The following is a 57,671-nucleotide window of genomic DNA, read 5'->3' on the forward strand; positions in this document are numbered from 1 at the left end:
CATTTAGCCTTACAAATGGTAGAAGAACTTTGTGGCGACGATGCCGAAAAATGGGCAGAAGCAGAAGCCTATTCACTTCGATCATTAAAGGTAAGAAACCAACTTTGGAATGGTGTGGAAGTAAAAATTAAAGAATTGGCAGAGAGTGTTTAGGAGTTATGAATTTTGAATGATGAGTTAGTTTTTTTATACGAAGGATTAAATCAGTATTCAAAATATTTTTATCCGACCATTTATGGTTGGTAGCGGTAACCCTTGCGGTTACCGTCTTTTCGGACGAGGCAACTGTAAGAGTTGCCGCTACAATTGGTAAATTTTTACTTAGTTAGGTCAAATATTTTAGAGAAAACTTAAAAATAAAAAAAAACTGCTTTACAGTAATAAATAGCTGTAAAGCAGTTTTTTCATTTTCAAATCTTCAAATTTTCAAATCCCCCAAAAAAGTCACTTCATTTTATAAGCTGGATGATTTTTTACGTACTCATCAAATGAAAATTTGCCAGAGCCAATCAGCCAGAAAAGTCCTAATAACAACAATACTACAATTGATAACCAAAGCTCTGAATTGACGAACGTAAAGCCATTTCTGATATTAGCAAAAAATACTGCTACAAACAAAATCGGTACTTGCGAAGCCGCCGCCAGTCGGGTAAGGCAACCTAAAGTAATCAACAATCCTCCGACCAAATGGGCGAAAGCCACATAATGCACCGCCACGAAAGTCCAGGCATTAAAATGCAGTCCTTCTACAAGCGTCGAGAGATAGGAAGTATCGCCGATAAAGCTCATTCCCTTGAAAAATAGCAACAACCCCAAGCCAATCCGAACAATGTCAAGCCACGCTGGGTGATGTCTATCACCCCAATTTTCTATGCTTTCAATAGTAGTCATTTTGATAATTGTTTAGTTTATTGAATTTATAATAAAAATATAATATTGTCAATATTTTGTTGAATTATTTTATGTGAAATGAAAATTTGTGAAATGGTAATTTGGATGACAATTTGTGGACGAAGAAATGTCAAAATTTGTATCGTAAACAAACCGTAACACAAATGAAAATTCTCATTATTTTATTCAGTATCATTAGTTTAAATGTTTTTTCACAAGACATAAACACACGTAAAAAACACTTCCTGACAGAAAAAGGAGTAGCACTCAGTGGCTACGATGCTGTAGCTTATTTTCAAGGAAAACCACAAAAAGGAAAAAGGGAATACACTCATACACAAGAAGGCATTACGTATCAATTTTCATCTACCAATAACCTTGAAATCTTCAAAAAAAATCCTTCAAAATACGAAGCTCAGTACGGCGGTTGGTGTGCTTATGCGATGGGAAGTAAAGGCGAAAAAGTAGATGTTGACCCCGAAACTTATAAAATCGTCAATGGGAAATTATACTTGTTTTATCATACTTTTTTTAGCAATACACTCACCGATTGGAACACAGACGAAGCCAACCTAAAAGCTAAAGCAGATATTAATTGGGAAAAAATAATCAAAAAATAAAGCCATGACCAGTCAAAAAATCTATATAACTTGGACAGCCCAAATCATCGCAGCGGTGATTTTAGCCCAAACACTTTTCTTCAAATTTTCGGGTGCAGCCGAAAGCGTAGCTTTGTTTAGCAAATTGGGCGTTGAGCCATTCGGTCGCTACGGGGCAGGCGTAACTGAACTTTTAGTAGTGATACTATTACTAACGCCACGCAAAGCTTGGCTGGGAGCATTTTTAGGAATGGGAGTAATGTTTGGAGCAATTTTGGCACATCTCACCGTTTTGGGCATCGAAAGCGACGGAGATGGAGGATATTTGTTTATCTTAGCACTGATTACTTTCTTTTGCTGTTCGTTAGTGGCATACATTCGCAAAGGAGATTTTTTTGCCTTTTTTTATACTTTAACCTAAGATTGTAATGCAAGAAGAAGCCAAATATTGGTACTTACATGATCATCAATTATTCTCGGTTTTAAGCCGTGAAGAAAACCGTGCTTTGTGTTTGATTCCGAATTTTAAGACGGTTAAAAAAAATGAAATTCTTTACTTTTCACATGATGACGAGCAAAGACTTTATACCATCAAAAGTGGAACGCTGAAAATTATTTTGGTAGATGCAGAAGGCAATGAAACAGTAAAAGAGATTTTACGTTCTGGAGATTTGTTCGGACAATATACTTTCGATGAAATGAATGAAAACGAAGACGAGTACGCCGTTGCCGTTTCCGACAAAGTAGTGATTTGTAGTTTCAAGCAAAATGATTTTGAAAATATCGTAAAAAAAAATCCACAATTAGCCATTCGTTATACCAAATTGGTGGGTTTTAAACTCAAGAGAATTTCAAATAATTACACCAATCTGATGTTCAAAGATGTACGAACAAGATTTGCTTTGTTCTTGAAAGATTGGGCGATAAAAGAAGGAAACGGACAAACAAAAAATATCGTGGTGAAAAACTATCTTACCCATAACGACATCGCAGGATTGATTTGTAGTACTCGCCAAACCGTAACTTTACTTTTTAATGAACTAAAAAATGCAGGCTTGATAGATTATACTCGTAGCGAAATTATTGTGAAAGATGTACATCAATTAGCTTGAAATAATGGAGTGATTAGTGAATGGTGATTGGTGATTAGATTTTTAAGTTATTGATTGTTAGTAATTTTGAAAGAATATCCATTTGAAAAATATACTTACTAATAACTATGCAATGATTGATGATTAGTTTTTTAAGTTGTTGATTATCAATGAGTAGAGAGAAATTTACTATAAAAATAATCTAATCACCAATAACTAATCACTAATCTCTTACAAATAAATTCACCAATTGCAATAAAGCCAGTCCAATAAAAATACAAGCAATTAGTTTATTGAGCCGTTCATCGTTGAGGTATTTAAAAATAAGATTTCGTTTCCAATTCGCCAGAAAAGCATAAGTATAAACCAACAAAAACGTACCTGTGCCAGCACCCAATACAAAGCTGATTTTTTCAATGGGAGAAGTGATTTTTAACCAATCGTATTTGCCATAAGAAAGTAAAACGACAACCCAAAAAGGTAAAAGGGCAGGATTGAAGAGCGATAAAGAAATGCCTTTGATAAATGAAAAAAATGGCTTGTTTAGCGATACTTTTTCATATTCAATGTTGGATGGCTTTTGAAAAAAAGTAAAAATGCCCACTCCGAAAAGCAAGACAATAATTGCCCTTTGCATCCAATATTCAATTTCAGGATATTTTTCAAAAATCATTAAACCTTCGATGGCTAAATAAGCGTAGGTACTTTCGCAAAGTATTCCTCCGAAAGCTACCCAGAGTGCAATTTTAATGTTTTTTTGTAAAGTACTATGCACCACATAAACACTTAGCGGCCCAGGTGGAATGGTAGCAACGTAGCTGATTGAAGCAGTAATGAGGTAAATAATAAAGGTTTTCAAAGCGTGATGATTTGGAGATTTCTTTAGCAAGTTATCTTTAAAATACTTGATACAGAGCAATCCCCACGACAAATTTTGGATAAATACTCTTTGGCATTCTCAAAATTGAATACAAAACCTTTAGTATTTCAATTTGCTAAAATTATCTTTGTGCCTTAACCAAAAAATAATCACAAAATGTCAAGACAAAATATCCTTACAGGCTCACCTTGGGAAGACAAAATGGGCTATTGCCGTGCCGTAAGAATCGGAAATATAATTGAAGTATCTGGAACGGTTGCCATTGTTGATGGTGAAAAAGTAAAAGCCGACGATGCTTTTGCACAAACCAATAATATCATTGAAAGAATTGCGAAAGTATTAGAAGAAGCAGGTTCAAGCTTGAACGATGTAGTAAGAACAAGAATTTTTACGACAGATATTACGCAGTTTGATAATATTGCGAAAGCTCACGGAGCGTTTTTTGGAGCGATTAAACCTACCACAGGTATTTACGAAATCAGTAAATTGGTTTCTCCAGATTACTTAGTAGAAATTGAATTTACAGCGATTGCTCAGTAATTTTCTTTGAAATGAAGACATAAAAAAAGCCTCAATGAAAATTGGGGCTTTTTACTTTTTTGGAGCGTATGATAGTAAAACGCCGAACGTTTATGAAAAGTTTTACGTTTGAAAAATAGTTGAATTATTTTTCATTAATATTTATGAAACAACAGACTATTTATGAAGTAGCCGTAATTCCGATTGGTTCGCTGAATACAATTCGTGAAAAAGAAACGGTTTTTAGCTATTTTTCTAACCTCAGTAAGTGTTTAGACCAAGTAATTGCGTCTTTGGTAATCAATGGTTGGGAAAGTAAAATTAATTATACCGCAGTGTATAGAAGTTTGAAAGAGAAAGGAAAGTACGTAGCCGAATTTAAAATTGCGAATAATAAAATTTTCAAAATCGTCATCACAACAAGAACTATCAATCCGTCTTTGACGATGTTAGGAATTGAGGAAAAGCCTTAACAATTGTGATTTAGTGATTGAATTGTTGCTTAACTGTAAATAACTTATTGAATCATAATCACTCATTCACAATTCACTCAATCACAATTAAACGCCATAAGGATTCACCACTTTTATCTGCATAAAATATTCAGGTTTTTCCAAAGGTTCAAAGCCGAACTGAGCATACAAACCGTGGGCATCCCAAGTGGCGAGTACCCATCTGCGTAAACCTTGTAAGTCGGGATGTTTTAGTACGCTTTCTACTAAAAATTTAGAAAGTCCATTTCCTCGGTATTCTTCCAACACAAAAACGTCTGCCAAGTAAGCAAAAGTAGCCAAATCGCTGGTGACTCTGCAAAAACCAATTTGCGTTAATGTATTTTCTTGTTGATGATAAATACCAAAAGCAATCGAATGAGCAATAGAACGCTGAACGATTTCCACATGAATACCTTTTGCCCAATAAGAACGATTAGCGAGGTAATCATGAATCACGTCAATTTGTAATTTTGATTTATCCGTAGAAATCAAAAAATCGTCTTTTTGTACTTCAAACATCGTAGTAAGATTTTAGCCTTATTTTTCTAAATGTAAAATGGCTTCTTTTTCTAATAAAGCCTTGTCAATTGGTACAACGCCCAAAGATTCACAAACCAAACCGCCGCCCAAATTGGACAAACCAGCCACTAATTCTGGCGATAAATTTAAAGCTACACAACAAGCCGCAATTGAAATAACAGTATCTCCTGCTCCTGAAACGTCCGCAATTTTACGAACATGAGCAGGGAAATGTTTCTTTTCGTTGTTGAAATCAATATAAACACCACGCTCGGAAAGTGTGATAAAAGCACCTTTTAATTGAAGTGCATTTTTCAACTGACTCACCGCATTTTCTAATTCTTCGCTTTTCTTTACGTCAAAACTGATGTCCAAGCCTTCACGTAATTCTTTCAAATTGGGTTTGAAGAGCGTGGCTTGCTGATAATGCAGGAAATTACGTTTTTTGGGATCAACTACGGTTGGAATATTGTAGGTATTGGCAAAATCAATGATGTCGGCAATGAGCGATTTTGAAAGAACACCTTTGTCGTAATCTTCAAAAATAATGACATTTGCTTCTTTAGCAAGCTCTTTTATTTTTTGACTCAATAGTTGATTTTCAGATTCATTAATCAATGAGTCGGTTTCGGTATCGATGCGTACAATTTGCTGAGAACCAGCAATGATTCGCTCTTTAACAGTCGTAATTCTGGTTTCAGACTGAATGATGCCTTCGGTAGATAAACCTTGTTCTTGCAAAAGTTTGATTAAATCATTGCCGTAAGCGTCGTTCCCGACCACCGAGCAAATGATAGCTTCCGCCCCCAAACTTTGTACGTTCATTACCACATTTCCTGCACCGCCTAAACGTACTTCACGCTTGAGTACATTGACCACTGGAACAGGAGCTTCTGGCGAAATACGTTCTACCTTTCCCCAAGTATAAGAGTCGAGCATTACGTCGCCAACGATGAGAACTTTTAATTGATTGAATTGATTGAAAATTTCAGAGATTGTCATAAAAGATAAATTCAAAAATGGGCTAACACCTGTTTCAGAAAACAAAATTAACGCATTTTGGGAAGTATTAGTCTAAAAACCTTTTTTCAAGGCGATTATCCACCAATCGTAGTCATGGATTCTGTAATGATACTTTTGCGGTTGCGTTCGGCTTCAAAACCGTCTTTTGGGCGTTGTTTGAAAACATTGATGAAAGTGCTTTTCAATTCTTCATCAGAAATACCATTTCTGAGTAAATCTCTGATATTCAGTACGCCGTCGTCGTAAAGGCAAGTTTTTAAATCGCCCGTTGCTGTCAGGCGGATGCGATTACAAGTACCACAAAAAGTACGTGAAAAGGCCGCAATTACACCGATATTTCCTTGATAATTAGGAATTTGATAATTGTACGAAGTAGAATTCGGAGCATCGACTAATTTCTGTAAATCAGGATATTTACTTCTTATTTCTTCTAAAATACGAGGTGCATTCCAATTGAGTTTTGGATAATGCGAGCCTTCGCCATTGAAAGGCATTTCTTCAATAAAACGAATTGAAACTTTATAGTCTTTCGTAAGTTCTGTTAATGGAATGATGTCTTGGGTATTTTGTCCGTCCATTACCACAGCATTTACTTTTACTTCAAAACCTGCTTCTAATAACTGAAAAAGTGTTTCATAAACTTTGTCGAATTCGTCTCTTCTGGCGATTTCAAAAAAGCGTTTTTTATCTAAAGTATCCAAACTCAGATTAACAGCACGGATGCCCATTTCTTTCATTTGACGAATGTACTGTCCTGTCAGAATACCATTTGTAGTAATATTGAGTTCTGTAATACCTTCAATTTCAGAAAGTTGATACATGAAATCAATCATATTATGGCGAACAAAAGGTTCTCCGCCCGTAATTCTTACTTTAGAAACGCCCAGTTCAGACAATACAGAAACAGTACGAAGCATTTCTTCATAAGTCAATAATTTTGATTTATGTAAGTACTTCACACCCACTTCTGGCATACAGTAAAAGCAACGCAAATTACAACGGTCAGTTACAGCCAAACGCAAATACGTAATTGGACGACCATGATTGTCGTAAATCAAGTTTTGGGTGTTCTGTTTTTTGTTTGGAGTTATCACGTCTAAATTCGTTTCTTTGTTGAACAAATTTAAGTAAATAACTGTAGTGAATGCAAAAACATTTAATTGTTGTAGCTTAAAGTTAATATTTAGGAAGTAATATGAAGTACGGCATCAACCTTTTTGGAATTACCAAAGAAATAATTGGAAATACTTATATTGAGATAGAAATGGAGGATAAAACAAGTGCGGAGCAATTGTTGGAAAGGCTAAAGAATGATTATCCGAAACTGAAGGCTATAAAATCGCTATTATTGGCAGTAAATAGCGAATACGCAGAGAAAGATTTAGTGATACATTTTAGGGATGAAATTGCTTTGATTCCGCCAGTAAGCGGAGGTTGAAAAGAAAAAATCCTTTGATTTTACAATAAAGATTGAAAATCAAAGGATTTGGAATTAAATACCATTAGAAGAAGATCTAACTGAAGCGGCATTCAGGGTTTTAATTTTTCTTTCATAACGATTGATAATTTCACGCTTCTGATTGGCATAAACCTTTCGTTCTTTAACAATTCTGTTAGTTAAAACTTTAATCGTTTTTTCTTGCTTTTTGATATGAGTATTAAGTGAAGTCACTTGAGTTTCATATCCTTCAATTTTTTGCTGTGTTTCAACTTTATACGCTTTGAATTCTTCGACTTTTAAATCTACATCTTTGAAAAGACTTAAAACTTTCAAGGAATCTTTTTTGTAATTGTTTCTGATGTTGCCAATTTCTACAAAATACGAGCGGTATTTGTTTTCTTGTGCAATTAGTTCTTCAGAGAGTGTTAGTGTTTTGGCTCTTAAATCTCTTACTTCAATTTGTGAACGTTTAAAGTTCTCATTGAGTCGATTCTTCGAACCGTCTAGTTCATTGTACTTTTTACTTGTCACACACGAGGATTGAGTTAAAACAAGAGAAATTAATACTACGGAGGCGGGGATGATACTTTTTTTCATGATTTTTTAAAATGGCGATGATTTAGGTTGAAAACATTACTCATAAAAATGATAATGAGAGATTTGAAAATAATTTTATGGATAAATTAAGAAGTTAAAAGAGTAAGTAAGTATCAAAAGATATTTACTAGTTAATGTAAGCGACGGTACCTATACACTGTTTTTTTACTACTATAATAGAGGGCGACAATGTTAATGTTAAAATGGTTTATTTATTTAAGTGGTTGATTTATAGTTGATAAAGTTATTGTTATTTGTCTTTAGTTAATGAATACAGGAAAGAAGTATTATTTGCAAAATAAATGGTTTTAAATTTACAGACCAAGAAAATTTCGAAAAGAGGACATATTTGATATTTTTTAATAATTATTTATGTATTAATGCAATATAAAATTACGACATATTTTTTTTAAAATTATCCTTTGCTACATCGCCTAATTATGGAGTGTTCGGGCAGTTACAGAGGATAACATACGTAGCAAAAAAATAAAAAAATATGCAGTTATGTATTTATTTCTTAGGATTTTACAGAAATTATTTATTGATGGAATTTTACTAAAAAACAATTTTCAATTTAGTACGCTATTGCTTATTTATTTAAACAGACTAAGCAATAGTATTTCGTAATAAACTTTACACTTTCAACACTTCGTGACGATATGGATATTTGTGAAAACGACGGTTACCAAACACCGCCTAAAGTAATTGCCGATTTAGTTACGGCAAGCCCAACACCAAGTGTAAGTGTGGATTCAAGAGGAGAATGGATGGTTTTGCTCCAGCGTGCAGCCCAACCTTCTATTGCACAATTAGCTGAACCAGAACTACGATTAGCAGGTCTGAGAATTAATCCTGCTAATAATGGCCCTAGTCGAACATCTTATTTTGTAAGTATTCGACTAAGGAAAGTAAGTGGAAAAGAGGAAATATCCATCAAAGGTTTGCCCGAAAAACCTTTGTTAAATTATGCAAGTTGGTCGCCCGATGAATCTAAAATTGCTTTTTGCCATTCAAGTCCTGAAAAAATAGAACTTTGGGTACTAGATATTGAAACAGCGACTGCTAACAAAGTATCTGATTTAGCAATGAACGCTGTTTTTGGTCATCCATATTCTTGGCTTTCGGATGGAAAATCTTTGTTAGCGAAAGTAATTGTGCCTAACCGTGGAAATCCTCCTCAGAAAAATGCTGTACCAACTGGGCCAACAATTCTTGAAAGTTTAGGAAAAACAAATCCTAGTAGAACATACCAAGATTTGCTAAAAAATGAAGGTGACGAAAGGCTTTTCGAATTTTATGCCACCGCAGAACTGGTAAGAATCAGTTTGGACGGAACAGAGGAAAAAATTGTTGAAGCAAGTATTATTCAATTGGCTAGTAGTTCGCCAGATGGTCAGTATCTTTTGGTAAAAATCATTCAACGACCATTTTCATACCTTGTTCCTTACAGCCGTTTTCCACTAAAAATAGATGTACTAAACATCGATGGAACATTTATTAAAACGTTGGCGGATAATCCTTTGATTGAAAATATTCCGATTTCGTTTGATGCTGTTCAGAAAGAACCACGTGGCTTTAATTGGCGACATGATACTCCTGCTACTGTTTATTGGATTGAAGCACAAGATGAAGGTGACCCTAGAAATGAAGTAGCTGTTCGAGACAAAGTAATAAGTTTGAGTTCGCCTTTTACTGGAGAAACAAGTACCATTGCTGAAACTGGCTATCGCTATGCAGGAATCATTTGGGCTAATGAAAATTTGGCATTAATTGATGAATATTGGCATAAAACCAGAAGAGTAATTACCAAAATTATTGACCCAAGCGGACAGAAAGAAGCTATCATTTTATTTGATCGTTCTTCTGAAGATAAGTATAACGAACCGGGAAGTCCATCAACGAAAAAGAATCAATATGGACGATTGGTCATGGATTTGCAAAAAGATAATTCCGTATTTATGACGGGCGATGGAGCATCAGTGGAAGGCGACCGACCTTTTGTGGATATTCTGAACCTGACGACCAAGGAAACAAGTCGTCTTTGGCGTTCAGAAGCACCTTTTTATGAACGCCCGATTGCTATTTTAGATAATGAAAAACAGGTTATCTTGACTGTCAGAGAATCGAAGCAAGAGAACCCAAATTACTTTATCAGAGATTTAAAACAACAGGGAAATACACAAATTACTTTTTTTCCACATCCATACCCAGCTTTAAAGGGTGTAGAGAAACAAGTATTAAAATACAAACGTCATGATGGCGTAGAGTTAACGGCGAATCTTTATTTACCTGCTGATTATCAAAAAGAACAAGGTGCTTTGCCGTGTTTGTTGGAGGCTTATCCTTTAGAATTTAAGGATAAAAGTAATGCAGGACAAATTTCAGGCTCGCCTTATGAATTTACTTCAATTTATTGGGGTTCACCGATTTTTTGGGTAACGCAAGGTTTTGCCATTTTAGAAGGAACGTCTATTCCAATCGTCGGCGAAGGAACTACCGAACCTAATGATAATTATTTAGAACAATTAGTAGCTGGTGCAAAAGCTGCTATCGAAGAAGGAACTAAATTAGGAGTAATTGACCCAAATAGAGTAGGCGTAATGGGGCATTCGTATGGTGGATTTATGGTGGCAAATTTATTGTCGCATTCTGATTTGTTTAAAGCTGGAATTGCTAGGAGTGGAGCTTATAATCGTACTTTAACGCCTTTTGGTTTTCAAGGAGAAGAACGTACTTTTTGGCAAACGCCCGAAACATATCATAAAATGTCGCCCTTCAATTATGCTGATAAAATGAAAACGCCTTTATTGTTAATTCATGGCGAAGCCGATAATAATACAGGTACTTTCCCTATTCAGTCGGAGCGATATTATAATGCTTTAAAAGGTTTGGGTGCAACGGTTCGTTATGTGCAATTACCTTACGAAAGCCACGGATACCAAGCGAAAGAATCGATTTTGCATATGCTTTGGGAAATGAATAATTGGCTGAATACTTATGTGAATGAGTAACCTAGTGATGAATTTTGAGTTGTGTACTTAGGTTAAATTAGTCCAGCGAGAATATCGTTGGACTAATTTTTTAATCTATTATTTAATAAAACTATACAAAAATGGTGCTTTGTGAGATTTGCCTAAAAACTGTTTTTCATGTCTTTTCAAAATCTCTAAGCCAAGTATTTGTCTTTGAAAAGTAGTTCTACGAATATTTTCACCTAAAATTGCTTCATATACTTGTTGGTATTGTTTCATTGTAAATTTTTCAGGTAATAAATTCGCTCCAACCAGTTTTTTATTGATATTTCCACGAAGTGTTTCCAAAGCTTTTTGTACTATTTCGTGGTGGTCGAGCATCAACGGCGGTAATTCATTGATGGGATACCATTCACAACTATCGGATAATTCATCTGGCTTGGGTTTTACTTCATTAAAATTGATTAAAGCATAATATCCTACCGAAATAAAACGCTCCAATAACCAGTGATTTTCTCCTGCTTTTAAATGTCCATTACTCAACATAATCTTTTCAATCGTTGCAGGAATGTATCTTTCCAAAGAACCAAAAGTGTGAAATTGTTCTAAATAAATATTTTCTAAACCAGTTCTATCGTACAAACCCCTTCTCACGGCATCGTCAAGACTTTCGCTTTCCTTCACAAATCCACCTGGCAAAGCAAACAGTTTAGTATTACTGTAGCCAGAAATTAAAATTTTTAAGGTTGAACCATCAAAGCCAAAAATGACTGAATCATAGGCGATATGAGCTAAAAAGCCAGATTCTTTTGCTGTTTTTACATATTTAGGAGAAGTGTTGTTTTCTGACATTTTAAAAAATAGTAAGATTTAATTGTATTTTTCTGTAATTCACTTTAATATTGTCACAAATTGAGACAATAGATTCAATCTTTCGTAAAACTAACAAATAAAATGAAATTTAACATCAGATTACTCATCTTACTCTGTGCAATAACAACGCTCAATATTACTGCACAAGCACAAAAAAACGGTTATGTATTGCCCATTCAAGTCAAAACCGTGAATGGAATTGTTGAAGGAGAATTTGATGTACGTTCAAATATCCATACATTCAAAGGCATTCCTTATGCACAAGCACCCGTTGGTGATTTGAGATGGAAAGAACCACAACCTAATAAAAACTGGACTGGCGTTTTGGAAACCAAACAATTTGGGGCTAAAGCTGTTCAACCAGCAATATTTGGCGATATGGGTTTTAGAAGTAATGGCATGAGCGAAGATTGTTTGTATCTGAATGTTTGGACACCCAAAGTAAAAACACAGGAAAAAATGCCAGTATTGGTTTATTTTTATGGTGGTGGTTTTATTGCAGGTGATGGTTCAGAACCACGTTATGACGGCGAAAGTATGTCGAAAAAAGGAATTGTTACAGTTACTTTAAATTATAGATTAGGCATATTTAGCTTTTTCTCGCATCCAGAATTAACCAAAGAATCTCCGAATAAAGCATCAGGAAATTATGGTTATTTAGACCAAAGTGCTGCTTTGAGATGGGTAAAAGCAAATATTGCAAGTTTTGGTGGCGACCCGAACAAAATCACGATTGCTGGTGAATCAGCAGGTTCTGTTTCGGTAAGTGCACAAATGGTTTCGCCATTATCAAGAAACTTAATTGCTGGTGCAATCGGCGAAAGTGGTGGACTGGTTTTCCCAACATTGGCAGCGGTGTCCTTACAAGATGGCGAAAAAACAGGTACTTCATTTGCACAAAAAGCTGGTGCAAATTCTTTGAAAGAATTGCGTGCGATGAGTACTTATGAAATTTATCAAAAAATGATGGAATTTGGTGTTTGGAATTTCAAATCAACACTTGATGGTTACTTTTTACCCAAAACACTTCCTGAAGTTTATGCCAATAAAGAACACGCCAATGTACCTTTACTAGTAGGTTGGAATTCGGAAGAAATGAACTACAAAGCTTTGACCAAAGGAAAAGAAGCCACTCTAGAAGTTTATACCAGCACGGTTAAAGAACTTTATGGTGAAAAAGCACAAGAAGTATTAAAATTATATCCAGCTGGAACATTAGAAGAAACAGAAGAATCTGCAACGGCACTCGCAGGTGATCGTTTTATCGCTTTTTCAACTTGGAAATGGTTTGATGCACATCGTAAAAATAGTAACCAGCCAGTTTATCGTTACTTTTACGCACATCCAAGACCAGATATGAAAGCCCAAGATGTTGAAGCTGCATTAGCGGGAGGCGTTGTAAAAAGAGATAAAAATGCTCCGAAAGCTCCAAAACCAAAAGGGGCAGTTCACTCAGCTGAAATTGAATATGCCATGGGAAATTTAGGAGGAAATGCCACTTACGATTGGAACGCAGATGATTACAAAGTATCAGAAACGATGCAAAATTATTTTGCGAATTTTATCAAAACGGGTAATCCGAATGGTGCAGGTTTAGAAAATTGGCCAGTAGCGAAAGACGAAGCCAATCCAGATGTGATGATTATTAAAGTACAATCAAAAGCAATTAAAACACCGAATGATAATCGTTATTTATTTTTAGATAAAGAATATCAGAAGAAATAAAATAAGTAAAAATCCGTTTTGGTTATGACTGAGACGGATTTTTATTTTTATAATAATGCCCAATTCTTAATTGAATCATCTAACACTCCTACTTCTACTAATCTTAAAGTCATGATTCATCAAGTCCTAAAAACTAAGTATTAAATACTAATACTTCAACTAAATCTAAAAATAATTACAAGCAGAGAAATTGTGAGAAAAAATACTATTAATGAATCTCGAAAATTTGCTTTTTTCAAAGTTATATCTGTAATTTTGCTTACAGAAAAATAACCCATCTTTAATTCTTTTTTAATCTGACATTTATTGCGAATTCTTACTGAAACCATTTGACATTTAATACATTGGTTTAGGGAACTTTATTTTCCAAAAAAAAAGGTTCTAATAATTCAAAAAAAATATAATTAAAGTCATGTCTGACGCAATTAAACACGAGTGCGGGATAGCGCTAATCCGTCTTCGGAAAGACTATCAGTATTATATCAACAAATACAACACGCCATTGTACGGTTTGAACAAATTGTATTTGATGATGGAAAAACAGGTAAACCGAGGGCAAGACGGTGCAGGAGTAGCCAACATCAAGATTGATGTTCCTCCAGGTCATCGTTATATCAGTCGCTATCGTTCTGTTGAACAAAATGCTGTTCCTGATATTTTTGGAAAGATTTACAAAAAATTTCGGAAAGCTCTGAAGGATAACAAAGACAAAGCTAAAGATGCTCATTGGATTCAAGAAAATGTGGCTTTTTCAGGCGAGGTATTTTTAGGACACCTTCGTTATGGAACCCACGGACAGAATGAAATTGAGAACTGCCATCCGATGCTCAGACAAAGTAACTGGAGAAGTAGAAACTTAGTAATGGCTGGAAATTTCAACATGACAAATGTTGAAGAGTTATTCGACAAGCTAGTTTCTCTCGGACAGCATCCTAAAGAAAAAGTGGATACTGTAACGGTAATGGAGAAAATCGGCCATTTTTTGGACGAAGAAAACCAACGCCAGTTTGAGTACTTCAAAAGTGAATATCATAATCCAGAATTATCGGATATTATTCAGGATAATATAGATTTACAAAGAGTTCTACAACGTTCTTGCCGAGATTTTGATGGTGGATACGCCATGTGCGGAATGACAGGATATGGTGCAGCCTTTATAGCCCGTGACCCAGCAGGAATCAGACCAGCATTTTATTATGCCGACGACGAAGTAGTAGTAGTAGCTTCAGAAAAACAAGCTATTAAAACAAGCTTCAATTGTAATTATGATGATATTAAAGAAGTGAAACCCGGACACGCTTTAATTATCAATAAAAATGGAGATTACTCTGAAAAGCAATTCATTGACCCAATCGAAAGAAAATCTTGTAGTTTTGAACGCATCTATTTCTCAAGAGCTTCTGATCCAGATATTTATGCTGAACGCAAGCAATTAGGTCGTTTAGTGATTCCACAAGTACTTCAAGAAGTAAATTTCGACCTTAAAAATACGGTATTTTCTTACATTCCGAACACTGCTGAAACTGCCTTCTTGGGCATGATTGAAGGCTTGGAAGACTATCTTGCCAAAGAGCGTAAAAAGGCAATTATGGAAGGTGTTTTGTTTGAAAAAGACCTTGAAGATTTGCTTACTTTCCGTCCTAGAGTCGAGAAATTGATTTCAAAAGATGTTAAGTTAAGAACGTTCATTACCAACGATGCCGACCGCAACGATATGGTAGCACACGTTTATGATACTACTTTTGAAGTAATCAAAAAGGGTGTAGATAATGTAGTTTTGATTGATGACTCAATTGTGCGTGGAACTACTTTAGAGCGTTCAATCGTGAGGTTATTAGATAAATTAGGGCCAAAGAAAATCGTTATTGTTTCTTCTGCACCACAAATTCGTTATCCTGACTGTTATGGTATTGATATGTCTCGTATGAAGGAATTTGTTGCTTTCCGTGCGGCTTATCAATTACTGATTGAAAGAAATATGGATGACGTTTTAGAGGAAACTTTAGGACGTTGTATGGCTGCTATTGAATTAGGAACTGCTCATAAAGAAAACTTTGTAAAAGCTATCTATGAGCCATTTACTACTGAAGAGATTTCTGATAAAATCGCTGAATTGGTAAAACCTAAAGATTTGAAAGCTGAATTAGCCATTGTGTATCAAACAGTTGATAGCTTGAACAAAGCTTGTCCTAATGATACAGGAGATTGGTATTTCACAGGTAATTATCCAACACCAGGAGGAAACAAAGTAGTAAATACTGCTTTTGTAAATTTCATGAAAGGTGTTGAAATGAGAGCTTATTAAGGTTGTAGATTCCTCCTAAAAATAAAAAAAGACTTGCCGAATAATATTTGGCAAGTCTTTTTTGTTTATGGGATTTATACTTAGAAATAGATGATTTTATGGGTAATAATCAATCCATTCTGTTTATCGTATCAAATTAAGTGAAAGATGATATTTCAATAGCTAAAATATTGAAAAGACTTTGTCTGTCAATCTTGAAGTTATCATAAGTATTGTTGTTGAAAATACGGAATGAGTAGAAAATATACTTTTTAAGCGTTGTTATTTTAAATTTTCAGAAAAACTCCCATCATTTCTTCTACTTCTAAAATACGAAATTCAACATTGGAGTAAGAATAAGCTAATTGCTCGTATATAGGAGATAATAGTGTTAAATTGCGAAAACTTTAAACGTATTTGCTTGATATTTAGTAATCTACAAAATTATAAACGCCTGATGACCAAGCGGAAAATCTCTTTATTTGTTATTTTATTTCTTCTCTGTTTAGTTGGCTTTGTTATGTCAGCTTCTATTCTTATTTGGGGATATGTAGAGTTTGCTTCAATATTTTTATCAGACAACTTTGAAGGGTTGGGCTCTTATGCCAACTAAGCTGATATTTAACTAATCCTAGCCCAGTTGCTCGCATTAGCTCTTTGGTTTTCAACTTGTTCTTTAATCATTGCGTTTTTAGGTAATTCCAAATCGTTATCTTCTTCTAAAATGGCAGTCGCACATTCTCTTGCTACTCTCAGAATTTCACCATCTTTAGCCAAATCGGCAATAAGTAAATCAATCACTCCACTTTGTTGTGTTCCTGATAAATCGCCTGGGCCACGCAATTGTAAATCAACATCCGCAATTTCAAAGCCATCGGTTGTTCGTACCATGGTTTCTAAACGAATACGAGTATCTTTTGAAAGCTTTACGTCAGTCATCAAAATACAATAGCTTTGCTCTGCACCACGACCTACTCGTCCACGTAATTGATGTAGTTGTGCAAGTCCAAATCGTTCGGCACTTTCTATTACCATGATGGAAGCATTCGGTACATTTACGCCAACTTCAATCACGGTAGTTGCTACCATGATTTGGGTTTCTTTTTTGATGAAACGCTGCATTTCAAAATCCTTATCGGCAGGTTTCATTTTTCCATGAACAATACTGACATGATATTCTGGAAATGCACGAACGATACTTTCGTAGCCATCCGTCAAAAATTTATAATCTAATTTTTCGGATTCTTCAATCAGTGGATAAACAACATATACTTGTCGCCCTTTTTTGATTTCATCACGCATAAATCCAAAAACATTTAAACGATGAGAGTCGTAGCGATGCACAGTTTTAATCGGTTTTCTTCCTTTAGGCAATTCATCAATGATAGAAACATCTAAATCGCCATAAAGTGTCATTGCCAAAGTTCTTGGGATTGGCGTTGCTGTCATCACCAAAATATGCGGATGTATTACGGGATTTTTCTCCCAAAGTTTTGCACGTTGTGCTACGCCAAAACGATGTTGTTCATCAATTACCACAAAACCTAAATTCTGGAATTGTACAATATCTTCCAAAATGGCATGAGTACCAACGAGTATTTTGAGAGAGCCATCTAAAAGTCCTTCATGAATAACGCCACGAGCTTTTTTGCGAACAGAACCCGTTAATTTATCAATTTTTATCCCGAGACTTTCGGAAAAATCTTTTAAGCCTTGATAATGTTGGTCGGCTAATATTTCAGTAGGTGCAATAATACAAGCCTGACAGCCATTACTGATTGCCAAAAGCATACAAATAAAGGCAACAATCGTTTTCCCCGAACCCACGTCTCCTTGCAATAATCGGTTCATTTGTTTGCCCGATTTCATGTCTTCAAAAATCTCTTTGATTACTTTCTTTTGAGCATTGGTTAAATCAAAAGGCAAGTGGTTTTTATAGAATTCAGTCACCAAACTTGTACTCTTAAATACTTGTCCGTTGTAGTCAATTCTTCTACTAAGCTTTTGCTTGATAAGTCGGAGTTGATTATAAAAAAGCTCTTCAAACTTCAATCTACGCTTTGCTTGATGTAGCCACGCTTCTGACTGTGGAAGATGAATATTGTAAACAGCATCTTTTTTTTCAACCAAACGGAATTTTAGTCGGAGATTATCAGGAAGTGTTTCTCGGATTTTATCATAAGCCAAATCCAGTAAATTGCGTTGCATCGTCGCAATTACTTTTGAATCGACATAACGTTTCTTTAATTTTTCGGTTAAACTATAAACGGGTTGAAAGTAACCACCTTTTTCATTGATAGGATTTGGCAATTCCATTTCTGGATGTTGCATTTGCGGACGACCTTGGAAAAAAGCAGGTTTTCCATAAATGATGTATTCAGTACTTGGTCTTAATTTTTTTTCTAAAAAACTAACTCCTTGAAACCAAGTAAGTTCCATCGAACCCGTTCCATCTGAAAATTGAGCAGTCAATCTAGCTTTATGTCCTTCGCCAATTTTTTCTACAAAATGTAGTCTCCCTTTAATTTGGGCAACATCCATACCATCATATAAGTCAGAAATTTTATGAAATTTAGTACGGTCTTCGTAACGGAAAGGATAGTATTGAATTAAATCTCCGTAGGTGAAAATTTGTAATTCGGTATTCAATAGTAAAGCTCTGGCAGCACCTACTCCTTTGAGAAATTCTATACGAGTATCGAAAAAATTATTTTGCATAATTTACTCTTAATTGCAACGTTATTAGTAAGTTAGTAGTCTTATATGTATCCTTAGTGATTGTCCCTTCAATTGTTCTTCTCTCTATTAAGCACATAATTTTTGTCACCAAGAAAAAACAATTATGTGAAAATACTGATTTTTAAATCAAAATACTCAAGACCTTCCCCTCATAATTCGCCTAAATAGTCTTCATAATTTTTATTTCTACTTTTTGAATACTCAATATGCTCTGAAATCCAAAACTATGAAAAAAAATTACCGAATTATTATTGTCCTTTTTTTCCTTTCATTAAGCCCTTTGATAAAGGCAAATCACATTCTTGGAGGCAATTTCGACCTCACCAGAGGAACCAATCATGGCTCTTTTACTTTAACCATGCACTTGTATTTTGACAATGCCATTAGAGTAGCGAATAATAATGATAATGGTGTCAGAGTAGGGATTTTTAGAAAAAGAGATAACTTTTTGATGAGAACCTTTACTTTGTTTACTTCTAATTTACAAGGTGTTCCTTTTGTATATGATAATGCTGCCTGTGCTACCAATCAAGGCTTAAATATTACTGATATTACTTTTATCGAGAATATTTATCTTAATCCTAGTCAATATGATGATCCACAGGGCTATTATATTGTTTATGATAGATGTTGTAGAAATGCAGCGGATAATATTAACAATTCATCAGGGACGGGGATGTTATTTTATCTTGAGTTTCCTCCATTGATGATGAATGGCTCTAATTTTATTAATTCATCTCCACAGTTCACTACACCTAAAGGAGAATATATTTGTAAAGGTAAGCCATTTAGTTTTGATAACTCTGCAACCGATGCAGATGGAGATCAATTAAGATATTCTTTTGTGACTCCTTATCGAGGTTTCAGCGTAGCGGGAAATAATGTTAACAATCCTATAGGTTCGTCTAGTATTCCTGAAATCAATTGGAATGGAGCTTACAGTGCTACATCAGCTATTCCAGCCGAAAGCCCAGGAATGAAAATTAATAATCAGGGAAATATAACACTTACAGCTACCGAACTTGGGCTTTTTGTCTATTCTGTTTTGGTTGAAGAAATACGAAATGGCGTAGTGATTGGTCAGACACGAAGAGATTTTCAGTTTAAAGTAATTGACTGTTTTGATGCACCTACAAAACCTCCTGTTTTTAGAGATTTAGATCCAGTGAAAATTCATGCAACCACGATTGATTTTTGTGATTATGGTTTTGTAGAGCTGGCTACTGAAATTAATGTAAGATATACTTATCAATGGCAAAAAGACAATGTTAATCTTGCGAATGAAAATCGCTATAAAATTCGAGTAAATGAGCCGGGAAAATATACGGTAATCATAGGCTACAATACTGGTTGTAGCGATATTTCTACTTCTGATGAAACCATCGTGAATAAAGTAGCAGGAGAACAATATGCTATTAGTCCAGATGAAAAAAAGGTTTGTCTTGATGAAATTCCAGTTAAATTAACGATTCAAAAACAAGATGGAAGTACTTTTGCGACGAGTGCTTATAGTTATGATTGGACTCGTAATACTTTTGATGTTCCCAACAGTAATAGCCATGAAATTGATGTCAGTATATCAGGAGAGTATCGTGCAAGAATGACTCAAATTGGAGGTATTTGTGAATATGAGCCAATTGCCAAAGTAACAGTTTATGCTTTGCCCGATGCTTTGTTTACGAACAGAATTGATAAAAAAGTAATCTGCGACGGCGAAAGTATTCCATTAATTGCTAATCAAGGCTATAATCTACAATACGATTGGTTGAAAGATGATGTTTCTGTGCAAAGTTCAGCCGAAAATAAATTTGATGTTAAAACTTCAGGGATTTATAAAGTACTGGTGACTGATGAAAACAATTGTAAAAAAATGTCGGATACTTTAAAACTGACAGTCAATCCATTAACGCCCATCAAATTCGATACAATTTCTCCCTTTTGTGGCACTGCTAATCTAAAACTTGATTTACTGAATTATGTTACTCCTTACGATGCAACGATGGGAAAATTTATAGGCAGAGGAGTAAATGGAACAACCTTTTCGCCTTTGATTTATGGGTCTTCGCCCATTACTTATCAATATACCAATGGTTTTGGTTGTATTTCTAAAATCACGAGAATAACCTTTGTGGATTTACCACCAAAAGTATTATTGGGCAACGATATAGTGATTTTCAGAGGAGATACCATTACGCTAAAAAGCCAAGTGAGCGGAGGTTTTGATAATAATCTAACTTACGAATGGTCGCCAGCCAATAGTTTGAACAATGCTAATATTCCAACGCCAATCGCTTCACCAATTGCAGATACTGAATATACTTTAAAAGTAACGTCATCGCTAAGTAATTGTACTAACAGCGATGATATTTTGGTAAAAGTAAAAGCAAAAATTATTGTTCCATCGGGTTTTACGCCCAATGAAGATAATGTGAACGACGTGTGGGTATTAGAAGGCATTGAAGAATATCCCAAAGCCGAAGTGAAAATTTATAACCGATGGGGAGGAGAAATTTTTAGTACAATGAATTATTCCTCTAATCCTTTCAATGGGCGAAAAGACAATGAAAATTTGCCAGCTACTACTTATTATTACGTTATCAAAGCAGATGATGACATTCGACCAATTACAGGATATTTAACCATTGTTCGATAATTTTTGAGAATAAACCAATAAAATGCAGGATTGAGATTAAATTTGCAGTTCGGGATACGCTTTTTTATCCTCAAAATCTAAATCATTATGCAAGGATTACTCGATCAACAATTCAACGAAGGTGGTGTTGTAATTACCAAAGTAGATGACCTTATCAATTGGGCTCGTCTAAGTTCCCTTTGGCCGATGGGCTTTGGTCTGGCTTGCTGTGCCATTGAAATGATGCAGACGATGGCTTCTGGCTATGATTTAGACCGTTTTGGCGTTTTTCCGAGACCTTCGCCACGCCAGTCAGACGTGATGATTGTAGCAGGAACAGTAACGTTTAAAATGGCGGATAGAATTCGTCGCCTTTATGAACAAATGCCCGAACCACGCTATGTGATTTCGATGGGAAGTTGCTCAAACTGTGGTGGGCCTTACTGGGAACACGGTTATCATGTGGTGAAAGGTGTGGACAGAATTATTCCCGTAGATGTTTATGTGCCAGGTTGTCCGCCACGACCAGAGGCTTTGATTGGTGGATTTTTGAAATTACAAGAAAAGATTAGAAACGAAAGTTTGGTCGCTCCAAAAGCTCTTTTAGCCATGGAAGAGGAAGAAGCCAGAAATCAAAAACCAGCCTTTGCCTTAAATGCTTAATGAAGATGTCAACAGAAAAATTTAAAAATATTCTTGTCGAAAAATTCGGAGAAGGAATCATTCTTCAAACCGACCAACAAAGTATTACTGTACCCACCGAAAAAATTGCGGAGGTTTGCCAATTGATGCTCGAACACGAAGATTGTTATTTTGATATGCTTTCGTGCTTGACGGGCTTGGATAATGGCGTCGAAAAGGCTACGATGGAAGTGATTTATAATTTATACTCCATTCCCTACGAACATAAATTGATGCTGAAAGTGGTTTTTCCTAGAAATGAAAAAGGCGAAATATTACCCGAAGTACCAACAGTCAGTAATATTTGGAAAACGGCAGATTGGCATGAAAGAGAAGCCTTTGATTTAGTAGGAATCAACTTTACAGGTCACCCAGATTTACGAAGAATCCTATTGCCAGAAGACTGGGACGGGCATCCGCTCAGAAAAGATTATCAAGCACAGGAATATTACCACGGCATTCAAGTAAAGTACTGATTTCAATCCAAAACCATGAAAATTAGCGTTGTTCTGATTACTTTCAATTCTGAAAAAACATTAACAAAAGTACTTGAAGCCCTTACTTGGGCTGATGAGATTGTACTGGTGGATTCTGGAAGTACCGATAAAACGCTAAAAATCGCCGAAACTTTTAAGGCAAAAGTAGTTTACCGAAAGTTTGATAATTATGGTGTTCAGAAAAACTTTGCCACTCTACAAGCGTCAAACGATTGGATTCTTTCCTTGGATGATGATGAAATTTTGAGCGATGAATTACAGACTGAAATTCAAAAATTATCGCTTGAAAATACTGAATTTCAAGCCTTTAAAATTCCTCGTTCTTTAATTTTTCTCGGTAAATTATTACGTTTTAGTGGCGAGTACAAAAGACTTACACTACGACTTTTCAACCGAAATTTCGGCAATTGGAATACCGAACACGTTCACGAAAGTGTAGCAATAAAAGGTAAAATTGGTCTGTTAGCGAATCATATTCTACACGATAGTTATCGTGATTTGACGGATTACTTCAATAAATTCAATAAATATACTTCGCTCGGAGCAAAAACGTTGGCTGAACGTGGGAAGAAAGCTTCCGTTTCAACCATCGTTTTGCGTTTCCCGATTACTTTCCTAAAAATTTACTTCCTCAAAGCCGCCTGTTTAGATGGCTACGCTGGTTTTATGTGGGCATTGCTCTCGGCGATGAATCCCGTCATTAAATATGCGAAACTGAAGGAATCAGAAAATCTTTAGTCGTTTTAAATTCAAAACCTTCTTTTTGTAAAAAAGCCATTAGTTTATCGAATCGCTCCAACATTTTTTTACCGTTATTTCTGTGCAAATAAAATGGATACTTTGCTCCGTTGGGTAAAGCTGTATAATCGGTAAACTCCCAAGGATGAAAATACAAATGCAAGTAGCTGTCTGCCTCCACTACTTTTTTGCATAAATAAAAGAAGTAAGACAATGGAAAATTATGAAAAGCAATCCAAAATAAAGGCACACGCCAAGCGGGCGAAACCGAAGCTGGAAAGTGTATTAAATCATTCTGAGTAAAGAAAGTACGAGAAATATGTCGGTAATCGTATCGCCCCGGCAAATAAGTGGGATTGATAGACGCATTGTACAAATAACCAGCTTCCAGCAAATCAGCATCCGAAACAGGAGCCATTCTTGGCATTCTGAAACCTACTATTTCTTGTTGCGTAATGTTTTCTAAAATGGCTTTAGAAGTACTCAAATCCTCTTTTTTATGACTTGAATGATAGTGATTGTGCGAAGCAATTTCGTGCTTTTTACTTAATTCTCGTATTTGTTCAGTTTTTGCCAAAGCATAAACGCCCGTGCAATAAAACGTTGCAGTGGCATTGTACTTTTCTAACACCGAAACAATAGTTTGTAAACCTTGATTAGAAGTAGCGATTTGCTCTTGCATTTCGGGCTTTCCTCCATATTCAAAAGGCATATCAAATTCTTCTACATCAAAACTCAGCAAGGCTATTTTCATAAATATTTTGTTCTTGTATAATGTACAGAGGTCTTTCTTTATTTTGGATTAAAATTTTACCAATATAAATGCCTAACACACCGAGTACTATTAAATTTAATCCTCCAAAAAAGGCAATCGTCATCAAGATTGAAGCCCAACCGTCAACAGCTTCACCAATTGCAAAACTGTAAAGCACATAAGGCAAGTACAAAAATGACATAAAGGCAAAAAAGAAACCGATATAAATGGCTGTATAAAGTGGTTTTATACTAAATGAAGTAATGCCAGCCAAAGCCAATCGCATCATTTTAGAGAAAGTATATTTACTTTCTCCAGCAAAACGTTTATTGGCTTTATAGCTAATTGTTGCTTGGTCGTAACCAATCCATTGAATCATTCCTCTCAAAAAAACATCTTGTTCTTTTGATTTTTTTAAGGTTTCAGTTACTTTTCGGTCGATTAAACGGAAATCTGCTTGACCAGGTTCTAGTTTTAAATCACTTACTTTATTGAGTACTTGATAAAAACGTTTGCTAGATTGTTTTTTGAACCATGATAAATCTTGGTCTTCTTCACGAAGCGTATTGACCATGTTTACTTTTTTCTTTAACCAAAGCTCAATCAAATCAGGAATCATTTCTGGTGGATGTTGCAAATCGCTATCCATCATGATAATTGCATCTGCATTGATGGTATCAATCCCAGCTTTTAAGGCTATTTGCTGCCCAAAATTCCTTGAGAAAGAAAGATATTTTACAGATTCATCTTTTTTCGCTAATGATCTAATCACCGAAAGCGTATCGTCTTTACTGCCATCGTTTACAAAACAAAATTCAAAAGAATAAGGAAGTTTATCAATTACTTTTTTTACGGCATGATAAAAAACTAAGAGGTTTTCACCTTCATTGTATGCTGCCGACAGGATACAAATGTTTAGTCTTGATTGATCCATGATGTTTTAATTTCTGAGGTTTCATTGAATAAGAGTTGATAAATACAAGCAAACCAAACCAAACAACATGGAAAGGCTTTGATTGAATACAGAATGATTTTCATCCGTAACCAGTCTGGAAAGACATCAGTCGCCGTGAGTGAAGTGACTACAGTTACGTTAATAAGTAAAACCCAAACCCATTTTTGTATCGGAAAATCCTGTGTAATAAACCAAATTGCTACACCAGCTACTGCAATGATAAAAGTGGGAGATTCGGATGATGAAGAGAAAATAACGACAAAAATGGATAGAGAAGCAAGGTATCTTAATTGAAAGAGTATGTTTGAATATTGTTTAAATCTTAATAAAGGCATTACTTGTAAAATAAAACCTGGAATGATAAAAAATAGATTGGATAGCTGTGGAAAACCTCCTACTCGTCTGACCAAACCCATCAAAGAAACATCTTGCATACTTGCCCCCATGCCATTGACAACTTCCTGATTTTGAAGATTTTTATGCACTAAACTATTGTACCAATCCAAATACGATTGTACGATAAAAGAAGGAGAGCTGATAGCCATCGGCAATACAAATAGCACGATTGCCCACAAAAAACAATAAGCAATATATTTGATTTTACTTTCTGAAAATACCCAGAATGCTAAACCAACAATTCCGTACAGTTTCACAAAAGCACCAAGCATTATAAACAATGTTGCCCAAATTACTTGGTCTTTTTTAACGAAATACCAAGAAAAAATAATAAAAGCGACCACCGTAGGGTTCACCTGAACACTGTGAGAAGAAGTATTCAAATCAACTAAACAAATGGCTAATAAAATCCATTGATAAGCGGGTTTTACTGGCAGTAATGTCAGCGCTTTATAAAGTGCAAAGGCTTGTAAGCTATTCCAAAGTGGTATGCCAATTCCGTTAGGAATATAAGTAAATGGCATAATAATTAAGCTGAATAATGGCCCGTAATGATTACTGTCAAAATACTCGTCTGGATACTGACTGTATAAATTTAAGCCTTCTACAAGGTGGTGATAAACCCCCATAAAAATATTATAATTGTTTACTTCACCAAGTCGCCATTTTAGAAAGCCAGCAAGGGCAGGCGTAAAAAACCATAAGAATGGAAAGAGTTTAGTTTTGTCTTTGAATACAGAGAATGTCATTTTTATTGAGTATTTATTACCAGCAATTAGTATTACTTTGCTTCTGACCTTTTTAGTTAATGATGAATTTGGTACTAACGTTTTGAAGGAATTACAGCAAAGTGCTATAATTGACGTTAAATCGGTCAAGAAGGTTGGATTTAAAACAATAAAAAGAATGAGGGAAATTCTGAAAAGAACAAGAAAAAACACTTTGGTTTAAACAAACCTTTTGTAAGAGAGGATAGAAAGTAAATTCTACAAGATATAACCCAAACCCGAGTAATGGGAGTGGTCTTAATGGTTTTAAAGACATTTTCATAAAAGCAATTAGTATATATTAAAGAGATTTCAAAGCCATTAGTGAGAGCTTCTATACAAATTTAGTATTAATCTTTTACAATTTAGTGATTTTTAACTAATCCTTTAAGTACTATAATGTAGATATAATGTTCTAGGAAAATAGTCAATACATTTTTACTAAATTTGTATTAGTTATTTTTAATTAACGTTCAAATCTGAAACAATTTTCATTGAAAACTTACTTGCGTATTCTTCAATATGCTGAGTCTTTAAAAGCCTTTGCATTTCCATACTTTATACTTTCATTGCTTGCAAGCTTATTCGGAATTCTAAATTTTACTTTATTAATTCCTTTACTTGATGTACTTTTTGATAAAGTACAAGCAATTGATTTACAAAAATTTAGTGTAAAGCCAGTGTTCTCGCTTGAGTCAGATTACTTTAAAGAAATCTTCAATTATTATTTCTATCAAATCATTGCTTTGTATGGTAGAATGGGTGCATTGAAATTTGCCTGTATTGCCATTGTGGTATCGGTAGTTTGTTCTAATATTTTTCGTTATTTCTCTCAAAGAATACTCAAAACAGTAGAAGCACAAACCATTGCATCTTTACGCCAAGCAATTTTTGAAAAGACACTTAACTTACACTTTGGTTTTTTCAATAATGAAAGAAAAGGGAATCTGATGGCGCATCTCACTACCGACGTTCAAGAAGTAGAAAACTCTGTAGGAAGAGCTTTCACGGCAAGTTTTAAAGAAGTATTTACTTTAGTGATGTACTTTGTCTTTTTGTTCAATATGTCGGTGAAACTGACGCTTTTCTCTTTATTGATTTTACCAATTTCAGGGGGAGTAATTGCCACGATTAGCCGTCGCTTACGTCGTGCTGCTCGTGAAGTACAGGAACGCCAAAGTGCAATGATTGGCACACTTGATGAAGTTTTCGGCGGAATGAGAATTGTTAAAGGTTTTAATGCGGAGAAAGTAGTTGCAGAAAAATTCAAGGAGCAAAATTATGGTTATAAATCTGCGGTATTGCGTATGGTATATCGCCAAGAAATGACGTCGCCAGTTTCAGAAGCTTTGGGAGTAACTGTTATTGCTGGAATTTTATTGTATGGTGGCTCGTTGGTGATTAACAACGACGAAAGCCTAAGTGCTTCTACTTTTATTTCATTCATCATTCTGTTTTCACAAGTGATGCGACCAGCTAAAGTAATTGCGGATGCTTTCAGTGGTGTGCAAAGAGGTATTGCTTCGGCTGAAAGAATCTTGAAATTAATTGATACTGTTCCTGCCATTCAAGATGCTAAAGATGCTGTTGCCATTCCAGAATTTAAGGAAGAGATAGAATTCAAAAACGTAAGTTTTGAATACCAAGAAGGTAGAAAAGTATTAGATAATATTTCTTTTAAAATTCAAAAAGGAAAAACCGTTGCTTTGGTAGGTACTTCGGGCGGTGGAAAATCAACGCTTGCCGACCTTGTCCCAAGATTTTATGACCCTACAGAAGGACAAATTTTAATGGATGGTATCGACTTAAAGCAAATTACTCAAGCATCATTAAGTAAGCAAATCGGTATCGTTACGCAGGAATCTATTTTGTTTAATGACACCGTTGCGAACAATATTACTTTCGGTTCGGTGGCGACCAGTGAAAAAATTGAGGAAGCGGCAAAGATTGCGAACGCTCATCAATACATTTCACAATTGGCTGATGGCTATCAAACTTTTATTGGCGACCGAGGAGGACGATTATCGGGTGGTCAACGTCAGCGTTTGAGTATCGCCAGAGCGGTATTGAAAAACCCACCTATTTTAATTTTGGATGAAGCCACTTCAGCCTTAGATACTGAATCAGAAAAATTGGTGCAAGAAGCCTTAACGCATTTGATGAAAAACCGAACCACTTTGGTGATTGCTCATAGACTCAGTACGATTCAGCACGCAGATGAAATTTTGGTCATTAATCATGGAAAGATTGTTGAAAGAGGAACGCATAACGAGCTTTTGGCAAATGAAAATGGTTTTTATAAAAAACTAAACTCAATGCAAGAATTATAGACAGTAAAACGAGTTTCCAACTCGTAAAAAATTAATGGAAAAACACGCACAAGAAAGTTGTCCAAGATGCCAAAAAGTGTTTATCTGCAAAGTAAACAACATTTTGGAATGCGATTGCATGAAGATAAACCTCACAAAAAAGCAAATAGAATATATCGCTGACATCAGTCAATGGGAATTTGACGGAGCTTGTTTGTGTAATACTTGTCTGGAAGAACTGAAAGCGATTTCGGATGTCGGAATTCAGCAATCGGATTCCTAAACAGATTCGCCAACCATCCGTCTAAAATCCAGCATCTTTCTTCTTGTATCTTTCGTCTTTAATCTTCCATCTAAAAATCTTGATACTTGTCTCTTGCCTCTAAACATTCTTTACACAAATTTTATCCACATCAGGGCAAGCCTGTGACTGAAAATGAATAGTTTTGCTGAAAATCTCCAAACAATCAGCAAATGAAAAAAACTTTCTATTCTCTGCTATTTATACTTTTGATAAGTACTTCTATGAGCAGTTTCTCCCAACAAAAACTTAACGTAATGACCTTTAACATCCGAATGGAAACTGTTCAGGATGGTGAAAACCAATGGTCAAAACGCAAAGAAAATCTCAGCAGTATGCTTGAATTTTATGAAGCTGATATTTGTGGAATGCAAGAAGTATTAGTCGGACAACTCAGAAACCTAAGTACTTTATTACCAAGCTATGCTTATGTAGGCGTTGGGCGTGACGACGGTAAAGAAGCAGGTGAATTTTCTCCTATTTTTTACAGAAAAGATAAATTTACGGTATTAGAAAGTAATACTTTTTGGTTGAGCCAAACGCCAGAAACACCTAGTAAAAGTTGGGATGCTGCCTTGAATCGTGTGGTGACTTATGCCAAATTCAAAGACAATAAAACTAAAAAAGTATTTTATGTTTTCAATACGCATTTCGACCATATCGGTCAAGTGGCTCGTCGTGAAAGTGCGAAAATGATTGTGGAAAGAATTAAGGCAATTAATGCTAAAACGCCTGTGATTTTGACAGGAGATTTCAACAGTACTCCTTCCGAAGAGCCTATCGTGATTGTAAATGCAAGCTTGCTAGACACGCAAATCTTGAGCAATTTGCCACATTTTGGGCCGCAAAGTACGTTTAACGGCTTTCAATCTAAAGAAATTGATAACAAATTGATTGACTATATTTTTGTAAACTCTGATAAAGTAGAAGTATTAAAACACGGAACGTTAAGCAATACTTGGGGCGGACGCTTCGCTTCTGACCACCACGCTGTGATTACGCAATTGATGTTTTAGTTTTGTTGGTTATCGGTCTTCGGATGTCGGATTTGGGCTTTCGGTCTTCAGCTTTCGGATTTTTTATTTATCTAAAAATTAATCATTCCAAAATCTGAAATCCGACAGCCGAAGACCGAAAGCCGATAGCTACAACAAAGCTTTCACCATTCTATCTTTCCCAAAAAAATCTTTAATCACTTCTACACTTTTAAAACCTTCTTTCCAGAACAAATCAGCCGTTTCTGTCCCGAAAGCTTGGTTGATTTCTACGATACAAAAACCATTTTCAGTCAAGTGTTTTTTAGCAAATTTGGCAATGGCTTTATAAAAAATTAGGGGATTTTCGTCTTCTACAAAAAGAGCTAAATGTGGTTCAAAATCCAAAACATGATGCTCCATTTCTTGCTTCTCCAGATTCATCACATAAGGCGGATTTGAAAGAATAATATCAAAAACAGGCAAAGTATCATGGACTGATTCATCCAAAAAATCTACTTTTTCAAAGTTTACGTTTACTTCATTCAATAAAGCGTTTTGCTTTGCCATTTTCAAAGCTTCCTCCGAAATATCAAAAGCCGTAACGACTGAATCTTGAATATTAGCCGCCGTCGAAATCGCAATACAGCCCGTACCAGTACCAATATCTAATATTTTAGGAGACGAAGGAATGAGTTGTTTTTTAGCTAAATCTTGAAAAGTATGAATCGTTAATTCAACCAATTCTTCCGTTTCTGGTCGTGGAATTAAAGTGGCGGGACTTACTTTAAAAATTCTTCCATAAAATTCTGTTTCACCAATAATGTACTGAACAGGTTCATGTTGTTTGATTCTGTGAATAATTTCTTGATAATCGAAAGCTTTTTTGAGCGGATTGTCCAATAAAATATCCGTTTTAGAAATACCTTGGAAGTGTTCTAAGAGTAAATAAACGATGCTCTTCGCTTCGTTTTCATCGTAAACAGCGTTAATTTCGGAGAAAAGTTCTTGGAATATTTTTTTTGTGGACATACAGGTTATCAATAAAATTTATGCAAAGTTACGAAGAATATCACGCCAAGCCTGCTGAAATGTGGATGGCTCGTGCATTACAATTGGCTCGTCTGGGAGCAGGAACGGTTTCGCCGAATCCAATGGTGGGCTGTGTGATTGTGCATGAAGGCAAAATTATTGGCGAAGGTTGGCATAAAAAATATGGCGAAGCTCATGCGGAAGTAAATGCCGTAAATTCGGTTGAAGACAAATCTTTATTGCCCGAATCGGAAGTATATGTGACGCTTGAACCCTGTTCGCACTTCGGAAAAACGCCACCATGTGCAGATTTGTTAGTAAAACATCAGGTAAAAAAAGTAATTATTTGTAATGTAGATTCCAATCCATTGGTCGGTGGAAAAGGAATTGTCAAACTAAAAGCCGCTGGCATAGAAGTAGAAACGGGAATTTTGGAAGCAGAAGGAAGGGCTTTGAACAAACGTTTTTTTAATGCTATCGAAAAAAATCGACCATACATTATTTTAAAATGGGCAGAAACGGCTGATGGTTTTATTGCCAAAGAAAATTTTGAAGCTGTACAGATTTCTAATCCACTTTCCAGAAGATTTGTCCATAAAATGCGAAGCGAAGAAGATGCGATTATGGTTGGCACAAATACCGCTCGCTACGATAATCCAGCCTTGAATACTCGTTTCTGGACAGGCAAAAATCCTTTAAGAATTGTGTTAGATAAAAACCTCAGTTTGCCCAAAACCTTAAAGATTTTCGATAATTCTCAGCCAACGATTTGCTATAATTTGCTTGAAAATAAAGTAACTGAAAATACTTCTTGGGTGAAAATCGAAGCAGAAAATTTACTCAAGAACATCATTCAAGATTTAGCAGCAAGAAAAGTCCAATCGCTGATTGTAGAAGGCGGAAGTACTTTAATTCAAGGTTTTATTGATGCCAAACTTTGGGACGAAGCCATCGTTTTGAAAAGTAAAAAAGTATTACAATCAGGTATTTCTGCTCCAAAAATTAATGGTATTACTGTTAAAAAAGAAGGCTTAGATACTGATAAAATTGTTAGGATTTACCGCCAACTACCTTTAAGCCAATAATTCCAACAGTAATCAGCATGATAAAGAAAATCTCTAACCAGTTTAGTTTTTCATGAAAGAAAAATATTTCTGCTATTTTGATAAAAATTAAAGTAGCCGCCGTCCAAACTGCCATGGCTGTAGCGGTAGGAACAGTTTTAAGAGACACCGAGAAAAAGTAAACATTGGCTAACCCAAAAACGATATAACCCAATAGTGGCATTAAGACTAAAATCCCTTCCATCTGCCAATACTTGTTTAATGGAAGAGCTTTGATGTCTTTAAAACTAAGTACTTTCAGTGAAAAAGTCCATGCTGCTTCAAATAAAGCAGCAATGATAATGTATATCCAAGCCATTTATTATAGGTCTGAGTGGTGATTATTCGATTCTTTATTTTCTTCCGTTTCGTGTTGCTCTATTCTACGATAATTCATCGTAGAGTTTTCAACCATGAAATAATGTTCAATGTCTTCTATCCAATGATTAATTTTCTTTAAAATATTCGGACGTAAATTATAATACCAAGCAAACCATTTGTAGCGAAGTAGTTTTTTCTCGTCAAAACGCTTTACAGAAAAGGCATGTTGGAGGAAATAATCTTTCGGATAATCGTAGTATAACCCCCAGTTTTCACGCTCATTGCCAGGTTTATGTCCCGGGAAATATGCTGTAGCAAAAAGATAATCCCAGAATGCAAATTTGGTAGAAAAGTTGGCATGAAATACTTCTTGATAATTGGAGTGATGCCATAAATGCAATTCTGGCGAATTGAAAATATACTTCCATTTACCCATTTTTACATTAATATTGGCATGAATAAACATGCCAAAAACAGCGTCCAATAATGCTTTTATCGGTAAAACAGCAGGGTCGGCACCGAGTACGATAATCGGTAAAAACTCTATGGTTTGATTGATGATAATCTCCACAACATGCGAACGTGAACCTTCCAGAAAATCTACTTCTTTTCCAGAATGATGTGCTTCATGAGTTCTCCAGAAAAACTTATTGCCGTGTTGTAAGCGATGAAACCAGTAAATATAAAAATCGTGGGTAATCAAAAAGAAAAGTACTTGTGCAGGCACAGACCAGTTTTTTACAAACTGATAATCCGACCAGTCATTACTTAGGTTGATTGGCTGAATGATATAATCAAAAATGAGAATTTTAAGAAAGTAACTTTGAATGATTGTGTACCAAACTAAATCAACCCAAAAGCCTTCTCTGAAGAATTTAAGTCCTTTTCGATAAGGATAAAGCCGTTCCATGATGATGATAAAAATTATCCAGCAGACGAGTATCGAAGTGGTTATTGTTAAGAGATTCATATTGGTTTGTGATAATCTTTTGGAAAAGGATTTCCAATAATACTACGCTAAATTTTATAATAAACGAAGTAACAACAAGTTACAAGTTTAAATTGTCATTACTTCGTTTATTTTGTTTAGAAAACTCAAATCTAAACAGAGTACTCTGCTGAAATATGTTTTCTTAATTTTTTCATTTGAGAAATTTCGGCTTCATATACTTTTTTAATACCATCTCCACAAGCGATTTCTACGTCACGAATGTCTTTTACTAAACGTGCCAAACCTTGAGGTTCAACTGAAGCAGCGTGGTCTGAACCCCACATCGCACGGTCTAAAGTAAAGTGGCGTTCTACAAAGGTAGCACCTAAAGCCACAGCAGCAACCGTTGTTGCCAAACCAGTTTCGTGACCAGAGTAACCAATTGGCGTATCTGGGAACATTTCCCCCAAAGTTCTAATCATACTCAAATTCAATTCTTCTGGTTTACAAGGATAAGCCGAAGTAGAATGAGCAATCATCAATGGGTAATTTTCATCGAAATTCTTGATGAAAGCAACCGTATCAGTAATTTCTTTCACGGTTGACATTCCCGTTGAAATCATCAATGGACGACCCGTGTGAAGTATTTTTTCAATTAATTCTAAATCCGTCAAAGAAGCTGAAGCCAATTTGTATAAAACTGGACTGAAATGTTCTAAGAAAGTAACCGACTCAACATCCCAAGGCGAAGCGAACCAGTCGATACCTCTTTGTTTGGCGTGTTGGTCGATGGCAGAGTATTCTAAATTGCCAAATTCTGTTTTACGTTTGTAGTCGATGTACGACATTCTTCCCCACGGAGTATCACGTTGGATTTCCCATTGGTCAAGCGGAACACATAATTCAGGTGTTCTTTTTTGGAATTTTACAGCATCTGCTTTTGCGTTTGCACCTTCGTCAACCAATTGCTTTGCGATGTCTAAAGAACCATTGTGATTGATTCCGATTTCGGCAATAATGTAGCATGGCTGACCTTTACCGATAACTTTTCCTGATGATAATGTAACGTTTTTCATTTGTAATGGACGTAAAAACCCCCTGACCCCCAAAGGAGGGTTTGTTTAGAAAAGTATTGATGTCTTGGGGATTAGGATTGCTCAGATGTGATAATTTGGACAATCCACTAAAGACATTCTGGATAAAATATTTTTATGAAATTCGATTAAGATTGTGTAGCGATGATTAATTCTGCAAATTCTCTGAAACAGCCTTCACCACCTTTATTTTCACAGATATAATCGGCTACTTCTTTTGTAAAACTGATGGCATTGCTTGGGCAAGCGGTTAATCCAACGTTTTGCATAATTTCAATATCATTCACATCGTCGCCGATGTAGGCAATGTTATTTTTGGTCAGATTTCTGTTTACCATAATTTGAACTAACACTGCCAATTTATCTTTGATACCTAAATGCAATTCAGTAATCTTGAGTTTTTCAGCTCTTTTGGCAACCGAAGGCGATACTTCTCCTGTGATGATAGCCGTTTCAACGTTTGCTAACTTGCGAAGTCTTTCAACACCCATTCCATCACGGATATTGAATTTTTTTAATACTTCACCATTTTCGCCATAATAAACGCCTGCATCCGTCAACACGCCATCACAGTCTGTAATGAGTAATTTGATATGCTTTGCTTTTTCGTGTACGCTCATATTTATATCAATTGTGATTTAGTGAATTGTGAATTAGTGATTGATTTTTAATTGTGATTGAGTAAATTGTGAATTAGTGAGTTATTTTTTTACTTATGATTAAATTTCAATCTTTCAATTTTTAATCACTCAATCACAATTCACTAATTAACAACTCACTAAATCACTCATTCACAAAATCACAATTATATAGCCGTCCATCCGCCATCTACAACCAGATTTGTACCTGTCATATATGCCGAAGCGTCGGATGCTAAGTAAATTAATGCTCCTTGATAATCGCTTGAAGTCGCCATTCTTCCCAAAAGAGTTTTGGCAGAATAGTTTTTTACGAAATACTCATCTTGCGAGTTTTCTACACCGCCCGGCGAAAGCGTATTTACTCTTACGCCTTTGTTGCCCCAATAAGCCGCCAAATATCGAGTAAAATTGATGATTGCTCCTTTGGTAGTTGGGTAAGATGGCGATTTGAAAAACAACTGTTCGCCAGCTTCGTTGCGGTAAATACTTTGGTCGGGGCCAACGATTCCATAAGTAGAAGCAATGTTAATGATACTTCCGCTGCCTTGTTCAGCCATTACCGCTCCGAATACTTGTGAGCATAAAAACACACCCAACACATTTACTTCTAAAGATTTTCGGAATGATTCTAATGGATATTTTTCAAAAGCAGAAAGCGAAGCCGCCAATTCTGGATTTTCAAACATATCGTTGATAGCAGCATTGTTCACCAAAATATCAATCGAGCCGAAGCGAGCTAAGATTTCGTTTTTTGCGTCTATCAAAGAGGTTTCATTCGTAACATCAATATTTACGCCCAAAGCATTTTCTCCCAATGTTTCAGCAAAAGCTTTTGGATTTGCTTGAGCGATGTCTGCCACTACAACATTTGCTCCAACCGCCTTTAAGGCTTCGCAATGCTTCTTTCCGATCAGTCCAGTTCCGCCTGTAACAATCGCCGTTTTTCCGACTAATGAAAACAGTTGAGGAATGGTACTTTTATTTATATTTTCCATAAAATGTTATCTCTAAAAACAAAATGCTAAAGAGGTTTAATCTAATTCAGCAATGACAATTCATCACTCATAATTCATCACTTCTTTAGGCTTTTGCCAAAGCAGGTTTAATATTATAATTGCTTGTTTTTCTGAAAACAGCTTCTAATACTTCACCTTTCAAGTACGATTTTACATCCTTACTTTCGATGGCTTCTTTCAAAATCGGCATTACTTCACGGTAAGCCGAAAGCGTGTATTGAATATCTTCATCAGAATGACTAAAACACATATTATGAAAACCAGCCCACAATACGCCACGCTTAATCATTTCTTGTTGCATCAAAGCTTTTACTTCTAAACCATTGCCAGCTTCTGGAGCGAAAGTAACCATTGAACGACAGTTGTAGCCGACACATTTGGTCAGGTTTTCTAAACCAAATTCTTTAGCGATTTCGTTGTAACCGTCTTTGATAATTCCACCTTTTTCATCCAAATAAGCTGGTACATTTTTATCTCTAATTTCTTTAATGGTAGCAATACTTGCCGCCAAAGAAAGAGCCTCACCACCAAAAGTTGTGTAACTAAATACTTCGCTATTGAACAATTCCATTACATCTGCACGACCTGTCAATAAAGCAATCGGCATACCGTTGGCACAAGCTTTTGAGTAAACCGCTAAATCGGGAGTAACGTTGAAGTACTCTTGAGCACCACCTAAAGCGATACGGAAACCTGTCCACATTTCATCAAAAATGAGTAGAGTACCATTTTCACGACAAACCTCAGCTAATTCTTGCAAGAAGTTATTTTGTGGTGCTTCAAAAATGAAAGGCTCAAGAATAATGGCGGCAACGTCTTCGTCTAAAGCTTCTCTGATGGCTTCGATATTGTTGTATTCAAAAGTGTAAGTCATGTTTTGGATGGCTTCTGGAATACCTGCATTACGACTTGTAATACCTATGTACCAATCGTGCCAACCGTGATAACCACAACAGAAAATCTTCTCACGACCTGTAAAAGCACGAGCTACACGAATAGCTGCCGAACAAACGTCCGCACCAGTTTTCGAGATTTTTACAGCTTCTGCATTAGGAATTACCTCTTGAATTAATTCAGAAAGTTCTACTTCTAAAGGGTGCATCAACGAGAAAGTGATGCCATCTTCCAATTGTTTTTTGATGGCTTCGTCCACCGCTGGATAAGTATAACCCAAAGAAAGTGGTCCAATCGCAGCGTTGAAATCTATGTATTCGTTGCCATCAACATCCCACACGTGCGAGCCTTTGCCTTTTTGCAAATACTTCGGTGCTACACCTTTGGTGAATTGTCCCGGCCCTTTGGCAAGTGTTTGTGTGATGGGCTTTTGTACTTTTAAAGCTCTATTATACCAACTATCCGACTCTGTGATGTTGGGATAATTTTCGTTTGATTTTATCGTATTGGGCATTTTTGGGGGACTTTAGGATTTTGGACTTTAGGACTTTAAGATGAAAGAGAAAAGACGCAAGATGCAAGACGAAAGAAGCTTTGAGCTGTGAGCCTTGAGCTGTTATCTTTCAAGCTCATTGCTCACAGCTTATAGCTTATAGCTCATAACTCACAGCTACTTCCAATATTTTCTCTGCCATTTGTTTTCCTGTGAAACCTTCATATTCTAATACTTCATTCAAGCGTGCTGGTTTGAACCATTTTTCGTTCAAAGCAATCGGTAAAACATCGGCTGTCATTCTGTTTTTCAACAATGTTTCTGCTACGATACTGTACAAACCGCCTGTTAGGAAATGGTCTTCAATCGTTACGATTAGCTCTGATTGTTGAGCAGCTTTAATGATTGCTTTTTCGTCCACAGGTTTCAAACTTCTCATGTTGATTAAACCCACAGATTTACCTTGTTCACGCAAGATTTCAGCCGTAATCAAGGCTTGTTCAAACATAAAACCGTAAACCAAAATCGTAATGTCTGTACCTTCTGAAATGATTTCAGCTTTACCAATTTCAAAATTTGTATCGTGCTGATACTTGGCTGGTCTGGTACAAATACGCACATAAGCAGGATTTGGCGTATTCCAGATTTTAGGTAACATCGTTACTAAATCGCTTTCGTCAGCAGGAGCAAAAACTTGCATATTCGGAATACCACGCATGATACTTATGTCTTCAATCGCTTGGTGTGTTGGCCCATTTCCATCCGACAAAAAGCCGGGAATAAAACTGCTCAACTTTACTGGAAGATTAGCAATTCCTGCATCGGTACGGATAAATTCAAAAGCACGCATCGATAAAAATGCCGACAAAGCATGAACAACAGGAATGCGTCCACGTAAAGCCAAACCTGCGGCAGCACCAATCATCGTTTGTTCTGTGATACCTGTATCAATAAATCTTTTCCCCAAAACTGCTGGTAGATTTTTAACCAAAGCACGGTTTTCGGCAGTCATTACCACAAAACGCTCGTCAGCAAGGGCTGTATTTTTTAATAATTCTTCGTACATGATTTTATTTTTTTAGCTGTGAGCTGTCAGCTTTCGGTCATCGGCTTTCAGCTTTCGGATTTGAGATTTTGGTCATCTGCTTTCAGATTTCAGCCATCGGATTTTACCTCTATTTCCTATTTCCGACATCTGATTTCCGAAATCTGAAAGCTAAAAAGTATTTCCGACATCTGATAGCCGAAATCCGACATCCGAAATCCAACAACAATCTATCTAACCACCAATACCTCTGATTCAATATTTGCTGAATGAAAACCGTGTAATTCTTCCATCAATTGTGAAACTTCATTTTCTGAAAAATTACAGAACCAACGGTCTGCACGAGCTTCGATACTTGGTAAGCCTTTTCCACGAACAGTATCAGCAATTACTACATGAAGTTTGCCTTTACGTTCGTCTAAACTTGTAAATGCTTCCTCTAAATCCAAGAAATTATGTCCATCAATTCTTACGACATCCGCTCCAAAAGCTTTGAATTTATCCGCCAAAGGTTCTAAAGGAATTAAATCTTCTGTGGCAACATTCGCTTGGAAATGATTACGGTCAATCACAAAAACCAGATTGTCTAATTTGTAAGCATTCGCTACCAAAACGGCTTCCCAGCAAGAACCTTCGTTCAATTCTCCATCACCCAAAATACATACGATTCGGTTCTCTGTTCCTCTGATTTTGCAATCTAAAGCTACGCCTAACGAAACCGCAGGAAGATGTCCCAACGAACCAGAATGAAATTCAATTCCCGGAATTTTAGTATTTGGATGCCAGTAAATATTATCGTTTGCGGAAAGATGATTTTGTAAACGTTCGGCTTCTAAAATGCCCATTTCAACCAAAGTACCATACAAAGCAGGCACATCGTGTCCTTTTGAAAGAAACAGATAATCACGGTTTGGGTCTTTGAGGTTTTCTTTGGAAATATTTAAAAAATCGTTGTAGAGATAAACCATCAAATCGGTAGCTGAAAGGGACGCACCTACAAAACAACCGCCATCAGTGGACATTCCGATGATGTGTTCACGTACTCGCAATGCGATACTTGTTAAGTTTTCTAGTTTTTCTTCGGTCATTTTATTTATTTGGAATTTACGCTAAATGCTCAATTTGGTTTGCTCTTGCGAAATTGTTTTCAGTTCATCTAAATGATTTCTGTACCAATTTACTCCAGCAAAATGTTGGTTGATTTCGTAGATTTCAGGTTTTTCTTGAAGTAACGAAAGTATGTCTTCTAATGAAAAAGCTGGATTTTGGGGATATAATTCTTCAAAAACTCGTTTGATAAACAAGTAATCTTCGTAATAATCTATCGTAAAACGATGCGACATTGAGTAGTCTAAACCTGTTTTCCAAGTCACATTCGCCAAACGAAATTTGTCTGGATTTTCCCAGAAATAAGGTGTTGTATGTTCTAACTCCAAAGGACGAGTGGCTTCTTGCCAAGCTTTTTTCAAAGCCTCAGAAGTCATTATTTCTACATCGTTGCCATCTGGATAAGTAGCTGGATGGAGGTTACTCACAAAATCGTATTTCCCTTCGTTTTCAAAATAAAAATCCAATACTTTATCCACAATACGTGGGTCAATCAATGGACAATCCGAAGGAATTTTAATGACAATATCCGCATTCGTTAATACCCCAACTTGATAATGTCTGTCCAATAAATTATTCAAACTTCCACGAAAACAAGTAATGTTTTTTGCCTGACAAAATTCTTCGATTACATCGTCTTCTGCGTTTTCAGAAGTAGCAATTACGATACTTGTTTTATGTTTGATTTGCTGCAAACGCTCAATCATTCTATAAAGCAGACTTTCGCCCAAAATCGGTAATAAAACCTTTTTGGGTAATCTACTCGACGACATACGGGCTTGAACAACAATGCTAATGGAAGTCATTTATGTTATTTTAAAGTTATTGAAAGACTAATTCTGATGGAACAGCTTTGTATTGATATGTTTTAACAAAGTCTTCTTTCTTTCCAGAAAATTCTAAAAAATCACGACAAATCTGAGCGATATTTTTAGCGGAAGTACCTTTGTTTTGAATCGGCATTTGTCTTTCCAATTCTTCTTTATCGAAATAAGAATGTACTTTTTTGCCCAATGCCATACCGACATAAACCGCAGAAGAGTACTGAGTGATGAATTCTTCACAGTTGGCAATCATCGGATTAATATTTCCAGTAGTATAAATCAAAGTACTTTCAGGCGTATTTTCTTTGATTTCAGCAACAGCTCTTTCCACAACTTCGTTGGGATGAAGTTTGAAAACGAGTTGTCTGCCAGCAGCTTTTTCCACACAATCTTTAATAAACCCAATTCTATCTTCAGGTCTGAAACACTCTCTGCTATCAGACGTTGCAACCAAAACATAATTTTGTAACGGAAAATCGTTCTCTAAATATTGTTCACAATTGTCAAAATTTGGAATCCCAGTTACTAAGATTTTGTGAGCCTTAGTACCAATCTTAGAGAAGCGTTCTTTGTAACCTTTTGAAGCAGCACAATAAATATCACAAAGATTTGAAGAACCATTTAATGCAGTACCAATCGCCCAATAACGAGGAAGATTTAATTTTTTGATGATTTTGCAGAAAAAGTTATATTCATCAACCATTCCTTCTTGTACCCAAATTGTTTTTTGTTGGAGTAATCTATCAGGAATAATCATATCAGAACAATACACCACTAAATCGTATTGATTTTTTTTGGCTTTGTAATCCATTTGCAGACCATTTTCAAGACAAAGCTTTTCGGAGTTTGTTCTGAATTGACCCGACAAAACAGTTTTTGCTAAAAAATCAGTTTCATCAAGCACCCATTGTATGAAAGGAGAATCTACAAAAATTTGACTAAACCAACAATCATATTCAGGTAATTGCGCAGCAATTTGATACATTTGAGTGGTTTGGTTGATTGAACCCGTAATGAATAATATCTTTTTTTGCATAAATGATTTGTGTTGGATTTAAAACAAAATTATCAAGCAAGTATTAGGTTAATATTATCTTGAAATTAAGTATTTGGTAAGTTTTCAAGATAATCAACGAAATTATAAATTCATGTGGTCAGTCAAATGTAAAGTAAAGTTACTGATTAGTGACCAAAATTGTTCATTCAAAGCTTTCTATATAAATCTTTAGGCTCAATAATGGTTATTAAAAATCAAAACGCATTCTAAATCTTATGGTTGGACTGGCACTTACATTTGGGTTTTCCAAGTAACTCAAACGCTTTACCAAGTCTAGTCTTAATACTTTAAAAATATTTTCAATCCCAAAACTTACTTCCATATAAGGTTTTTTCTCCAATGAAAAAGTACTTGGTTTGCCATTTTCATCGGTAGGCATTACTAATAAACCATTTTCAGCAGTCGCTTTATTTTGTTCGCTGAGTTTTCCCATCAAACCTTTAAAAGTAATTACTTCTCTTAATTTTAACTTTCTGATGATTGGTAATTTATTGAAAATGAATCCATTAAAGTGATGGTCGATGAATACAGCAGCATATTGGTCACTCACAAATTCCAAGAAATTCATTAAATTATAAGCTTCTGGCTGATAAGCATAGGTTTGGTTGGCTCGGTGGATTGTCAACAAAGCAAAAGGCAAAGGATTGAATGTTTTACCTCCTTCCAAAGCCACATCTGTATAACCAATCGGTGGAATGTAAATTCTTTTTTGTGCATAAGCCACCAGTCGATGGAAATTGTACTGTCCATCCAACAATCCTTTTACGCCCAAAGTATATCTGATTTGGAAAGATGGATACTTATTAATAATCGGAATACGATAATTTTTTCCTTGATAAAACTGCTCGTTTGGTGCATACCTTAGCCCAATCATTAATTCACTACTGATGATTTCTGGAGCACTTTTTAAGGTACCATCATTTTGTAAAGTATTGAAATACAAAGAACCAGTAGGCGTTTGGCGAATATTTTTGAAATTAATATTAACAGTTAAACCTGTTTTAGATTCGTTCAGATAATCAAGATTAAGTACTTTATTATAGGTCATTTTATTATTCTGACCTCTTTTGAAAGAAAGTAAAAAATTGTCTTCCTGTACAAACTGTAATTCTTGTCCCGGAATTTTGATTTCATTTTGATACGAAATCCTAAAATGTTTGATGGGATAAGTATAAGTATTGTGGTCGGTTAAGGAAAATGTTGCCGAAGCAAAATACTTGTAACGTTCATCTCTAAAACCATAAGCTGCATAGGTTTCAAAAGCCATGCGTTCGCTAAAAGTTGGTGTTGTTCTTCCGCCAATTCTAGCCCTAAATCCTTCAATTGGATTGAAACTGTAAAAAGTATTGACTGGGCCAATTTCAAAACCTCCCATTGGTTTATAACCTTCAAGCAGAAAAGTTGCCGTGTTCATTACTCTTTGGAAGGCAGGGACTTTTTTTACGCTGTCCACCATCGAATAAATGCCTAGTTCTTTACTTGATAAAGAATGATGGCGAGCTTGTTCCCAGAAAGCATCATCTCGTTTTTCAGCATCTTTTTGAATGTCGGTTTTTAAGCCTTCAAAAATATTTTTTTCAATCGTTTTATTGATGATATAGTCTTTATACGACACACTCCTTTGCCCGAAAAGTCCCATGCCATTTTCTTTTTTGAGAAGGTTGAATTCAATCGCTAAATCATCTTTGGTCAACATCAAACCTTCGTTTTCAATGAAATCATATTCTTGCGAAACCCGTAAATCAGTCACAAAATTAACATTGATGTCTTTTGAAAAACCCATTTGTACTTTTCTAATCGCATAGCTTGAATCTAAAGAAATAAGCATCGTTCCTTGAAAAAGCTGGTCGTTTGAATTTCTAGGAGAAAAACCCAAATTCACGCATTTTGTCCCTTTAAATGCTGTGGTGTCGATGATAACGTAACGATAAAACTGCGGAGAAACTGGTGCGGTGGGTCCTAAAAATTGCGTAGCTAAGAGTAAAATATTATTATCATAAACATTTACATCTTGATAAAGTGCTTCCAAATATAGCTTGATGCCATTATTATCCACATAATTTCCCAAGCCCGTCATTTTTTCGCCTTTGATTACCTCCTTTTTATTTTCGGGTAATTTTCTGAAATAAACGTCGGAAATAGTTTCCTTCAAATACATGGGTAAATTGACTTTTCCCGTGATTTGAGAAGTATCTAAATGGTTAAAAACGAAGTCGAACTTTCTGAGAGAACGTTTATTTCTAAACTTTTCAGAAACATTACTTAAATCAAATTCTAATTTTTCGTACTTGTTATATTGATAAAAATCTAGCGATTCTTTTCTATTTTGAGCTTTATGTTCAATTACTTTTCTGATTAATACAACCGCAGGATTATCTTTATTTCGGTACTTATCTTTTTTGCCTTTAACGGTTACTTCTTGTAAATCAGTGTTTTGTGTTTTGAGTTTAAAGGTCACAGATACGATTTTTCCACCATCTATTTCTCTTACTTCAGGCGAATATCCTACAAAAGCGACTCTAAGCGTGGGTTTTAATTGTGGAGTTTCTAAATAAAAACTACCATTCATGTCAGTCTGAGTACCTTGTTTCGTCCCCATAATACTGACATTTACAAAGGGCAAAGTTTCGCCTGTTTTAGCATCTATTACTTTGCCTTTGATTCTGGTAGTCTGTGCAAAAACCGAAGAAACAGTAAGTACAAGTAGTGTTAAGACTAAAAGAGGCTTGAGTATTTTAAAATATGCACTCATTATAATTTTATGATTAAAATAAAGCAGTTGAGTACTTTTTGTACTTCTTAACTAAGCTGATAGGAAAACACTTGGCTTTCCTATAGAAGCGTATCAAAAAAAAAGTGAACAAAGTTCCTTGATGATTTTTGAAGAGTGGCTAATTAACATTTATATAATATTGCCCCAAAAGTAATAACTTATAATTAATATTTCAGTAACTGTTTGGCTGTTTGAAATGTCTATTTTTGATTCCCTTATATTTTACAAGCAGACAACCACTTTTGTTGTTAAAAAATTAGAACAATGAATATTTTACCAAGTGCTTCAACCATGATTAAACTAATGGTGAGCGATTATGTATTTCAGATAAGAAAAGCTTTGTTGGTTTTTCCTCAAAAACTATCAAATGCACTTATTTTGACGGTTTTTGCACTCTTGTTTTTTCAGCAGGAAATATATGCTCAACATAAAACTGAGCATGTTTTTTTGATTACAACAGATGGATTTCGTTGGCAAGAAGTTTTTGGTGGAGTGGATTCTGTATTATTGAACAGTAAAGAATATACGAAAAATAAGGATAGAGTAAAACAAAATTTTTGGTCGGATTCTGCTGAAATAAGTAGAAAGAAAATTATGCCTTTCGTTTGGAATACGATGGCAAAACAAGGGCAATTGTACGGAAATCGTTGGGCAGGAAATAAAGTAAATGTGAAAAATCCATATTGGTTTTCATATCCAGGTTATAACGAAATTTTGACAGGTTATGCAGACGATAAAGTAAATTCAAATGATAAAATTTTGAATGAAAACGTTACTGTTTTAGAGTTTTTGAATACTCAACCAAAGTATAAAGGAAAAGTAGCGGCTTACGCTACTTGGGACGTTTTTCCGTACATTATCAACGAAAAGAGAAGTGGAATTTCAGTGAATTCGGGTAAAGAATTGGTGGAAGGAAATTTGACAGAAAAAGAGAAAATCTTGAATGAAATTCAAAGTACTTATCCAAGTTTAGCCAGCGACCGCCACGATTTTATTACGTATTATTTGGCGAAAGAGTACATCAAAAAGAACGACCCAAGTGTTTTCTTTTTGTCTTTTGATGAAACTGATGAATTTGCTCACGAAGCTAAATATGATGAATATCTTTTTGCAGCAAACACTGTTGATAAGTTTGTGGGAGATTTATGGAATTACTGCCAGAGTAATCCAAAATACAAAGATAAAACAACAATTATCTTAACGACCGACCACGGAAGAGGAAACAAAATCAAAAGTCAGTGGACGAGTCACGGACAAAAAGTGCCTGATTGTTATGAAATTTGGTTTGGCGTAATTGGTCCAGATACACCAGCTTTGGGCGAAATCAAAACAGAAGGGCAATACTTCCAAAACCAAATTGCTAAGACTTTAGCGAAATTTTTAGGCTACGATTTTCAGAATGGAAAAGAAATTGGAGAAGCTGTGAAAGGAGTGATGAAGTAGTTTTAATTTGGAGATTTGAAGATTTGAAAATGTGTGAATTTGAGAATTTGGAGGGTTGAAGATTAGGAAATGTGTTTTTGAATTATCAAATATAAACAAGAAAACCGCTTCAATTGAAGCGGTTTTTTTATGAGACAATTCACAGAAAATGAGTAGAAAAGCACCAGTTTGAATTTTTCTTAACGAAATCCGAAATCCGAAATTAAAAAATCTCCTCAACTCGTTTACGGCTATAACCTGCTGCCGTCGTCATACCTTTTCCGCCAATCCCTGTTGAAATATAGATTTTATCTTCAATTTGATACTCATAAGAACCACCATCAGCCGTTTGTGAATAATATCCAGCCCAATAATTTTGAATTTTCCAGTTCGGTAAAGCCATTATTCTTTTGGCTTCTTTCAGAATTAAATCGTTGATATTCATGTCTATTCCTAAAGGCAATTTGGCATTTTCGTCCACATCAGCGTACTCGTGCGAGTCGCCAATGATGATAGAGCCATTCAAAGCCTGTTTAAACAAAATATGAATGCCCCATTGTTTATAAGGTTTTTGCCATTCTGGCGTTTGTAAATGTTGGTAGGAATTACAAGATTTAAAACTATCATAACGACGAATCGAAAGTCCTGATAAAATATTGCCGTTTAGTTTTACTTCTGGTAACGGATAGGTTTGCATCATATTCAGTTTACAGATTTTCATACCACTTTGGTTGAAAATTTCTGGAAACAAAATTTTGAATTCATGTCCGTTGCAAATGGCTACTTTATCGGCAAATAACTTTTGGTTTGTAGCTGTACTTACTTCACAAATGCCATTTTTGATTTCACAATTAATTACAGCCGTATTGTTCATAAATACCAAACCAAAATCTTGTATCAACATTTGTCGAAGACGATGCACCATCGTTCTGGGTTCAACCGATACTTCGTCTGGGAAGAACAAACCACCTTTATAATATTCAGAATTGAGGTTTGGAAAGCGTTCATAACAAGATTTTCTGGAAAGGAGCGTAGAAGAATACTCTCTGATTTTAAATAAAGCACGAGCTTCTTCTAAAAGTACCATTTCCTCATCGTCCGAAGCAAAGTAATAAGTACCGTTTTGGCGAGCAGTAATATCAAATTTCGCTTGAATTTTCTTATAAATACCCAATGATTCACGACCGTATTCAAACCAAGTATCCAAAGCTTGTCCAGAAGGTACAACTTGCCCAAAATTTCTAACAGTAGCTTCAATCGGCTCAGAATCTTTGTCGATTAATAAGACCGATTTACCTTGCGTGAGAGCGTGATAAGCATGAAAAGTACCAACATTTCCTGCTCCAATAACGATTAAATCATATTTGTTCATAAAGTGGTTTTCAAAAAAGAGATTGTTTCAATTGTGAGTTAGTGATTTATGATTGAGTGATTAGAATTGTAAGATTTTAATCACTCAATCATTGGAAAAATTGTCTTTAGGCTAATTAATGGACAATTTTTATACACAGAGTTTAGCAAAGCTTTTAGTGAGTTTCACAGAGTATTTTGTTACAATATTTCTCCGTGAAACTCTGTATATTCTCTGTGTTCCTCTGTGTTTTTTATGGAACTGTCCCGTAGTCAGGTCGTTTAAATTGTATTCATTACTTAAATTGAAGACTATTTTAAATCTTCTCAAAGCTCACAGCTTTTTGCTCTCAGCTCCTAAAGCAAAAAATTAAGTTTTTTCAAGAAAGGAAAATCCATTTTGTCTTCAGTAGTATCTTTTTGAAGGTTCTCAATAATGTCTTTGATGTCAGAAACTTTGTTCAATAAACCATCATTTCTATGAATACTCAATTGTTGGCGAGTATGCGTGCCGTTAGTTACTCCCAAAGACATTCTACAACCAGCACGAACACCAGATTTTAAATCAGAAGGCGTATCGCCAATATTGATTACTCTCTGAGCGTCCGTCACACGGAGCGTTTGCATGGCTTTCTGAATCATCAAAGGTTCTGGGCGACCTTTCAATACTTCGTCGGATGCCACAGATACTTGAATGAGCGTATTCTCGTTCCCCACATAATTGGCGTTGAGTCCGTCTAACCAGCCCAATTTTTGTAAAATAATATTGGTTACTTTTCTGTAAAAACCCGTCGTTAAAGCAATTTTTATTTCTTTACTCTTCAAATAATCAAAGATTTCTAAACAGCCTTCGGTCGGAAAAATATCATTGTTGAGATAATGGTTTTCTAAAATCTCACAAAAAACCAAATAAGAGTGATTGACAAATTCTGGTAAATCTGGATGAGAGTCACCAATCATTTCAGACCATAACAATTCAAAAACATATTTTTTTGAATATCCCTGTAAAGCCAAAACACGTTCTGGAGAAACGGTTAAACCTGTTTGTGTAGCGGCTTCGATAAAGCACATTTCTACTTCATGGTGATCTTGAACGGTAGTTCCCGCCATATCAAAAGTAACTAATTCAATAAGTGACATTTGCTTTTTAATTTAATGATAACAAGCATTTTAAGACAGTACTAAAATCCTATTTTCTCTGGTTTGAGATGCTATTTTTTTGAAATCAAAGATAAATACTCTCATTTTAAGCATAGATTAAATCTTGATTAAGGCTTTGTAAAGTGTAGATTTTAAGGGTTTTTTGTTAGTAATGTTGCATGAAAAAGAGCCTCTATATAGGTTTTGTCCATGAACAAACTCGAAAAATTCCTTCATCGTCAATCTCAAATATTTCTTGCCATTTACTTAGGTTTGGCGGCATTCAGTACTTATTTCTGTATGTATGCTTTCCGAAAACCCTTCACTGCGGGCGATTTTCACGATGTTACTCTTTTGGGAATCGACTACAAAATCGTTTTGGTGATTTCACAAGTATTGGGCTATGCCACTGCCAAAGGTTTGGGTATCAAGATTGTTTCAGAAGTAAAAGCTCATCAAAGAGCCAAGTATATTGTAGGCATGATATTGTTTGCGGAAATAAACTTATTATTTTTTGGTTTAGTACCGTCGCCTTACAATTGGGTATTTCTGTATTTGAATGGTTTGGGATTAGGGATGGTTTATGGCTTGGTTTTTAGCTTTTTAGAAGGAAGACAAATTACAGAAATTTTGGGAGCAAGTTTAGCAGTAAGTTTTATCATAGCTTCGGGCATGGTGAAATCTATCGGCAAATATTTTGTGAATATTGGCGTAAATGAGTACTGGATGCCTTTTCTGACAGGTTTGGCATTTTTTCCTTTGTTATTACTTTCCGTTTATGCGATGTCTATCGCACCAAAACCAAGTAAAATGGATGAATCAGAACGGTCAGAACGTTTGCCAATGGATGCCACAGACAGAAAAATTTTTTTGAAAAAGTATGGATTTGGCTTAATTTCATTGATTGCGATTTATGTATTAATGACGATTCTGAGAGACATTCGAGATAATTTTGGTGTAGAAATTTGGAGAGAAATGGGCGTTACGAATGCTTCAATTTTTACACAAACAGAATCTTTAATTGGTTTAGTGATTTGTGCCTTTACCGCTTTTATGTACTTTGTGAAAAATCATAAGCAAGCTTTTTGGATGAATCATTTAATGATTTTTTTGGGTTCAGTTTTGATTCTAATTGCTACACTTTCATTTTTAAATCATACAACTTCTCCTTTTTGGTGGTCGGTTTATTTAGGGATTGGGCTTTATATGGCTTATGTACCATTTAACGGAATGCTTTTCGAACGACTTTTAGCTGTCTTGAAAGAAAAAGCGAATGTTGGTTTCTTGTTTTACTTAGCAGATTTTAGTGGTTATGTCGGTAGTGTCGTAATTTTAATTTATCAGAATTTTGGCACAAAAAATACTTCATGGTTGAATCTACTGACAGATTTATCCTTGATTTTGCCTTTAATTTCAATGGTATTAGTCACGATTTCTTTCTTTTATTTCAATCGAAAATTAACGTCTAATACTTCTTCCTCAATTGGTTCTGTAATTACAATTTAAGTCTAAAAAAATCTGAATAATATTCAAAAATTTGTATAAATTTGAGGGTATTTATCATTTTTTTAGTCTTGAAAATAATCATTAGCATATCACTTCTTTGTCTTTTGCTGTACAATATGTTCAGCACAGGAATAGTTTTGTTATGTTTTGATAAAGAGTATGCCCAAGCAACACCTTTTGAAGCTAACGATGAATTCTTGGAAGTTAAAATTCCAATTTCATTACCTTATACAGCAGATTTTTATAATACTTCTCCTGCTGAAGCTTTGATTCAATACAAAGGCGAATTTTATAACGTTATTGAGCAACGGTATGAAAACGATACTTTAATTACTAAGATTAAAACTAACCAATCGGCAAGAGAACGATTTGCTTCGTTAGCAGATGAAATCAATACAATTCTCGCACGTGACCATTCAGAGAAAGAATCTCCTTTGAAAAAAGCCTTAGAGCTTTGTAAATCTTTATCGGTTAATTACATCCAAAGCAATGAAATGCACCTTGCTAAATCTCGATGGGTGGAATTGAGCAAGACTCCTCAAACTTTTGCCTACCAAGCGTATTTGCCTACAGATTATAGTAATGCCTTTTTTACGCCTCCCAAATTGTCTTAATCTTCAATGATTTTTACCATCGTATCGACTGATATTTTGGTATTTGTTGCTATGTAAATAGCGATAGATTTTTAATTTCCATCAATCAAAGCATTTAAGACAATGGCACATATAACACTTACCAACCCAAATTTACCAGGCATTACTGGTTTGTTAGATTACAGCAAAGTAACGGCTGTTCCTTTATTAAACCTTGCAGAAGCTTTACTTCGTAGCGACTCTAGCCTGAATAGTGCCGAATGCGAATTAATCGCTGCACATGTTTCGTATTTAAATGATTGTCATTTTTGCCATACTTCTCATGCAGCAGCGGCGGTAGCACATTTAGGTTGTGATGCAAGTTTGATTGACGACATCAAAGAAAATTTTGCTTCAACGCCTATTTCTCCAAAACTAAGAGCCTTATTAGACATTGCTACCAAAGTACAAATAGGAGGTAAAAATGTATTGCCAGAAGACATCGCTAAAGCTCGTGAACACCAAGCAACAGATCGTGAAATTCATGATACTGTTTTAATTGCTTCGGCATTTTGTATGTATAATCGCTATGTGGACGGACTAGGTACTTGGGCACCTCAGCAAAAAGAGGAGTACTTAGAAATGGGTCAGGAAATGGCTTTAGTAGGTTATGAAGCTCAGTATTAAAAAACAAAGCCATTTATTGATATTTTAAAAAATATTACCCACTAAAGCGTGTCAATTATGTTTTTAGTGGGTATTTTTATGTTTATAAAGTGTGTTTTCGTGACAAAATTTGGTTTCTATAGCCATTTTACCTTCTCCTAATATTCCCCTAACACTAATCCCGATAAGCGATGCTTGCTCACATTTATTGTTCATAGATTGATAATGTTCTGCTAAAGTTGTGGTTAAAGCAAGGTTTTACTTTTGCGAAGAATTAAAAACCTTACTCACAATCCACATGAAAAACATTTTACGAATTGAATTTAAAAGAAATCTTAACTTGACTAAGAACGCTATGTTCTTAGCGGTCATGTTTCTTTTCTTGTCGTTCGTTACGCAAGCCCAAGAACGCATTGTTACGGGTAAAGTAACAGACAGTGCAGACAACACTCCCGTAGCAGGAGCAAGTGTAAGAATTAAAGGTTCTGGCAAAGGAACAACGACTAATGCTGATGGTACTTATAAAATTGCTACTACGGCTTCTGCTACTTTGCAATTTACATTTGTTGGTTATTCAAACCAAGAGGTAGCAGTTGGTGCAAAATCAGTCATTAATGTAAACCTTTTAGCAGATACTAAACAGATTGAAGAGGTAGTAGTAACGGCGCTAGGGATTTCTAAAGAAAAAAGAAGTTTGACGAATGCTATCCAAACTGTACAAGGGGCGGATTTAACGAAAGCACGTGAGCCAAACTCTATCAACTCATTAACAGGTAAAGTAGCAGGTTTGACGGTTGGTCCATCGGCTGAATTATTAGGTCGCCCGAATGTAGTGTTAAGAGGTAACACAGATATTTTGTATGTAGTAGATGGTGTACCTATCAACTCTGATACTTGGAACATTTCTGCTGACGATATCGAAACGTATTCAGTATTGAAAGGAGCTAACGCTGCTGCTCTTTATGGTTTCAGAGGAAAAAATGGTGCTATATTGATTACAACTAAAAAAGGCACAAAAGATAAACGTGGTTTCTCGGTCGAGTTCAATTCTTCGACCATGATTGAGAGTGGTTTCAACACCATACCAAGAGTACAAGACCTTTATGGCCCAGGTGACCACGGTAGTTATGAGTTCGTAAATGGTAGAGGTGGCGGAAAAAATGATGGTGACTACGATATTTGGGGACCAAAATTTGACCCAACTGGTCAGAAAAAAATCGCTCAATACGATTCACCTATCGACCCAACAACAGGAAAACGTATCCCTACTGCTTGGACTGCCCGTGGAGCAAACAATCTTACACGTTTTTTACGTGATGCTGTTTTGACGAACAACAATATTTCGGTAGCAAGTAGCAATGATAAAATGGATGTTCGTTTTTCATTATCACATAATTATCAAAAAGGTATTGTCCCTAACACACAATTGAATACTGCTAACTTCAACATTTCTACGAAGTATAGATTCTCTAATAAATTAACATTTGACGCTAACCTTAACTACAATCGTCAATCTACACCTAATATTCCAGACGTAAATTATGGGCCAAACTCATTGATTTACAATATGGTAATTTGGGGTGGAGCAGACTGGAGCGTTGACGATATGCGTAATTACTGGCAAGCAGGTAAAGAAGGTAGCCAGCAAATTTATGCTGAATATCAACGTTACAACAACCCTTACTTTGTAGCTTATGAATGGTTGAGAAGTCATTACAAAAATGATATTTACGGATATGCTTCTTTAGACTATAAAATCAATAATTATCTAAGCATTACGGGTCGTACTTCTATTACAACGTATGACATTTTCCGTTCAGAAAAATTCCCTTATTCTGCTACAGTGTATGGTCGTGAAGAAGCAAAAGGAGATTACCGTGAAGACAAACGTACATTGTTTGAAAACAACACAGACGTTTTAATTAAGTTTGATAAGAAAATTGCAAACGATTTTGATGTAAAAGTATGGGGAGGAGGAAACATCCGTACTTTCAAATACAATTCAAGTTATGTAACTACCAACTATTTAAATACACCAGGCGTTTATACTTTTGCTAACTCATTGAGAGAACCAAAAGCATATAGTTATTTGTCTGACATGGAGGTACAAAGTGCTTATTACTCAGCAGATATTTCATACAAAGGTTTTGTTACTTTGTCTACAACTGGTCGTTTAGACTATCTTTCTACTTTACCAAAAGGAAATAATAAATTCTTTTATCCATCAGTAGGTTTAAGCACTGTAGTTTCTGACTATGTGAAACTTCCGGAAGTTATTTCTTTTGTAAAATTACGTACTAGTTATGCTAACGTAAAAGATGGTTTAACACAATCTACAATTGGTTCAACTCCAGGTGTTAGCTCTCCATTAAGTTATGGTTCTGGATACAATTCTTCGTATGATGGACCAAATTATGGTAATTCAATTGGTTACGGAATCAGCCCATCTTACAATAACCTACCGGGTGCGGCTTACTTTGATAAATTAAACAACCCTTCTTTAAAGCCTAACACTTCAGAGCAAATAGAAGCAGGTGCAGAAGTAAGCTTGTTAAAAAACAGATTCTCTGCTGATGTTACTTATTTTACTTCAAACGATGGTCCAAGAATCTTTAGCCGTGATTTATCACAAACTACAGGTTATACTTCAGCTATCGTGAATGGTATCTTAACAAAGAAAACAGGTTGGGAAGTTACTTTAAAAGGAACACCTTTAAGACGTAACAATTTCTCATGGGATGTAATATTTAACTGGTCAACATTCAAAGAGACTTTGCAAGAAGTATATAATGAAAACGGTATCAAAATTGATAAAGTAGCTTCCGATTATTTTGTAAGTGGAAATGAGAAATCTCAGTATATCAATATTGGGGACAGAATAGATAAAGTTATTGTTAAGACTTTCCAAAGAACAACTGATGGGCAAATCATCAATGATACTGGTGGTCGCCCACTTCAAAACAACGCTGGTGCATTAGTAGGTTATGCAAATCCAGATTACGTTTGGGGTATCAACAACAAAGTGAAATATAAAAACTGGTCATTATCTTTCCAATTTGATGGTCGTGTAGGTGGAACAATTGAAGACTATATTCGTAAGCAAACATTCCGTGGAGGTCGTCATATCGAAACTACAGAAGGAGCTTATGGTATCGCTCGTGATTTTGATGCACAAGGAGTTAAATCTTATATTGGTGAAGGTGTAATGATTACAGAAGGAACACCAACTTATGATGGACAAACTGGCTTAATAGCCAATTATTCTCAGTTGAAATTTGCTCCAAATACCATCAAAACTTATGCACAAGATTATATCAGTAGATATAATGGAACTGCCGAAGGAAACTTAATGAGCAAAACGTTCTCGAAATTGCGTGAAGTAACCTTAGGATATTCTTTACCACAGTCAATGTTAAGAAAAACTTTCTTCAAGCAAGCATCAGTATCGTTGGTAGGTCGTAACTTATTTTACTTTATCGATAGCAAACATGATGGCGTTGACTTAGACCAATTCACAGGGTTGAATGCTACATCTGGTTTACAAACACCAACGATGAAGCGTTATGGTATCAATATTAATATTGTATTTTAAATAATCCTCTTGAACAATCCTCTTGCTTTATACTTATCCTAAAAAGCAAGAGGATAATACAATCGAAAATTCTCATGAAAAAATATATTTTATCATTTTTAATCCTTACGCTTTTAGCAAGCTGTAGCGATTATCAACAGTTGGAACTAAATCCAAACTTACCAACTTCTGTGCCTTCTTCTATCATTTTAAGAAATGTATTGAATGGAATGAACGAAGGTGCTTGGGATGACAATATGCGTTACAACCAGTTTTATTGTTCAAATTATGCTTATTACGATACCAACGAATACAATTGGCAAAATGCTTCTTTGCAATTTACTACTTTGAAAAACGTAGTAAAATTAGAAGAAGAAGCCTTGAAAAGTGGTGCAAAGGCATTGAATCCATATTCGGCTTTAGGTAAATTTTTAAGAGCATATTCTTATACTAATATGACTTTAAGAGTAGGTGATTTGCCAGTAAAAGATGCTTTAAAAGGAATTGAGGTAGATAAACCAAAATATGATACTCAGAAAGATGTATTCATTCAAGTATTAAAATGGTTAGAGGAGTCGAACAATGATTTAGCAGCATTGATAACTGCTGGTGATAATTCTTTAGAAGGTGATATTTATTACGCTGGTGACTTAAGAAAATGGCAAAAAGCTGTTAATACTTTTAGATTAAGAGTATTGGTTCACTTGAGTAAAAAGGCAGATGATGCAGATTTAAAAGTAAAACAAGATTTTGCGGCTATTATTGCTAACCCTACTAAATACCCTTTGATGACAGATTTGTCAGAGTCTTTACAATATGTTTGGAGTGTAAACAACAAATATCCACGTAACCCTGATAACTTAGGTAATAATGCTACACGTGAGAATATGGCTAAAACCTATATCGACTTGTTGAAAAACAACAATGACCCTCGTCTGTTTGTTGTAGCAGAACCTGCTGCTGCACAAATAGCAAAAGGCTTGAAAGCGACTGATGTTGAAGCTTATGTAGGAGCAAGCTCTGGGGAAGATTTAGCTGATATGTCATCTAAGGCTGGTCGTGGAGAATACTCATTCCAAAGTCGTGCTCGTTATTATAGTTCTTATACAGGCGAAAACACATTTATAGTATCTTACCCAGAAATGTGTTTCAATATTTCAGAAGCAATCAATAGAGGTTGGGTTACTGGTAATGCACAAGATTGGTACGAACGTGGTGTAAAAGCTTCGATGTCGTTCTATGGTATCGCTGATGCTACAGCTTATTTAGCGCAAGCTTCAGTAAAATATGCAGGCAATAATGCAGCTGGTTTAACTCAGATTTTGAGCCAAAAATACATTGCTTTCTTCCAAAACTCAGGATATGAAGCTTATTTCAACTGGCGTAGAACTGGCGTACCAACTTTTTTAACTGGCACTGGTACAGGTAATGGTAACAAAATTCCTTTACGTTTTAAATATCCACAGCTTGAACAAACTACCAATACTCAAAATCTTAGCGAAGCCCTAACCCGCCAGTTTGGTGTAGGGATAGAGGGTGAAAATATCAACGCAGCAATGTGGTTAATTAAATAAAATACCTATCAACCAATGACAATCTCTGAATCTATCCTCCGTCAAAGACTTGATTCAATCTTTGGTCTTTATGAAATTAATGGTGCGGACGAATACGTCGGCGAGCCATTGACTATCCTAGAACACAGTTTTCAAGCTGCCATGTTAGCAGAAGAAGAAGGCTATGATGAAGAAGTAATCTTAGCGGCTTTCTTTCATGATATTGGACATTTTTTGCCCAATCGAGATGAAATGAATGGTTTAGGAAACATCAGACACGAAATTGCTGGAGCTAATTTTCTGTATAAAAATGGTTTTTCAAATAGAATTGCTCTTTTAGTCAGAAATCATGTTGAAGCAAAACGATACTTAACTTTCAAGTATCCTGATTATTACCACAAACTTTCGGAAGCCAGTAAGAAAACATTGGAGTATCAAGGTGGAGTAATGACAGAAGAGGACGCAAAATCATTTGAAAGAATGCCTCTTTTCGATTTATACATTAGAATGAGAGATTGGGACGATAAGGCAAAAGAAGTAGAATTTGAAAAGCCATCTTTAGAAAAATACAAACAAATGGCTTGGAAACACATTGGTTATCGCTTGAATTAAGCAGCATTGTGTTGCATTAAATTTCAACTTTCTATAAAAGCGAAAGGCTGTCAGAATACTGACAGCCTTTCGCTTTTATAGTTTTATATGATAGCTTATTCCACTACGATTGTACGAGTAATATCTTGTGGTTTAGCAGAATTGATATTGATTGTACGAGTAATCGTATCAGTACCATCTGTTATTTCAATGGTATAAGCACCATCGTTAAGTTCTTGTAAATCAAATTTTCCATGATATGAACGAGCATTTTTGGCGATTCTTTCTGTGTGGATAACTTTGCCAGTTTTGTCTTTGATTAAAACACTAACTGTTTTTCCAGCGATTTTATCTAAAGTAAGGTGCATGTCTAAAGTACCAACACTTTGGTACATTCCTACAGCGAAATTGTTCGCTTTGTTAGCGTTTGCACTTGTTTCTCCTGCGATAGGATTTGCAAAAATTGAGCTAGTTGTTAAAGTAGCAATGGCGATGATTTGTGCTAAAGTTCTCATTTTTTTATTTGTTTAGATACGGTTAAATTTTTATTTTGAATTAAATTTAAGAGGTTAAACAGTTGTTTATTAATTACTTACAAGTGTTTTTTGCTTTATTGTTGAATCAAAATTAGCAGATGGATTGATACTTTCAACGCAAAAACCAATGGTCGGTTTACGTTATTGATAAACGGCAATTTTAGTAGGGGAGACCAAAATCGACTTCTTCCGACTGGTCATTTTTGAGGATGGGGACTGTTCATTAAACTGTGTCAATCTAATTTAGAACTTAAAAAGGTTTACTTTTACTTAGACACAATTTTATGAACACAACAGACACATTTGATTTTGAGACTTTTAAGCAAGAAGCGATAAAAGGTCTTTATTCGGGCAAACCTCTTACTGGGGAGAATGGTATTTTTGCACCGATGCTCAAACATTTTTTAGAGACAGCCTTACAAGGAGAATTTGATAATCATCTAATTGCCAATAAATCTGAGGGTATTAACAATAGGAAAAATGGTTTATCAAGCAAAATTATCAAAAGTAGTGGTGGTAGTTTTGAATTAGATACACCTCGTGATAGAGATTGTAGTTTCACGCCTCAAGTAGTTGCTAAACGCCAAATAGTTTTAACTGATACTTTAGAACGTCAAATTATTTCGTTATTTGGGCATGGGATGAGCTATTCCTCTATCAATGAACAGTTGGAAGAGCTTTACGGTTATCATCTCTCAGTAGGCGAACTATCAAACATTACTGATAGGATTATCCCTTTGATGAAGGAATGGCAATCCAGACCTCTTGCTAGGGTTTATGCG

52 protein-coding genes (2 of these 52 running past the window's edge) are annotated in these 57,671 nt (G+C 35.4%); 26 read left to right on the top strand and 26 right to left on the bottom strand.

What is annotated here, in order from left to right; translation table 11 throughout:
• Positions 1–153 carry the final stretch of a DUF3050 domain-containing protein gene (locus tag HNP25_RS02500; protein ID WP_184129728.1) on the top strand. Its footprint begins 633 nt before the window's first position, so 153 of the gene's 786 nt are visible here — the last part of the coding sequence; its start codon lies beyond the left edge, outside the window; it ends in the stop codon at positions 151–153.
• Between the two features lie 291 nt (positions 154–444).
• On the opposite strand, the gene HNP25_RS02505 is transcribed toward HNP25_RS02500, so the two are convergent.
• On the bottom strand, positions 445–891 hold the full coding sequence (locus HNP25_RS02505) for a DoxX family protein (RefSeq protein ID WP_184129730.1): 447 nt from the start codon (positions 889–891) through the stop codon (positions 445–447).
• 164 nt (positions 892–1,055) lie between these two features.
• Here HNP25_RS02505 and HNP25_RS02510 point away from each other — a divergent pair, with 164 nt between their 5' ends.
• The 3 genes from HNP25_RS02510 to HNP25_RS02520 are packed head-to-tail and all read left to right on the top strand — an operon-like array spanning position 1,056 to position 2,602.
• On the top strand, positions 1,056–1,511 hold the full coding sequence (locus HNP25_RS02510; protein WP_184129732.1) for a YHS domain-containing (seleno)protein: 456 nt from the start codon (positions 1,056–1,058) through the stop codon (positions 1,509–1,511).
• Positions 1,512–1,515: 4 nt separating this feature from the next.
• Positions 1,516–1,911: a DoxX family protein gene (locus HNP25_RS02515; RefSeq protein WP_184129735.1), complete on the top strand. Its 396-nt coding sequence runs from the start codon at positions 1,516–1,518 to the stop codon at positions 1,909–1,911.
• Positions 1,912–1,918: 7 nt separating this feature from the next.
• Positions 1,919–2,602, top strand: coding sequence for a Crp/Fnr family transcriptional regulator (locus HNP25_RS02520; protein ID WP_184129738.1), 684 nt, complete (start codon positions 1,919–1,921; stop codon positions 2,600–2,602).
• Between the two features lie 202 nt (positions 2,603–2,804).
• Here HNP25_RS02520 and HNP25_RS02525 read toward each other — a convergent pair whose 3' ends face one another.
• Complete coding sequence (locus HNP25_RS02525; protein ID WP_184129741.1) at positions 2,805–3,440, bottom strand: LysE family translocator; 636 nt, start codon at positions 3,438–3,440, stop codon at positions 2,805–2,807.
• Between the two features lie 177 nt (positions 3,441–3,617).
• Here HNP25_RS02525 and HNP25_RS02530 point away from each other — a divergent pair, with 177 nt between their 5' ends.
• Positions 3,618–4,001: a RidA family protein gene (locus HNP25_RS02530; protein WP_184129744.1), complete on the top strand. Its 384-nt coding sequence runs from the start codon at positions 3,618–3,620 to the stop codon at positions 3,999–4,001.
• Between the two features lie 143 nt (positions 4,002–4,144).
• The gene (locus HNP25_RS02535) at positions 4,145–4,453 is read left to right on the top strand and encodes a hypothetical protein (RefSeq protein WP_184129746.1); all 309 of its coding nucleotides are present in this window, start codon (positions 4,145–4,147) and stop codon (positions 4,451–4,453) included.
• An 87-nt stretch (positions 4,454–4,540) separates the two neighbouring features.
• On the opposite strand, the gene HNP25_RS02540 is transcribed toward HNP25_RS02535, so the two are convergent.
• The 3 genes from HNP25_RS02540 to moaA all read right to left on the bottom strand — a co-directional run bounded on the left by HNP25_RS02540 (position 4,541) and on the right by moaA (position 7,074).
• Positions 4,541–4,993 (bottom strand): GNAT family N-acetyltransferase, encoded by a 453-nt coding sequence (locus HNP25_RS02540; protein ID WP_184129749.1) that lies wholly within the window; start codon positions 4,991–4,993, stop codon positions 4,541–4,543.
• An 18-nt stretch (positions 4,994–5,011) separates the two neighbouring features.
• The gene (locus HNP25_RS02545; RefSeq protein ID WP_184129752.1) at positions 5,012–5,995 is read right to left on the bottom strand and encodes a bifunctional heptose 7-phosphate kinase/heptose 1-phosphate adenyltransferase; all 984 of its coding nucleotides are present in this window, start codon (positions 5,993–5,995) and stop codon (positions 5,012–5,014) included.
• A 95-nt stretch (positions 5,996–6,090) separates the two neighbouring features.
• Positions 6,091–7,074, bottom strand: coding sequence for a GTP 3',8-cyclase MoaA (moaA, locus tag HNP25_RS02550; protein WP_184129755.1), 984 nt, complete (start codon positions 7,072–7,074; stop codon positions 6,091–6,093).
• 137 nt (positions 7,075–7,211) lie between these two features.
• Here moaA and HNP25_RS02555 point away from each other — a divergent pair, with 137 nt between their 5' ends.
• Positions 7,212–7,454 (top strand): MoaD/ThiS family protein, encoded by a 243-nt coding sequence (locus tag HNP25_RS02555; RefSeq protein WP_184129758.1) that lies wholly within the window; start codon positions 7,212–7,214, stop codon positions 7,452–7,454.
• Positions 7,455–7,508: 54 nt separating this feature from the next.
• Here the strand turns inward: HNP25_RS02555 and HNP25_RS02560 are convergent, their stop codons facing one another.
• A complete protein-coding gene (locus tag HNP25_RS02560; protein WP_184129761.1) occupies positions 7,509–8,054 on the bottom strand; it encodes a hypothetical protein in 546 nt (181 codons plus the stop codon).
• A 659-nt stretch (positions 8,055–8,713) separates the two neighbouring features.
• On the opposite strand from HNP25_RS02560, the gene HNP25_RS02565 reads away from it, so the two are divergent.
• A complete protein-coding gene (locus HNP25_RS02565) occupies positions 8,714–11,065 on the top strand; it encodes a S9 family peptidase (RefSeq protein WP_184129764.1) in 2,352 nt (783 codons plus the stop codon).
• 78 nt (positions 11,066–11,143) lie between these two features.
• Here the strand turns inward: HNP25_RS02565 and HNP25_RS02570 are convergent, their stop codons facing one another.
• The gene (locus HNP25_RS02570) at positions 11,144–11,878 is read right to left on the bottom strand and encodes an NUDIX hydrolase (protein ID WP_184129767.1); all 735 of its coding nucleotides are present in this window, start codon (positions 11,876–11,878) and stop codon (positions 11,144–11,146) included.
• A 102-nt stretch (positions 11,879–11,980) separates the two neighbouring features.
• On the opposite strand from HNP25_RS02570, the gene HNP25_RS02575 reads away from it, so the two are divergent.
• Together HNP25_RS02575 and HNP25_RS02580 are read left to right on the top strand one after the other, a co-directional pair.
• Positions 11,981–13,624, top strand: a complete 1,644-nt coding sequence (locus HNP25_RS02575; RefSeq protein ID WP_184129769.1) for a carboxylesterase/lipase family protein — start codon at positions 11,981–11,983, stop codon at positions 13,622–13,624.
• Between the two features lie 412 nt (positions 13,625–14,036).
• Positions 14,037–15,929, top strand: coding sequence for an amidophosphoribosyltransferase (locus HNP25_RS02580; RefSeq protein ID WP_184129771.1), 1,893 nt, complete (start codon positions 14,037–14,039; stop codon positions 15,927–15,929).
• A gap of 600 nt (positions 15,930–16,529) precedes the next feature.
• On the opposite strand, the gene recG is transcribed toward HNP25_RS02580, so the two are convergent.
• The gene (gene recG / locus HNP25_RS02585; protein ID WP_184129773.1) at positions 16,530–18,626 is read right to left on the bottom strand and encodes an ATP-dependent DNA helicase RecG; all 2,097 of its coding nucleotides are present in this window, start codon (positions 18,624–18,626) and stop codon (positions 16,530–16,532) included.
• A gap of 247 nt (positions 18,627–18,873) precedes the next feature.
• Between recG and HNP25_RS02590 the strand changes: the two genes are divergently transcribed.
• The 4 genes from HNP25_RS02590 to HNP25_RS02605 all read left to right on the top strand — a co-directional run bounded on the left by HNP25_RS02590 (position 18,874) and on the right by HNP25_RS02605 (position 23,195).
• Positions 18,874–21,300, top strand: a complete 2,427-nt coding sequence (locus HNP25_RS02590) for a T9SS type B sorting domain-containing protein (RefSeq protein ID WP_184129775.1) — start codon at positions 18,874–18,876, stop codon at positions 21,298–21,300.
• Positions 21,301–21,387: 87 nt separating this feature from the next.
• Complete coding sequence (nuoB, locus tag HNP25_RS02595) at positions 21,388–21,942, top strand: NADH-quinone oxidoreductase subunit NuoB (RefSeq protein ID WP_184129777.1); 555 nt, start codon at positions 21,388–21,390, stop codon at positions 21,940–21,942.
• A gap of 5 nt (positions 21,943–21,947) precedes the next feature.
• Positions 21,948–22,436 carry an NADH-quinone oxidoreductase subunit C gene (locus HNP25_RS02600; protein ID WP_184129778.1) on the top strand — a complete coding sequence of 163 codons (489 nt, stop codon included), beginning with the start codon at positions 21,948–21,950 and terminating at the stop codon, positions 22,434–22,436.
• Positions 22,437–22,451: 15 nt separating this feature from the next.
• Positions 22,452–23,195, top strand: a complete 744-nt coding sequence (locus HNP25_RS02605) for a glycosyltransferase family 2 protein (protein WP_184129780.1) — start codon at positions 22,452–22,454, stop codon at positions 23,193–23,195.
• Here HNP25_RS02605 and HNP25_RS02610 read toward each other — a convergent pair.
• The 3 genes from HNP25_RS02610 to HNP25_RS02620 are packed head-to-tail and all read right to left on the bottom strand — an operon-like array spanning position 23,158 to position 26,049.
• Positions 23,158–23,949 carry a polysaccharide deacetylase family protein gene (locus HNP25_RS02610; protein WP_221432368.1) on the bottom strand — a complete coding sequence of 264 codons (792 nt, stop codon included), beginning with the start codon at positions 23,947–23,949 and terminating at the stop codon, positions 23,158–23,160. The two genes, HNP25_RS02605 and HNP25_RS02610, sit on opposite strands and share 38 nt — an antisense overlap.
• Positions 23,924–24,883 carry a glycosyltransferase family 2 protein gene (locus HNP25_RS02615; RefSeq protein WP_184129783.1) on the bottom strand — a complete coding sequence of 320 codons (960 nt, stop codon included), beginning with the start codon at positions 24,881–24,883 and terminating at the stop codon, positions 23,924–23,926. The genes HNP25_RS02610 and HNP25_RS02615 overlap by 26 nt, the downstream gene beginning before the upstream one ends.
• Positions 24,865–26,049, bottom strand: coding sequence for a glycosyltransferase family 87 protein (locus HNP25_RS02620; RefSeq protein ID WP_184129786.1), 1,185 nt, complete (start codon positions 26,047–26,049; stop codon positions 24,865–24,867). Before HNP25_RS02620 ends, HNP25_RS02615 begins: the two co-directional genes overlap by 19 nt.
• Before the next feature lie 512 nt (positions 26,050–26,561).
• Here HNP25_RS02620 and HNP25_RS02625 point away from each other — a divergent pair.
• The 3 genes from HNP25_RS02625 to HNP25_RS02635 all read left to right on the top strand — a co-directional run bounded on the left by HNP25_RS02625 (position 26,562) and on the right by HNP25_RS02635 (position 29,693).
• Positions 26,562–28,397 carry an ABC transporter ATP-binding protein gene (locus HNP25_RS02625; protein ID WP_184129789.1) on the top strand — a complete coding sequence of 612 codons (1,836 nt, stop codon included), beginning with the start codon at positions 26,562–26,564 and terminating at the stop codon, positions 28,395–28,397.
• A gap of 34 nt (positions 28,398–28,431) precedes the next feature.
• On the top strand, positions 28,432–28,659 hold the full coding sequence (locus tag HNP25_RS02630; protein ID WP_184129791.1) for a cysteine-rich CWC family protein: 228 nt from the start codon (positions 28,432–28,434) through the stop codon (positions 28,657–28,659).
• Positions 28,660–28,850: 191 nt separating this feature from the next.
• Positions 28,851–29,693 (top strand): endonuclease/exonuclease/phosphatase family protein, encoded by an 843-nt coding sequence (locus HNP25_RS02635; protein ID WP_184129793.1) that lies wholly within the window; start codon positions 28,851–28,853, stop codon positions 29,691–29,693.
• A gap of 129 nt (positions 29,694–29,822) precedes the next feature.
• Here the strand turns inward: HNP25_RS02635 and prmC are convergent, their stop codons facing one another.
• Positions 29,823–30,683: a peptide chain release factor N(5)-glutamine methyltransferase gene (gene prmC, locus HNP25_RS02640; RefSeq protein ID WP_184129796.1), complete on the bottom strand. Its 861-nt coding sequence runs from the start codon at positions 30,681–30,683 to the stop codon at positions 29,823–29,825.
• A 20-nt stretch (positions 30,684–30,703) separates the two neighbouring features.
• Between prmC and ribD the strand changes: the two genes are divergently transcribed.
• Positions 30,704–31,768, top strand: coding sequence for a bifunctional diaminohydroxyphosphoribosylaminopyrimidine deaminase/5-amino-6-(5-phosphoribosylamino)uracil reductase RibD (ribD, locus tag HNP25_RS02645; protein ID WP_229202769.1), 1,065 nt, complete (start codon positions 30,704–30,706; stop codon positions 31,766–31,768).
• On the opposite strand, the gene HNP25_RS02650 is transcribed toward ribD, so the two are convergent.
• The 11 genes from HNP25_RS02650 to HNP25_RS02700 all read right to left on the bottom strand — a co-directional run bounded on the left by HNP25_RS02650 (position 31,734) and on the right by HNP25_RS02700 (position 43,961).
• Complete coding sequence (locus HNP25_RS02650; RefSeq protein WP_184129799.1) at positions 31,734–32,105, bottom strand: DMT family transporter; 372 nt, start codon at positions 32,103–32,105, stop codon at positions 31,734–31,736. The genes ribD and HNP25_RS02650 overlap by 35 nt on opposite strands.
• 3 nt (positions 32,106–32,108) lie before the next feature.
• Positions 32,109–33,017 carry a sterol desaturase family protein gene (locus tag HNP25_RS02655; protein WP_229202770.1) on the bottom strand — a complete coding sequence of 303 codons (909 nt, stop codon included), beginning with the start codon at positions 33,015–33,017 and terminating at the stop codon, positions 32,109–32,111.
• Positions 33,018–33,208: 191 nt separating this feature from the next.
• Complete coding sequence (locus HNP25_RS02660; RefSeq protein ID WP_184129804.1) at positions 33,209–34,114, bottom strand: N-acetylneuraminate synthase family protein; 906 nt, start codon at positions 34,112–34,114, stop codon at positions 33,209–33,211.
• Between the two features lie 146 nt (positions 34,115–34,260).
• The gene (locus tag HNP25_RS02665; RefSeq protein WP_184129807.1) at positions 34,261–34,752 is read right to left on the bottom strand and encodes a KdsC family phosphatase; all 492 of its coding nucleotides are present in this window, start codon (positions 34,750–34,752) and stop codon (positions 34,261–34,263) included.
• A gap of 185 nt (positions 34,753–34,937) precedes the next feature.
• The gene (locus tag HNP25_RS02670) at positions 34,938–35,768 is read right to left on the bottom strand and encodes an SDR family oxidoreductase (protein WP_184129810.1); all 831 of its coding nucleotides are present in this window, start codon (positions 35,766–35,768) and stop codon (positions 34,938–34,940) included.
• An 85-nt stretch (positions 35,769–35,853) separates the two neighbouring features.
• The gene (locus tag HNP25_RS02675; RefSeq protein WP_184129812.1) at positions 35,854–37,197 is read right to left on the bottom strand and encodes an aminotransferase class III-fold pyridoxal phosphate-dependent enzyme; all 1,344 of its coding nucleotides are present in this window, start codon (positions 37,195–37,197) and stop codon (positions 35,854–35,856) included.
• 136 nt (positions 37,198–37,333) lie between these two features.
• Positions 37,334–38,242 (bottom strand): transketolase family protein, encoded by a 909-nt coding sequence (locus HNP25_RS02680; protein ID WP_221432369.1) that lies wholly within the window; start codon positions 38,240–38,242, stop codon positions 37,334–37,336.
• Positions 38,243–38,451: 209 nt separating this feature from the next.
• A complete protein-coding gene (locus tag HNP25_RS02685; protein ID WP_184129815.1) occupies positions 38,452–39,309 on the bottom strand; it encodes a transketolase in 858 nt (285 codons plus the stop codon).
• Between the two features lie 21 nt (positions 39,310–39,330).
• Positions 39,331–40,134, bottom strand: coding sequence for a cytidylyltransferase domain-containing protein (locus tag HNP25_RS02690; RefSeq protein WP_184129818.1), 804 nt, complete (start codon positions 40,132–40,134; stop codon positions 39,331–39,333).
• 16 nt (positions 40,135–40,150) lie between these two features.
• The gene (locus HNP25_RS02695; protein ID WP_184129820.1) at positions 40,151–41,188 is read right to left on the bottom strand and encodes a hypothetical protein; all 1,038 of its coding nucleotides are present in this window, start codon (positions 41,186–41,188) and stop codon (positions 40,151–40,153) included.
• A 208-nt stretch (positions 41,189–41,396) separates the two neighbouring features.
• Entirely contained in the window at positions 41,397–43,961 is a 2,565-nt protein-coding gene (locus HNP25_RS02700) for a DUF5686 and carboxypeptidase-like regulatory domain-containing protein (RefSeq protein ID WP_184129823.1), read from the bottom strand.
• A 285-nt stretch (positions 43,962–44,246) separates the two neighbouring features.
• On the opposite strand from HNP25_RS02700, the gene HNP25_RS02705 reads away from it, so the two are divergent.
• Positions 44,247–45,425, top strand: coding sequence for an alkaline phosphatase family protein (locus HNP25_RS02705; protein ID WP_229202771.1), 1,179 nt, complete (start codon positions 44,247–44,249; stop codon positions 45,423–45,425).
• Between the two features lie 202 nt (positions 45,426–45,627).
• On the opposite strand, the gene HNP25_RS02710 is transcribed toward HNP25_RS02705, so the two are convergent.
• Both HNP25_RS02710 and HNP25_RS02715 read right to left on the bottom strand, forming a co-directional pair.
• Positions 45,628–46,776, bottom strand: a complete 1,149-nt coding sequence (locus HNP25_RS02710; RefSeq protein WP_184129826.1) for a TIGR03364 family FAD-dependent oxidoreductase — start codon at positions 46,774–46,776, stop codon at positions 45,628–45,630.
• 335 nt (positions 46,777–47,111) lie between these two features.
• Positions 47,112–47,894, bottom strand: coding sequence for an HAD family hydrolase (locus HNP25_RS02715; protein WP_184129829.1), 783 nt, complete (start codon positions 47,892–47,894; stop codon positions 47,112–47,114).
• A gap of 210 nt (positions 47,895–48,104) precedes the next feature.
• On the opposite strand from HNP25_RS02715, the gene HNP25_RS02720 reads away from it, so the two are divergent.
• The 6 genes from HNP25_RS02720 (at position 48,105) to HNP25_RS02745 (ending at position 56,374) form a co-directional block, all read left to right on the top strand.
• Positions 48,105–49,400: a DUF5690 family protein gene (locus tag HNP25_RS02720; RefSeq protein WP_184129831.1), complete on the top strand. Its 1,296-nt coding sequence runs from the start codon at positions 48,105–48,107 to the stop codon at positions 49,398–49,400.
• A gap of 116 nt (positions 49,401–49,516) precedes the next feature.
• Positions 49,517–50,014 (top strand): hypothetical protein, encoded by a 498-nt coding sequence (locus tag HNP25_RS02725; protein WP_184129834.1) that lies wholly within the window; start codon positions 49,517–49,519, stop codon positions 50,012–50,014.
• A gap of 102 nt (positions 50,015–50,116) precedes the next feature.
• Positions 50,117–50,659, top strand: a complete 543-nt coding sequence (locus HNP25_RS02730; protein ID WP_184129837.1) for a carboxymuconolactone decarboxylase family protein — start codon at positions 50,117–50,119, stop codon at positions 50,657–50,659.
• A gap of 319 nt (positions 50,660–50,978) precedes the next feature.
• On the top strand, positions 50,979–54,230 hold the full coding sequence (locus HNP25_RS02735) for a SusC/RagA family TonB-linked outer membrane protein (protein WP_229202772.1): 3,252 nt from the start codon (positions 50,979–50,981) through the stop codon (positions 54,228–54,230).
• Positions 54,231–54,304: 74 nt separating this feature from the next.
• Complete coding sequence (locus tag HNP25_RS02740; RefSeq protein ID WP_184129840.1) at positions 54,305–55,783, top strand: SusD/RagB family nutrient-binding outer membrane lipoprotein; 1,479 nt, start codon at positions 54,305–54,307, stop codon at positions 55,781–55,783.
• 15 nt (positions 55,784–55,798) lie between these two features.
• Positions 55,799–56,374, top strand: coding sequence for an HD domain-containing protein (locus HNP25_RS02745; RefSeq protein ID WP_184129843.1), 576 nt, complete (start codon positions 55,799–55,801; stop codon positions 56,372–56,374).
• Positions 56,375–56,469: 95 nt separating this feature from the next.
• On the opposite strand, the gene HNP25_RS02750 is transcribed toward HNP25_RS02745, so the two are convergent.
• Entirely contained in the window at positions 56,470–56,868 is a 399-nt protein-coding gene (locus HNP25_RS02750) for a hypothetical protein (protein ID WP_184129846.1), read from the bottom strand.
• Positions 56,869–57,173: 305 nt separating this feature from the next.
• Here HNP25_RS02750 and HNP25_RS02755 point away from each other — a divergent pair, with 305 nt between their 5' ends.
• Positions 57,174–57,671 carry the 5' portion of an IS256 family transposase gene (locus tag HNP25_RS02755; protein ID WP_184129849.1) on the top strand. 750 nt of this gene lie beyond the right edge of the window, so only the first 498 of its 1,248 coding nucleotides appear in the window; the start codon lies at positions 57,174–57,176; its stop codon lies beyond the right edge, outside the window.

This window comes from Arcicella rosea (assembly GCF_014204325.1).
Taxonomy (GTDB): domain Bacteria; phylum Bacteroidota; class Bacteroidia; order Cytophagales; family Spirosomataceae; genus Arcicella; species Arcicella rosea_A.

What these genes read in the sequence shown, in the direction of transcription:
- HNP25_RS02535 (WP_184129746.1), top strand. Translation starts at nt 4,145, where the DNA reads ATGAAACAACAGACTATTTATGAAGTAGCCGTAATTCCGATTGGTTCG.
- HNP25_RS02630 (WP_184129791.1), top strand. Translation starts at nt 28,432, where the DNA reads ATGGAAAAACACGCACAAGAAAGTTGTCCAAGATGCCAAAAAGTGTTT.
- HNP25_RS02680 (WP_221432369.1), bottom strand. Translation starts at nt 38,242, where the DNA reads ATGTACGAAGAATTATTAAAAAATACAGCCCTTGCTGACGAGCGTTTT.
- HNP25_RS02715 (WP_184129829.1), bottom strand. Translation starts at nt 47,894, where the DNA reads ATGTCACTTATTGAATTAGTTACTTTTGATATGGCGGGAACTACCGTT.
- HNP25_RS02515 (WP_184129735.1), top strand. Translation starts at nt 1,516, where the DNA reads ATGACCAGTCAAAAAATCTATATAACTTGGACAGCCCAAATCATCGCA.
- HNP25_RS02530 (WP_184129744.1), top strand. Translation starts at nt 3,618, where the DNA reads ATGTCAAGACAAAATATCCTTACAGGCTCACCTTGGGAAGACAAAATG.
- HNP25_RS02655 (WP_229202770.1), bottom strand. Translation starts at nt 33,017, where the DNA reads ATGGAACGGCTTTATCCTTATCGAAAAGGACTTAAATTCTTCAGAGAA.
- HNP25_RS02635 (WP_184129793.1), top strand. Translation starts at nt 28,851, where the DNA reads ATGAAAAAAACTTTCTATTCTCTGCTATTTATACTTTTGATAAGTACT.
- HNP25_RS02570 (WP_184129767.1), bottom strand. Translation starts at nt 11,878, where the DNA reads ATGTCAGAAAACAACACTTCTCCTAAATATGTAAAAACAGCAAAAGAA.
- HNP25_RS02510 (WP_184129732.1), top strand. Translation starts at nt 1,056, where the DNA reads ATGAAAATTCTCATTATTTTATTCAGTATCATTAGTTTAAATGTTTTT.
- HNP25_RS02665 (WP_184129807.1), bottom strand. Translation starts at nt 34,752, where the DNA reads ATGAGCGTACACGAAAAAGCAAAGCATATCAAATTACTCATTACAGAC.
- HNP25_RS02650 (WP_184129799.1), bottom strand. Translation starts at nt 32,105, where the DNA reads ATGGCTTGGATATACATTATCATTGCTGCTTTATTTGAAGCAGCATGG.
- HNP25_RS02670 (WP_184129810.1), bottom strand. Translation starts at nt 35,768, where the DNA reads ATGGAAAATATAAATAAAAGTACCATTCCTCAACTGTTTTCATTAGTC.
- HNP25_RS02540 (WP_184129749.1), bottom strand. Translation starts at nt 4,993, where the DNA reads ATGTTTGAAGTACAAAAAGACGATTTTTTGATTTCTACGGATAAATCA.
- HNP25_RS02730 (WP_184129837.1), top strand. Translation starts at nt 50,117, where the DNA reads ATGGCACATATAACACTTACCAACCCAAATTTACCAGGCATTACTGGT.
- HNP25_RS02695 (WP_184129820.1), bottom strand. Translation starts at nt 41,188, where the DNA reads ATGCAAAAAAAGATATTATTCATTACGGGTTCAATCAACCAAACCACT.
- HNP25_RS02740 (WP_184129840.1), top strand. Translation starts at nt 54,305, where the DNA reads ATGAAAAAATATATTTTATCATTTTTAATCCTTACGCTTTTAGCAAGC.
- HNP25_RS02720 (WP_184129831.1), top strand. Translation starts at nt 48,105, where the DNA reads ATGAACAAACTCGAAAAATTCCTTCATCGTCAATCTCAAATATTTCTT.
- HNP25_RS02545 (WP_184129752.1), bottom strand. Translation starts at nt 5,995, where the DNA reads ATGACAATCTCTGAAATTTTCAATCAATTCAATCAATTAAAAGTTCTC.
- HNP25_RS02745 (WP_184129843.1), top strand. Translation starts at nt 55,799, where the DNA reads ATGACAATCTCTGAATCTATCCTCCGTCAAAGACTTGATTCAATCTTT.
- ribD (WP_229202769.1), top strand. Translation starts at nt 30,704, where the DNA reads ATGCAAAGTTACGAAGAATATCACGCCAAGCCTGCTGAAATGTGGATG.
- HNP25_RS02555 (WP_184129758.1), top strand. Translation starts at nt 7,212, where the DNA reads ATGAAGTACGGCATCAACCTTTTTGGAATTACCAAAGAAATAATTGGA.
- HNP25_RS02705 (WP_229202771.1), top strand. Translation starts at nt 44,247, where the DNA reads ATGAATATTTTACCAAGTGCTTCAACCATGATTAAACTAATGGTGAGC.
- HNP25_RS02690 (WP_184129818.1), bottom strand. Translation starts at nt 40,134, where the DNA reads ATGACTTCCATTAGCATTGTTGTTCAAGCCCGTATGTCGTCGAGTAGA.
- HNP25_RS02750 (WP_184129846.1), bottom strand. Translation starts at nt 56,868, where the DNA reads ATGAGAACTTTAGCACAAATCATCGCCATTGCTACTTTAACAACTAGC.
- HNP25_RS02560 (WP_184129761.1), bottom strand. Translation starts at nt 8,054, where the DNA reads ATGAAAAAAAGTATCATCCCCGCCTCCGTAGTATTAATTTCTCTTGTT.
- HNP25_RS02710 (WP_184129826.1), bottom strand. Translation starts at nt 46,776, where the DNA reads ATGAACAAATATGATTTAATCGTTATTGGAGCAGGAAATGTTGGTACT.
- HNP25_RS02520 (WP_184129738.1), top strand. Translation starts at nt 1,919, where the DNA reads ATGCAAGAAGAAGCCAAATATTGGTACTTACATGATCATCAATTATTC.
- HNP25_RS02700 (WP_184129823.1), bottom strand. Translation starts at nt 43,961, where the DNA reads ATGAGTGCATATTTTAAAATACTCAAGCCTCTTTTAGTCTTAACACTA.
- HNP25_RS02505 (WP_184129730.1), bottom strand. Translation starts at nt 891, where the DNA reads ATGACTACTATTGAAAGCATAGAAAATTGGGGTGATAGACATCACCCA.
- HNP25_RS02660 (WP_184129804.1), bottom strand. Translation starts at nt 34,114, where the DNA reads ATGAAAAACGTTACATTATCATCAGGAAAAGTTATCGGTAAAGGTCAG.
- HNP25_RS02615 (WP_184129783.1), bottom strand. Translation starts at nt 24,883, where the DNA reads ATGGATCAATCAAGACTAAACATTTGTATCCTGTCGGCAGCATACAAT.
- HNP25_RS02675 (WP_184129812.1), bottom strand. Translation starts at nt 37,197, where the DNA reads ATGCCCAATACGATAAAATCAAACGAAAATTATCCCAACATCACAGAG.
- HNP25_RS02605 (WP_184129780.1), top strand. Translation starts at nt 22,452, where the DNA reads ATGAAAATTAGCGTTGTTCTGATTACTTTCAATTCTGAAAAAACATTA.
- HNP25_RS02610 (WP_221432368.1), bottom strand. Translation starts at nt 23,949, where the DNA reads ATGAAAATAGCCTTGCTGAGTTTTGATGTAGAAGAATTTGATATGCCT.
- nuoB (WP_184129777.1), top strand. Translation starts at nt 21,388, where the DNA reads ATGCAAGGATTACTCGATCAACAATTCAACGAAGGTGGTGTTGTAATT.
- prmC (WP_184129796.1), bottom strand. Translation starts at nt 30,683, where the DNA reads ATGTCCACAAAAAAAATATTCCAAGAACTTTTCTCCGAAATTAACGCT.
- HNP25_RS02620 (WP_184129786.1), bottom strand. Translation starts at nt 26,049, where the DNA reads ATGACATTCTCTGTATTCAAAGACAAAACTAAACTCTTTCCATTCTTA.
- HNP25_RS02580 (WP_184129771.1), top strand. Translation starts at nt 14,037, where the DNA reads ATGTCTGACGCAATTAAACACGAGTGCGGGATAGCGCTAATCCGTCTT.
- HNP25_RS02685 (WP_184129815.1), bottom strand. Translation starts at nt 39,309, where the DNA reads ATGACCGAAGAAAAACTAGAAAACTTAACAAGTATCGCATTGCGAGTA.
- HNP25_RS02725 (WP_184129834.1), top strand. Translation starts at nt 49,517, where the DNA reads ATGTTCAGCACAGGAATAGTTTTGTTATGTTTTGATAAAGAGTATGCC.
- HNP25_RS02590 (WP_184129775.1), top strand. Translation starts at nt 18,874, where the DNA reads ATGAAAAAAAATTACCGAATTATTATTGTCCTTTTTTTCCTTTCATTA.
- HNP25_RS02575 (WP_184129769.1), top strand. Translation starts at nt 11,981, where the DNA reads ATGAAATTTAACATCAGATTACTCATCTTACTCTGTGCAATAACAACG.
- HNP25_RS02565 (WP_184129764.1), top strand. Translation starts at nt 8,714, where the DNA reads ATGGATATTTGTGAAAACGACGGTTACCAAACACCGCCTAAAGTAATT.
- recG (WP_184129773.1), bottom strand. Translation starts at nt 18,626, where the DNA reads ATGCAAAATAATTTTTTCGATACTCGTATAGAATTTCTCAAAGGAGTA.
- HNP25_RS02600 (WP_184129778.1), top strand. Translation starts at nt 21,948, where the DNA reads ATGTCAACAGAAAAATTTAAAAATATTCTTGTCGAAAAATTCGGAGAA.